Annotated in this window: 56 protein-coding genes, 2 tRNA genes and 2 rRNA genes (2 of these 60 running past the window's edge); 14 read left to right on the top strand and 46 right to left on the bottom strand. The window is 35.6% G+C overall.

All coding sequences use genetic code 11. The annotated features are described in order from the left end of the window. From DKL58_RS02030 to DKL58_RS02015, 4 genes are all read left to right on the top strand, one after another. Nucleotides 1–1,738: the 3' portion of a hypothetical protein gene (locus tag DKL58_RS02030; RefSeq protein ID WP_109585925.1), read on the top strand. 281 nt of this gene lie to the left of the window's left edge; 1,738 of the gene's 2,019 nt are visible here — the last part of the coding sequence; its start codon lies off the left edge, out of view; the stop codon is at nt 1,736–1,738. A 134-nt stretch (nt 1,739–1,872) separates the two neighbouring features. Continuing rightward, a complete protein-coding gene (locus DKL58_RS02025; protein ID WP_109585924.1) occupies nt 1,873–2,658 on the top strand; it encodes a MurR/RpiR family transcriptional regulator in 786 nt (261 codons plus the stop codon). Nucleotides 2,659–2,779: 121 nt separating this feature from the next. Next, a complete protein-coding gene (locus DKL58_RS02020; protein WP_045927629.1) occupies nt 2,780–4,219 on the top strand; it encodes a glycoside hydrolase family 1 protein in 1,440 nt (479 codons plus the stop codon). Beyond that, nucleotides 4,212–6,113, top strand: coding sequence for a glucose PTS transporter subunit IIA (locus tag DKL58_RS02015; RefSeq protein WP_109585923.1), 1,902 nt, complete (start codon nt 4,212–4,214; stop codon nt 6,111–6,113). Before DKL58_RS02020 ends, DKL58_RS02015 begins: the two co-directional genes overlap by 8 nt. Before the next feature lie 82 nt (nt 6,114–6,195). Here the strand turns inward: DKL58_RS02015 and DKL58_RS02010 are convergent, their stop codons facing one another. The 16 genes from DKL58_RS02010 to DKL58_RS01935 all read right to left on the bottom strand — a co-directional run bounded on the left by DKL58_RS02010 (nt 6,196) and on the right by DKL58_RS01935 (nt 18,529). Further along, on the bottom strand, nt 6,196–6,597 hold the full coding sequence (locus DKL58_RS02010; protein WP_109585922.1) for a PTS sugar transporter subunit IIA: 402 nt from the start codon (nt 6,595–6,597) through the stop codon (nt 6,196–6,198). A gap of 59 nt (nt 6,598–6,656) precedes the next feature. Continuing rightward, nucleotides 6,657–7,475, bottom strand: coding sequence for a PTS system mannose/fructose/sorbose family transporter subunit IID (locus tag DKL58_RS02005; RefSeq protein WP_109585921.1), 819 nt, complete (start codon nt 7,473–7,475; stop codon nt 6,657–6,659). Next, on the bottom strand, nt 7,462–8,385 hold the full coding sequence (locus DKL58_RS02000; RefSeq protein WP_109585920.1) for a PTS mannose/fructose/sorbose/N-acetylgalactosamine transporter subunit IIC: 924 nt from the start codon (nt 8,383–8,385) through the stop codon (nt 7,462–7,464). The genes DKL58_RS02005 and DKL58_RS02000 overlap by 14 nt, the downstream gene beginning before the upstream one ends. A 10-nt stretch (nt 8,386–8,395) precedes the next feature. Further along, nucleotides 8,396–8,884 (bottom strand): PTS sugar transporter subunit IIB, encoded by a 489-nt coding sequence (locus DKL58_RS01995; RefSeq protein ID WP_109585919.1) that lies wholly within the window; start codon nt 8,882–8,884, stop codon nt 8,396–8,398. A gap of 164 nt (nt 8,885–9,048) precedes the next feature. Next, entirely contained in the window at nt 9,049–10,215 is a 1,167-nt protein-coding gene (locus DKL58_RS01990; protein WP_109585918.1) for an SIS domain-containing protein, read from the bottom strand. 25 nt (nt 10,216–10,240) lie between these two features. Beyond that, complete coding sequence (locus tag DKL58_RS01985; RefSeq protein ID WP_109585917.1) at nt 10,241–10,957, bottom strand: GntR family transcriptional regulator; 717 nt, start codon at nt 10,955–10,957, stop codon at nt 10,241–10,243. A 154-nt stretch (nt 10,958–11,111) separates the two neighbouring features. Continuing rightward, nucleotides 11,112–11,357 (bottom strand): hypothetical protein, encoded by a 246-nt coding sequence (locus DKL58_RS01980; RefSeq protein WP_239386412.1) that lies wholly within the window; start codon nt 11,355–11,357, stop codon nt 11,112–11,114. Between the two features lie 25 nt (nt 11,358–11,382). Beyond that, on the bottom strand, nt 11,383–12,801 hold the full coding sequence (locus DKL58_RS01975; protein WP_045927620.1) for a PTS transporter subunit IIC: 1,419 nt from the start codon (nt 12,799–12,801) through the stop codon (nt 11,383–11,385). Nucleotides 12,802–12,822: 21 nt separating this feature from the next. Continuing rightward, nucleotides 12,823–13,137: a PTS sugar transporter subunit IIB gene (locus DKL58_RS01970; protein ID WP_045927619.1), complete on the bottom strand. Its 315-nt coding sequence runs from the start codon at nt 13,135–13,137 to the stop codon at nt 12,823–12,825. 11 nt (nt 13,138–13,148) lie between these two features. Next, nucleotides 13,149–13,637 carry a PTS sugar transporter subunit IIA gene (locus DKL58_RS01965; protein WP_045927618.1) on the bottom strand — a complete coding sequence of 163 codons (489 nt, stop codon included), beginning with the start codon at nt 13,635–13,637 and terminating at the stop codon, nt 13,149–13,151. Nucleotides 13,638–13,975: 338 nt separating this feature from the next. Then, on the bottom strand, nt 13,976–14,551 hold the full coding sequence (gene lacB, locus DKL58_RS01960) for a galactose-6-phosphate isomerase subunit LacB (protein ID WP_109585916.1): 576 nt from the start codon (nt 14,549–14,551) through the stop codon (nt 13,976–13,978). Nucleotides 14,552–14,563: 12 nt separating this feature from the next. After that, nucleotides 14,564–14,992 (bottom strand): galactose-6-phosphate isomerase subunit LacA, encoded by a 429-nt coding sequence (lacA, locus tag DKL58_RS01955; RefSeq protein ID WP_045927617.1) that lies wholly within the window; start codon nt 14,990–14,992, stop codon nt 14,564–14,566. Nucleotides 14,993–15,016: 24 nt separating this feature from the next. Then, nucleotides 15,017–15,772, bottom strand: coding sequence for a DeoR/GlpR family DNA-binding transcription regulator (locus tag DKL58_RS01950; RefSeq protein WP_109585915.1), 756 nt, complete (start codon nt 15,770–15,772; stop codon nt 15,017–15,019). A gap of 286 nt (nt 15,773–16,058) precedes the next feature. Continuing rightward, nucleotides 16,059–16,988 carry a phosphate/phosphite/phosphonate ABC transporter substrate-binding protein gene (locus DKL58_RS01945; RefSeq protein ID WP_109585914.1) on the bottom strand — a complete coding sequence of 310 codons (930 nt, stop codon included), beginning with the start codon at nt 16,986–16,988 and terminating at the stop codon, nt 16,059–16,061. Nucleotides 16,989–17,299: 311 nt separating this feature from the next. Further along, complete coding sequence (locus DKL58_RS01940) at nt 17,300–18,088, bottom strand: PTS mannose/fructose/sorbose/N-acetylgalactosamine transporter subunit IIC (protein WP_109585913.1); 789 nt, start codon at nt 18,086–18,088, stop codon at nt 17,300–17,302. Nucleotides 18,089–18,103: 15 nt separating this feature from the next. Continuing rightward, entirely contained in the window at nt 18,104–18,529 is a 426-nt protein-coding gene (locus tag DKL58_RS01935) for a PTS sugar transporter subunit IIA (protein WP_158595192.1), read from the bottom strand. A 171-nt stretch (nt 18,530–18,700) separates the two neighbouring features. On the opposite strand from DKL58_RS01935, the gene DKL58_RS01930 reads away from it, so the two are divergent. Beyond that, the gene (locus DKL58_RS01930) at nt 18,701–19,420 is read left to right on the top strand and encodes a GntR family transcriptional regulator (RefSeq protein ID WP_109585911.1); all 720 of its coding nucleotides are present in this window, start codon (nt 18,701–18,703) and stop codon (nt 19,418–19,420) included. Further along, on the top strand, nt 19,420–20,193 hold the full coding sequence (locus DKL58_RS01925; protein ID WP_109585910.1) for a GntR family transcriptional regulator: 774 nt from the start codon (nt 19,420–19,422) through the stop codon (nt 20,191–20,193). Before DKL58_RS01930 ends, DKL58_RS01925 begins: the two co-directional genes overlap by 1 nt. A 68-nt stretch (nt 20,194–20,261) precedes the next feature. Here DKL58_RS01925 and DKL58_RS01920 read toward each other — a convergent pair whose 3' ends face one another. From DKL58_RS01920 to DKL58_RS01890, 7 genes are all read right to left on the bottom strand, one after another. Next, a complete protein-coding gene (locus DKL58_RS01920) occupies nt 20,262–21,281 on the bottom strand; it encodes an SIS domain-containing protein (RefSeq protein ID WP_109585909.1) in 1,020 nt (339 codons plus the stop codon). Between the two features lie 18 nt (nt 21,282–21,299). Then, nucleotides 21,300–22,133: a PTS system mannose/fructose/sorbose family transporter subunit IID gene (locus DKL58_RS01915; RefSeq protein ID WP_109585908.1), complete on the bottom strand. Its 834-nt coding sequence runs from the start codon at nt 22,131–22,133 to the stop codon at nt 21,300–21,302. Then, a complete protein-coding gene (locus tag DKL58_RS01910) occupies nt 22,123–22,920 on the bottom strand; it encodes a PTS mannose/fructose/sorbose/N-acetylgalactosamine transporter subunit IIC (protein WP_109585907.1) in 798 nt (265 codons plus the stop codon). The genes DKL58_RS01915 and DKL58_RS01910 overlap by 11 nt, the downstream gene beginning before the upstream one ends. Before the next feature lie 3 nt (nt 22,921–22,923). Next, nucleotides 22,924–23,400, bottom strand: coding sequence for a PTS sugar transporter subunit IIB (locus tag DKL58_RS01905; RefSeq protein ID WP_109585906.1), 477 nt, complete (start codon nt 23,398–23,400; stop codon nt 22,924–22,926). A gap of 21 nt (nt 23,401–23,421) precedes the next feature. After that, the gene (locus DKL58_RS01900) at nt 23,422–24,540 is read right to left on the bottom strand and encodes an SIS domain-containing protein (RefSeq protein WP_162542317.1); all 1,119 of its coding nucleotides are present in this window, start codon (nt 24,538–24,540) and stop codon (nt 23,422–23,424) included. A 465-nt stretch (nt 24,541–25,005) separates the two neighbouring features. After that, nucleotides 25,006–26,406 (bottom strand): zinc ribbon domain-containing protein, encoded by a 1,401-nt coding sequence (locus tag DKL58_RS01895; RefSeq protein WP_109585904.1) that lies wholly within the window; start codon nt 26,404–26,406, stop codon nt 25,006–25,008. 14 nt (nt 26,407–26,420) lie between these two features. Beyond that, the gene (locus DKL58_RS01890; protein WP_109585903.1) at nt 26,421–27,272 is read right to left on the bottom strand and encodes a zinc ribbon domain-containing protein; all 852 of its coding nucleotides are present in this window, start codon (nt 27,270–27,272) and stop codon (nt 26,421–26,423) included. 309 nt (nt 27,273–27,581) lie between these two features. Here DKL58_RS01890 and DKL58_RS01885 point away from each other — a divergent pair, with 309 nt between their 5' ends. The 4 genes from DKL58_RS01885 to DKL58_RS01870 all read left to right on the top strand — a co-directional run bounded on the left by DKL58_RS01885 (nt 27,582) and on the right by DKL58_RS01870 (nt 32,658). Continuing rightward, a complete protein-coding gene (locus DKL58_RS01885; protein ID WP_109585902.1) occupies nt 27,582–28,505 on the top strand; it encodes a D-2-hydroxyacid dehydrogenase in 924 nt (307 codons plus the stop codon). 133 nt (nt 28,506–28,638) lie between these two features. Then, on the top strand, nt 28,639–29,880 hold the full coding sequence (locus DKL58_RS01880; protein ID WP_109585901.1) for an HTH domain-containing protein: 1,242 nt from the start codon (nt 28,639–28,641) through the stop codon (nt 29,878–29,880). Nucleotides 29,881–29,990: 110 nt separating this feature from the next. After that, nucleotides 29,991–31,370, top strand: a complete 1,380-nt coding sequence (locus DKL58_RS01875; RefSeq protein ID WP_109585900.1) for a glycoside hydrolase family 1 protein — start codon at nt 29,991–29,993, stop codon at nt 31,368–31,370. After that, nucleotides 31,354–32,658, top strand: coding sequence for a PTS sugar transporter subunit IIC (locus DKL58_RS01870; RefSeq protein WP_162542316.1), 1,305 nt, complete (start codon nt 31,354–31,356; stop codon nt 32,656–32,658). Before DKL58_RS01875 ends, DKL58_RS01870 begins: the two co-directional genes overlap by 17 nt. Before the next feature lie 212 nt (nt 32,659–32,870). On the opposite strand, the gene DKL58_RS01865 is transcribed toward DKL58_RS01870, so the two are convergent. The 5 genes from DKL58_RS01865 to DKL58_RS01845 form a co-directional block, all read right to left on the bottom strand. Further along, the gene (locus DKL58_RS01865) at nt 32,871–33,614 is read right to left on the bottom strand and encodes a hypothetical protein (protein WP_109585898.1); all 744 of its coding nucleotides are present in this window, start codon (nt 33,612–33,614) and stop codon (nt 32,871–32,873) included. Between the two features lie 37 nt (nt 33,615–33,651). Continuing rightward, nucleotides 33,652–34,362 carry a uracil-DNA glycosylase family protein gene (locus tag DKL58_RS01860; protein WP_109585897.1) on the bottom strand — a complete coding sequence of 237 codons (711 nt, stop codon included), beginning with the start codon at nt 34,360–34,362 and terminating at the stop codon, nt 33,652–33,654. Between the two features lie 275 nt (nt 34,363–34,637). Further along, entirely contained in the window at nt 34,638–37,415 is a 2,778-nt protein-coding gene (locus DKL58_RS01855; RefSeq protein ID WP_109585896.1) for a DNA methyltransferase, read from the bottom strand. 197 nt (nt 37,416–37,612) lie between these two features. Then, nucleotides 37,613–37,906 carry a HigA family addiction module antitoxin gene (locus tag DKL58_RS01850; protein WP_109585895.1) on the bottom strand — a complete coding sequence of 98 codons (294 nt, stop codon included), beginning with the start codon at nt 37,904–37,906 and terminating at the stop codon, nt 37,613–37,615. Nucleotides 37,907–38,017: 111 nt separating this feature from the next. Beyond that, nucleotides 38,018–39,067, bottom strand: a complete 1,050-nt coding sequence (locus DKL58_RS01845) for an IS30 family transposase (protein ID WP_109585894.1) — start codon at nt 39,065–39,067, stop codon at nt 38,018–38,020. On the opposite strand from DKL58_RS01845, the gene DKL58_RS01840 reads away from it, so the two are divergent. Further along, nucleotides 39,045–39,341 (top strand): hypothetical protein, encoded by a 297-nt coding sequence (locus DKL58_RS01840; RefSeq protein WP_239386410.1) that lies wholly within the window; start codon nt 39,045–39,047, stop codon nt 39,339–39,341. The two genes, DKL58_RS01845 and DKL58_RS01840, sit on opposite strands and share 23 nt — an antisense overlap. A 174-nt stretch (nt 39,342–39,515) precedes the next feature. Here DKL58_RS01840 and DKL58_RS01835 read toward each other — a convergent pair whose 3' ends face one another. The 6 genes from DKL58_RS01835 to DKL58_RS01810 form a co-directional block, all read right to left on the bottom strand. After that, on the bottom strand, nt 39,516–39,698 hold the full coding sequence (locus tag DKL58_RS01835; protein WP_109585893.1) for a transposase: 183 nt from the start codon (nt 39,696–39,698) through the stop codon (nt 39,516–39,518). A 178-nt stretch (nt 39,699–39,876) separates the two neighbouring features. After that, entirely contained in the window at nt 39,877–40,182 is a 306-nt protein-coding gene (locus tag DKL58_RS01830) for a transposase (protein WP_275425095.1), read from the bottom strand. Nucleotides 40,183–40,269: 87 nt separating this feature from the next. Continuing rightward, nucleotides 40,270–40,464: a hypothetical protein gene (locus tag DKL58_RS01825; RefSeq protein WP_109585891.1), complete on the bottom strand. Its 195-nt coding sequence runs from the start codon at nt 40,462–40,464 to the stop codon at nt 40,270–40,272. A 332-nt stretch (nt 40,465–40,796) separates the two neighbouring features. Continuing rightward, nucleotides 40,797–40,979 (bottom strand): IS110 family transposase, encoded by a 183-nt coding sequence (locus DKL58_RS09595; RefSeq protein ID WP_239386408.1) that lies wholly within the window; start codon nt 40,977–40,979, stop codon nt 40,797–40,799. 299 nt (nt 40,980–41,278) lie between these two features. Next, nucleotides 41,279–42,427, bottom strand: a complete 1,149-nt coding sequence (locus DKL58_RS01815) for a hypothetical protein (protein WP_109585890.1) — start codon at nt 42,425–42,427, stop codon at nt 41,279–41,281. Nucleotides 42,428–42,594: 167 nt separating this feature from the next. Next, a complete protein-coding gene (locus tag DKL58_RS01810; RefSeq protein WP_109585889.1) occupies nt 42,595–43,299 on the bottom strand; it encodes a zinc metalloprotease in 705 nt (234 codons plus the stop codon). 105 nt (nt 43,300–43,404) lie between these two features. Here DKL58_RS01810 and DKL58_RS09660 point away from each other — a divergent pair, with 105 nt between their 5' ends. After that, nucleotides 43,405–43,665 (top strand): YlcI/YnfO family protein, encoded by a 261-nt coding sequence (locus DKL58_RS09660; protein WP_338034160.1) that lies wholly within the window; start codon nt 43,405–43,407, stop codon nt 43,663–43,665. Between the two features lie 99 nt (nt 43,666–43,764). Here DKL58_RS09660 and DKL58_RS01800 read toward each other — a convergent pair whose 3' ends face one another. From DKL58_RS01800 to DKL58_RS01785, 4 genes are all read right to left on the bottom strand, one after another. Continuing rightward, nucleotides 43,765–44,952, bottom strand: coding sequence for an IS256 family transposase (locus tag DKL58_RS01800; RefSeq protein ID WP_109585887.1), 1,188 nt, complete (start codon nt 44,950–44,952; stop codon nt 43,765–43,767). Nucleotides 44,953–45,725: 773 nt separating this feature from the next. Continuing rightward, on the bottom strand, nt 45,726–46,952 hold the full coding sequence (locus tag DKL58_RS01795) for an AlbA family DNA-binding domain-containing protein (RefSeq protein WP_109585886.1): 1,227 nt from the start codon (nt 46,950–46,952) through the stop codon (nt 45,726–45,728). A gap of 307 nt (nt 46,953–47,259) precedes the next feature. Next, nucleotides 47,260–47,332, bottom strand: a tRNA-Thr gene (locus tag DKL58_RS01790). A gap of 68 nt (nt 47,333–47,400) precedes the next feature. Beyond that, nucleotides 47,401–48,159 carry an NADPH-dependent oxidoreductase gene (locus DKL58_RS01785; protein ID WP_109585885.1) on the bottom strand — a complete coding sequence of 253 codons (759 nt, stop codon included), beginning with the start codon at nt 48,157–48,159 and terminating at the stop codon, nt 47,401–47,403. A gap of 140 nt (nt 48,160–48,299) precedes the next feature. On the opposite strand from DKL58_RS01785, the gene galE reads away from it, so the two are divergent. Continuing rightward, the gene (galE, locus tag DKL58_RS01780) at nt 48,300–49,292 is read left to right on the top strand and encodes a UDP-glucose 4-epimerase GalE (protein WP_109585884.1); all 993 of its coding nucleotides are present in this window, start codon (nt 48,300–48,302) and stop codon (nt 49,290–49,292) included. A 37-nt stretch (nt 49,293–49,329) separates the two neighbouring features. Here galE and DKL58_RS01775 read toward each other — a convergent pair whose 3' ends face one another. Beyond that, nucleotides 49,330–49,878 (bottom strand): GNAT family N-acetyltransferase, encoded by a 549-nt coding sequence (locus DKL58_RS01775; RefSeq protein WP_109585883.1) that lies wholly within the window; start codon nt 49,876–49,878, stop codon nt 49,330–49,332. 186 nt (nt 49,879–50,064) lie between these two features. Between DKL58_RS01775 and DKL58_RS01770 the strand changes: the two genes are divergently transcribed. Beyond that, a complete protein-coding gene (locus DKL58_RS01770) occupies nt 50,065–51,435 on the top strand; it encodes an amino acid permease (protein ID WP_109585882.1) in 1,371 nt (456 codons plus the stop codon). 118 nt (nt 51,436–51,553) lie between these two features. Here the strand turns inward: DKL58_RS01770 and DKL58_RS01765 are convergent, their stop codons facing one another. From DKL58_RS01765 to DKL58_RS01735, 7 genes are all read right to left on the bottom strand, one after another. Next, nucleotides 51,554–51,916: a DUF956 family protein gene (locus tag DKL58_RS01765; protein WP_109585881.1), complete on the bottom strand. Its 363-nt coding sequence runs from the start codon at nt 51,914–51,916 to the stop codon at nt 51,554–51,556. Nucleotides 51,917–51,922: 6 nt separating this feature from the next. Beyond that, on the bottom strand, nt 51,923–52,837 hold the full coding sequence (locus DKL58_RS01760; RefSeq protein WP_046331632.1) for a PTS system mannose/fructose/sorbose family transporter subunit IID: 915 nt from the start codon (nt 52,835–52,837) through the stop codon (nt 51,923–51,925). 27 nt (nt 52,838–52,864) lie between these two features. Continuing rightward, nucleotides 52,865–53,674 carry a PTS mannose/fructose/sorbose transporter subunit IIC gene (locus DKL58_RS01755; protein WP_046331631.1) on the bottom strand — a complete coding sequence of 270 codons (810 nt, stop codon included), beginning with the start codon at nt 53,672–53,674 and terminating at the stop codon, nt 52,865–52,867. Nucleotides 53,675–53,691: 17 nt separating this feature from the next. Next, the gene (locus DKL58_RS01750; protein WP_109585880.1) at nt 53,692–54,702 is read right to left on the bottom strand and encodes a PTS sugar transporter subunit IIB; all 1,011 of its coding nucleotides are present in this window, start codon (nt 54,700–54,702) and stop codon (nt 53,692–53,694) included. Between the two features lie 174 nt (nt 54,703–54,876). Continuing rightward, a tRNA-Asn gene (locus DKL58_RS01745) sits at nt 54,877–54,949 on the bottom strand. Nucleotides 54,950–54,959: 10 nt separating this feature from the next. After that, nucleotides 54,960–55,076 (bottom strand): 5S ribosomal RNA (gene rrf, locus DKL58_RS01740). Nucleotides 55,077–55,154: 78 nt separating this feature from the next. Next, nucleotides 55,155–57,671, bottom strand: a 23S ribosomal RNA gene (locus tag DKL58_RS01735) (it continues 392 nt past the right edge of the window).

Below are 57,671 nucleotides of genomic sequence, written 5' to 3'. Positions count from 1 at the left end.
TCCTGAAATTGGCTTTAATACTTTTGTTGATCTTGATGGTAATAAGGCTCAAGATATGGCTTGTCCAGCGGATCCAACCTGGCGGAAATATTTAGCCAATACCTATGCACAATATGCCAGCATCCATCCTCGTAGATTATGGCTCGAAGATGATTTTCGTCATTACAACCATTCACCCCTCAAATTAATGTGCTTTTGTGATTACCACATGCAACTATATAACGAAAAATTAGGCAAAAAGGAAACACGCGCAGAATTTGTTAAAAAAATGTTGCAACCGGGAAAGCCAACTGAGGAAAGACAAGTTTACCTTGATCAGGCTCGTCAAGAGATGATTGAAACTGAGCATATAATTGAGCAGGCTGTCCACAAGGTTAGTCCAGAGACAGATCTGGCGCAAATGACTTCTTATCCTGATTGGCATGCTCTTGAAGGTCGCGATTGGGATAATTTATTTAAGGCACAGGCAGGAGAAGGTCATCCCAAGGTGGCGCGGCCTCATTTACCTGCTTATAATGAAGTTGCTCCATTACAATACGGCAGGTATTTCGAAGAATATACCCGCATTACCGCTGCTTTTTTAGGAGAAGATGCCGAACTATACCCAGAATTAGAAAGCTATATGTATTCGCCTTTAGTCAAATCAACTGCATTTACTGCATTTCAAATTATTACTTCTGCCCTAATCGGAAGTCAGGGAATTTTGCTTAATTTATTTGACATGATGGGTAACGGTATCAATGATAGTTGGCACTATGCAGAAATGCTCGCTCAAATTAAACCGTTTGTTAACCAACTATTAGAAAATCGTCTGCCGATAGACCATCTGCGGGGCATTAAAGTTTTAGTTGATCAAGACTCTAGTTACTATTTGCAAACTAAAACTGGTAAAAACATCGAGGAGCTGTTACCTCATGAAAAGAATTGGGCCAGTCTTTTAGGAGCCTTTGGTTTTGCTACAACGATTCTACCTATTAATAAAAAGACCTTATTGAAAAATGAAGTAGTAGCTATTTCTGGCCAACTTTTACGCAACTTAACAAATGCACAAGTAACAGAATTGATTAAAAATAATTTGGTGTTGCTTGATGGTGAATGCGTACAAGTTTTACTAGACCGAAAATTAGGCAATTTACTGCATATTGAAAAAGCTGTATGGCATCCATTTCGTTCAAATTATCAAGTTTTTGAACAGGCAGATAGACAGACAGTTGATGGTGTTAAAAGCCCGCGAATTACAATGTTGCAACAAACAGGAAACTATTTAAAAATTGAGTATCAACCGCAAAGCTCTGTGAAAGTGTGGTCCTTTGCCTATAACGCAGTTGATGAAAAATTGGGTAACGCCATGGCCGTTATTGACCAACATATCGTTGTCCTTCCGATGGATCAAGATCCACGCTATGGCTGGGAATCGCAATTTACTACATATAAACAAGGCTTGTTGCAACAAATGCTTGATAGTATCAAGCCAGTAGATTATTTAATAGGAATGCCGAATGTAAAGCTATTAGTTGAAAATGATGGTCAAAAAATTTGGCTAGCCAACTTTACTTTAGACGGCTATCAACAACTAAAGTGGCACCTAGGAGAACCATTAGCAAGTGATGAAGCTACAATTATTAGGAAAGTCAATAACTCTGTCAGGAAAACAAAAGTCCACATTAATGTTGAAAATGGTATTGCTATTATTAATGAAGCTCTAGCGCCATTAGAGACAATCCAAATACTGTTTTAAAATTAATACAATCTAAAAAATAACGCCTAGTCTTGTTTAGGACTAGACGTTATTTTAGCCATATCACTATTTGTAATATTTTTTATACTAAGTTTAAAATGGAAGAGAACGGATTTTAGCAAAAGGAAAATAGAATGATCAATGCAAATAACTTAGGAATATTAAATTCATTAACAGAACTAATTAATTCTCATTATGATAGTAATAATCATGCAATAGCATCATATTTAGTAAAAAACATTTCCCACCTGGACCAAATTACTGTTAACGAAATTATGGATAACGCATACGTTTCTCGTTCTGCGGTCAGAAGATTTTGTGAGAAATTAGGATATTCGAGTCTAGAAAATCTAAAAACCTCTTTTTCTAAAATTATCTTCCCCAGTGATATTAGACATAGAACAAAAGAGGATTATCAAACAAATAATGTTAAACTGACAAATTTAATTAAAAATATGCTCGATGATATAAACTCTGTTTTTGGTGTAACTGAACTCAATCAGATCGTTGATAAAATTCATAATCATAATGAGGTTATTTTGTTATGTGCTAACAATACAAGTAGTACACTAGTAAAATTTCAACAAGAAATGATATACGCAAATAAAATAATTGTTGTGCTTGACCATAAATACAGGACTAGTAAATACCTTAAATCTTTAAAACCAAATTCATTATTATTTACGGTTTCAACCTCTGGAAAATATGGTGAGGTGATAAACGATCTCATAAATGAACTTCCCGGAGATAAAATGATTATCACTGGTAATCGTAATAAAAAATTAGCAAGTTCATATAATGATGTGTTCTATATTAGTCAAAAAAGCTTTTCAGAAGATTATCTGGGCATTTATGGCAAATATGGTATTACATATTTGTTTGACCAGATTTTTCTACATTATGTTAATTCATATCATTAAACCTGACCCTTAGCACTAGAGCAAGTGGTTCAAAATTTGAACCACTTGCTCTTTTTTTTATTGCTAATATAGCAATGTAGATAGCGCTATCAAATTTATAAAAACTAATGGAGGAGAATAAATGAGAAAGTTTTCAGAGGTTTTTAAAGACAAAGACTTTTTGTGGGGCTCTGGAACCGCTGCTTATCAGTGCGAGGGAGCCTGGGATCAAGAGAAGAAAGGACTTGGTGAATGGGATTACTTTAATCATAAGAGTAATTTAAATATTAATCATGTTAATGGAGATGTGTCAGCCGATTTTTTTCATAAATATAAAGAATACATTGATTTACTCGCTGCTGACCATCAAAACACCTTTAGATTTTCAATTGCTTGGGATCGAATTATTCCAAATGGTGTAGGTGAAGTTAATCAGGAAGGTATAGAGTTCTATAACCGTGTAATCAATTACTGTATTGAAAAGGGGTTAGAACCAAATGTTTCTTTGTTTCATTACGATTTGCCTTATGAATTAGCTATTCAAGGAGGATGGCTTAACAGAAAATTAACTGATTACTTCGCCAGTTATGCCGAAGTTTGTTTTAAAAATTTTGGAGACCGAGTGAAGATTTGGTGCACAATTAATGAACCCAGATACTATAGTTACTGCGTCAATATTGTTGGTAATTATCCACCTAATAGGAAATTAGATTTCCAGTCGTATTTTCAATATCAATATAATCTAATGTTGGCAAGTGCTAAGGCAGTTAGGATTTTCCATGATTTAAAAATTGATGGCATTATTGGTATTGTACATGACAACGGTAACGTTGAAATCGATCCTACAACTAAGAATATCAAAAAAGTTCATTTATTTGGTGACTTTTTTTATAATAGGCAAATACTTTGTCCTGCATTATTGGGAAAAATGCCAGAAGAAACTGAAAAAGTCATTAATGACTTTAACTGTATGTTGTATAAAAAAGAAATCGATCAGAAAATTTTTGCTGAAGGTAAAGGAGACTATTTAGGATTAAATCTATATAATCGTCAATATTTAACCGATGGAACAGATAAAGAAACAAAAGTTTTCCACAACAATAAAGGTTGCAAAAGTAAGATTACTGAGGGAATACGAATAAAAAATGTCTTTGAAACCTCCTTTGACCCAAACGTAAAAAGAAATAAATGGGGGCGTGAAGAACTACCAAGAGTGATGTATACGGCTCTCAAAGAAATACAACAAAGTTATAATCCTAATCTTATTTTGATTACTGAAAATGGACATGGTGGCTATGAAACAGCAGACTCAAAGGGATTTGTTAAAGATGATAAAAGGATTGAATTGACATCCAAGTTTCTGCACTATCTTTTAAAAGCCAAAAGCGAAGGTGTTAAGGTACATGGATATTATCATTGGTCGGCTATGGACTTATATAGTTGGATTAATGGATACGACAAGCGGTATGGACTCATTCGAGTTGACTTTAAAAATAATTTAGCCTTAACACCTAAAAAAAGTTATTACTGGTACAGAGACTTTATTGACCAATATTTTAGCGGGGCATTAAAAAATGGTTAAAGAAAATTTCAAAAATATTGCTACTGATATTTTAAATTCAGTTGGCGGTAAAGATAATATTTCTGACATATATCATTGTGCAACTAGGTTAAGGATTGTAGTAAACAATCCTGATCTTGTTGATCAAGAAAAATTAAAGAAAGTTGACGGAATTAAGGGGGTTGTTATAAAAGGTCAAGAAATTCAAAGTTTCATAGGAACAAAGGTTAACGAGTATTACAGCAAATTAGTACCAGAACTGCACTTAAATGAAAAAGCAAATTTAAAACAGGGTAAATCTGAAAAATTAACTTTTAAAAATGCTTTATCTAAAGTACTTGACTTCATCAGCGGTATTGTTTTACCTATTATGCCCGTTATTGTAGCAGCAGGATTTTTATTAGCAATATTAAATATGTGTAAAACATTTTTCGGCATGAATCCCAAAAGCGGTACAGCTATAGTCCTGACTAGCATAGCTTCAGCAGGGTTCTACTATATACCTATTTTTGTAGGATTCCAAAGTGCAATAAAAATGAAAATTCCTGCAGCCATGGGAGCATTTTTAGGTGCAATCTTAACTTTTAGTGATATTAACAATGTATCCGGTTTGAGTTTTTTAGGTATTCATTTACCAAAAATGCAATATAATGGAACGTTGCTTACCTCTATTTTAGGTGTGATTTTATTAGCTTTAATATATAAGTTATTCGATAAAGTTATGCCAAAAGAAATTACTTACTTTTTTACTCCCTTACTTTCAATATTAATTGCAGCTCCTTTGACACTTGTTATTATTGGACCTATCAGCAATAATATTAGTTTTGCTATTGCAGGCTGTTTTAATTGGCTGAGTGCAAAAGCAAACTGGCTTGCTTTCACGCTATATAGTGCGTTAAATCCTATTTTAGTAATGTTTGGCATTGATAAAGGATTTGTACCTATAGCAATGAATAATGTTTCTGAATTGGGTTATGATACACTTATTTATCCGGCAGCATTACCAAGTAACGCTGCTATGGGAGCTGCGGCAATTGCTATCGCTGTTTTTAGTAAGAAAAAAATTACCAAGGGAGAAGGATTTTCTGCAGGCTTTACTGGTTTGATGGGAATAACTGAACCGTCTATATTCGGCTTTCTTTTACCTTATCGTCGTGCATTAATTGGAGCAATATCTGGCGGTGCTATTGGAGGACTAGTAGGAGGAATATTACATATAAAACAAGGTGCATTAATGGCTCCCGGTTTTATCTCTTTAATATCTTACTTTGTAGGTAAGAATCCCACTTTAAACTTTACCTGTGGCATAATCACTTGGTTAACCGGGATAATTTCAAGCTTTATAATTACAACGATCTTGCTTAAGTCAGACAAAAATAGAGATCAAAATATTTTATTTAAAAATAATACAAAAATCCCAACAAAAAAAGAAAACTCAATTTCTAAACCTATTAAGGCTATTGAAAACTTTTCAGCACCTGTTTCGGGTAAAGTAATTCCCTTAAATCAAGTAAATGATGATATGGTTGCTCAAAAAATCTTAGGGGACGGTTTTGCTATTATACCTTCTAATGGAAAAATTTATTCACCAGTAAACGGTACGATTAGTTCAATTTTTAAAACTAAACATGCTATCTGTTTAAAATCAGATAATGGACTGGATATTTTGCTTCATCTGGGTATTGACACTGTTGAGCTTAAGGGGAAGCCTTTTGACATTTTAGTAAAGGAAAAAGATAAAGTTGAGCGTGGTCAATTAATTGGAAAAATGGATATAAAACAAATTACTGATGCAGGTAAAGATCCGACAGTATTGGTACTAATTACTTCAAAGGATAAAGTTAAAGATCCAGTTGAACCAACCGTAAAAGAAACTAATTTTGGAGATACGGTAACGTCATTGTCAATATATTAATTCACCTTCATTCTGATCTTTAATATAAACAAAAAATAACGCCTAGTCTTTTTCAAAACTAGACGTTATTCATTTACATAAATTACTTTTTCATATTAGACAACATTTCATTAACGTCGACGATTCCTGCTTTACCAGCAGTCACAAAATCGGATTCTGCACCGCTCATCTGACTATTGAGCCATTCGATTACCAGTGGTAAATTCATGCCCGAGATTAAGTGAATCTTTTGGCCACCCATAATAAGACGACTAACTACATTAGCTGGGGTTCCGCCCATTAAATCAGCGAAAACAGTAATATCTTCGATATTCATTCCTGAAATCTTTTCTTCAAACTTCGACTTGAAATCATCTGGGCCCTCAGATGGAAGCAAACAAACTGTGTGCACATGTTCTTGCTCCCCCATAATCAATTCGACACTGGCTTTTACGCCCTCTGCCATTTTTCCATGACTAATTAAAATTAATTCTTTTTCTGCCATACTTTATCTTTCTATATAATACTCAATACTATTTAGCTTAAAGCTATTACCATATCCTATTATATCTTAGCAATAACTCCAAGACCACCTAAAACAATACAAAGTACTAAAACAATAAAGATTGCTTTGGTAGAAGTCATGCCCTTCTTACCAAGAAGCCAGTAGACAAAGCCTACAACAGCAGCTGGTAAAAGCTTAGGTAGAATCATATCCAAATTATTTTGAACATTCATAGTAACTTTGCCAATTTGTGGTGCCCAAGAGAACTTTATATTAACCATAGTGGCAACAAGTGCACCAACCATGAATACGCCCAAAACAGTAGCGGAATCAGTTAAAGCGTTTAAACGATCTCTCATATCAGTAACAAGGGAAACACCTTTATCATAAGCAAAATGAAGTTGTTTCCAACGAAAGACACAGATCAAAAGGCAGGCAGCAACCCAAATGATAACACCAATAGGGTTTCCTTGAGTTGCCATGGAAGCAGCCAAAGCACCAAAAATAGTTGGAATTAAAGAGGCAAAAATCGAGTCACCGATAGCGGCAAAAGAACCCATTAAACCAACTTTAATACCTGTAACAGTGTCTTTTCCTTCGATACCTTCATTTTCCTCAACAGCAAGGTCAAGGCCAGTGATAATAGTATTGAAGAAATTAGAAGTGTTGAAGAACTGCATATGAGTCTTCATCATTTCCTTTAATTCAGGGGTATCATCACCATAAATTTTTCTTAATTGTGGCAAAATAGTGTATAAATAACCACTATTCTGCATTCTTTCATAGTTCCAGCCCAACTGGAAACCAAATAAAGATCTACGGTTAATCTGATTAAAATCTTGTTCAGTTAATTTATATTTAGGTTTAGAGTTCGTCATCAGTAATCTCTCCTTCATCGTCATCAGAGCTTGAACTTTCGCTATTACTTTGACTTTCAGTACTTTGTGCTTGAGCAGTACCCTTATTTATTGGAATATTCTTGTAGTGTAAAATTGCAAAGGCCAATCCCAACATTGCAATAGCAAGCATTGGCAAACCGTTAAGAACAGTAGTGAAACCTTTGTTAACAGCTGACAGACCTGTCCCCAAAGCTTGAATATTAGTGAAGAGAACTGAGAACAAAGTTGTAATTGTAAAACCAAGAATTAAATATGCTGCATGTCTCTTAACCGGCAGATACCGGAGCAAAACAGCAAAACCAACTGCTGGTAATGTAGCACCGGCAACAGTCAAACCATTGCCTAGCCACAACAAGTCTCCATTTAAGGCATTTGCAATCTGTTGTACTAATCCCTGACCAAAGGCTAATGCGATAAAGACAGGAACAGCACGTGAAAGTGACCACGGAATTGCTCCGTACAAAACATTCCTTTCAACAGCTTTATAGTTAATCTTATCCTCATCAATCAAGTGATCAATTCTGTGTGAAAAGTAAGTATTGGCAAATCTTGCTAAAACATCCAATTCAATCATAATAGCGGCAACTGGAACAGCAATTGAAGAAATCGCTGTTTGAGGACTCATACCTTTAACTGTAGTTGAGAATGCTGTAGCTAAAACTGTACCAGTGGTTGCATCGATTCTAGAAGCACCACCAAAAGTACCGATACCTAAAACAGTCAACTGCATTGACGCACCAATGAACAGTCCGGTAGGCATATCACCCATAATAAGACCGGCGATCAACCCAGCGCCAACTGGTGTGTTTAACGACGAATAAATTTGCAATTCATCTAAAATTTCTAATCCTGCATATAAAGTAAGCAGTAATATTTGCCACCAAGCCATTTTTCTCCTCCTACTTCATCTTTTCATTTATCAATTTCATTAAATCGCGTGATTCAACGCTCGGATTTAATTGAGCAATTAAGTGAACGCCTTTTTCAGAAATTTGCCTGAAAACATTTGCTTCATGCTCATTGATATTAACTTGCTTAGTCAATTCAGTAGTGTCATCTTGTTTGGACATATTACCAACATTGATAGTGTCAAGCTTGATACCCATGTTAAGCAAATCGAGAAACTTATCAGGCTTTTTAGCTACCAGAAACAGTCTTTGCTTACCATAACGGTTTTTCTTTAAATGATCTGCAGCAACTTCAGTTGGTAAAACACTCAGCTTGGTAGACATTGGGGTGGCCATTCTAAGACCACTCTTTTGAATATCATCTTCAGCTGCTTTTTCGTCTAGAACAATAATCCGTTCTACTTGCAACTGAGGAGTCCACAAGTTTGCTACCTGTCCATGAACCAAGCGTTCATCAACTCTTGCTCCCACAATATTCATATTTATTCCTCCATATCTTTTAAGGAAATCTAAACATTACAAAAAACGCTTTCACATCTTTATGATAAGGTACCAACCAATTTTTGTCAACATGTATTTTTTATATTTAAAAAGTTTAATATTAAAATCATAGTGATATCGTTAGTACCCACAAGAAAAGCACATTAATTGAATTCGTGAATTGTAACACCCTTAACTACACGATTAACTGTACCTGTTGGCGATGGTGTGTCAGGCTTATTATTAACCTTAATAGAAGTTAATAAAGCTATAGTCTGACCAAACATTACATCAGGTAATGCCAAGTACGCATCAGGCAACAATTCTTGCTCAGCGAACATGAAAGATTTTCCTGAGAAATCCTGACCCTCCTTTTCCTGACCGACAGCCATCACGAGTGGCACAATTTGATCATCCCTAATCTCGTTTAAAATATCTAAGTCGTATTGCCTGGTATAAGTATTGTTGGAGACAAAATCAAAGACGATCGTCTTCTTGTCAAGGAATGATTTTGGACCGTGACGCAAGCCCATTGATGTATCAAATAAAGCCGCTACTTCTCCTGCAGTTAATTCCAAAATCTTAAGCCGTGTTTCTTCAGCCAAGCCGCCTAAGCTACCACTACCTATATAAGTAATGCGATTAAAGTCAATGTCAACTAAAGATTGAATTTCATCCTCTCTGTCAATGACGCTTTTACCCATTTGGGCAATTTGACTAACAATATTTTCTTTCTTTTCGTTAGTCAAAGTATCAAACACAAGTAGTGCCATCAGGCTCATGCAAGAAAACGAACCAGTCATTGCAAAACCCTGATCTAAAGACTTTTCGGGCATCAATAAGACAAGGCCAGTAGGATCACCTTCTAGATCCTGCGCCAAATGTCCTTCCGGAGCACAAGTAATTGCTATTTGATATAAATTCGTAACTAATTTTTTAGCTAATTCAACAGTAGCTACGGATTCAGGTGAATTGCCACTACGTGCAAATGAAACCAGAATTGTCGGAGTATCTTTTTCTAAATAATCTTCAGGAGTAGAGACAATTTTCGTGGTATCAATTGCTTCAAAATCATATTTTTTTCTATCTCCATTTTTTTGTAAATAGGGCATTATTGTATTTCCGACATATGCACTAGTTCCGGCGCCTGTAAAAATCACTCTGACTTTACCCCATTTTTGATTTATTTGGTTCAAAAAATCAGTGATTTTAGTTTTGTTATTCTGATAAATAGACCAGGTTTGCTGCCATAATTCAGGTTGCTGCTCAATTTCACGGGTAGTAATTTTTGCACCCAATTTTTCTAATTCTGCATCTGTTTTTGAAAACATTTATTTTTACCTTCCTTTATAATATCTAAAATAAATCATTATATTGACGTGAACGATAAACAAACTTATCGCCTCTAGCTAAAGAAATCGTAAACTCAATTGGTACATTTTTATCATTAATAGTCTTGCGAAAAATCTTTAAACTTGGTGAGCCGACCTTCTCCGCCAGATTTCTGCTTTCTTCTTGATTAAGACAAACAGCTTCAACATCCTCAAACGCCATTACACTAATTTGGTCATATTTTTCTTTCATGACATCATAAAGTGGTTTAGCATTTAAATCGTTTAAACTAAGTTCGGAAAATAATTTCTCCGGTAAATAAGTTCTACTAAAAATGCGTGGTTCGTTATCAGCAAGACGCAAACGAACTAGCTCGTAGGCTTTTTCTCTCGGCCCCAAATTCAATTGTGCAGCAATATTTTTATCTGGGGTGATTAAGTCTAAACTTAGATTTTTAGTTGAAGCTTTTTGCCCAGTTCGTTTTAATTCTTCTGAAAAAGAATACATCCCACCAATATTAGGTTGATCAAGAAAAGTACTTGAAACAAAAGTGCCTTTACCATGAAGACGGTATATTAATCCTCTTTCTTCAAGATTTTGTAACGCCAATCTAATTGTATTGCGACTTACACCGTATTTAACTAATAACTGTCTTTCACTTGGCAATTTAGCATTCGGCTCCATATTGTTTATTTGTTTTTCCAAGTCTAGAATTACTTGGCGATAAAGTGGTTTTGCCATTAATTCCCCCTCCTTAGCTAACTGGTAGATACCACTTAAGTGTATCAGAGAAAGCGGTTTATTGCAATTTGATTTTTACAAAATATTGCTAATTAAAACTATTTTTACATAAAAATACCATTGAGATTGAGTTTCCCAATGGTATTTAATAAATTTATTTACTTAGCTTATTGCCTTTCCAATCATAGTATTTTTGACTAAGGCGATTTTTAGGATTATCAAAAACAACGATTCGATATAAGGCATAAATTGTACCAACCATGGCAATTAGGCTTGTTATCCAATTTTTAAATAAAATCTGTAGCAAGTTAACCACAATTACAACAACCGCCCAAAAAAGGATGCGATTCCTTCTTGCTTTTTCCTTAGCCGTTACTTTTGTTTTCTTCAATTTAGTCACCCTTAAGCCAAAACATTATTAATGATTAATTAGCCTTTTTAGCAGCAGCGTATTCTGCATTTCTCTTCTTCATCTGTTTTGCATACCAGATAAATAAGAGCAGGTAAACTGCCAAAGCGATTAAGGCATAAACTATAAACATTCCTTGTTGTTTCCAAGCATTTCCCACTAGGTAAGCCAAGAATTTTTCAACTGGACCTTCCATAGTAGTGTCTGAAACCAATGTATGTGCAGGAATAGCCGCACCTACTGAGTGAGCCATGTTGGTAACAAATGGACCAACCATAGTACCTGCCCAAAGGAAGATAGGTAATTCAACGGTTCCAATGATAATCATCCGAATAATTTTACCACGAGTAACAACTAGCAAAGCCGGAGTAACACCCATAGCGATGATGCCACCTAAAGGCATTAGTCTGTTACCTGGCAAAACCATTGCTTCAAGCATCATAATTGGAGCCAAAACATTTGCGGCAGCCCAAATTTCAGAACGGCCAGCTAAGAATGGCCAGTCAAGTCCGATATTAAAGGTACGACCAGAAAACTTCTTGGTAGCAAAATCGGCAATACCTTGAGACAAAGGCTCAACGGAAGCGATGAACCATGAACCAATTACAGAGAACAGTTCAATACATGAACCACCAATAAATGATAGTGTAAACATGTCTTTCCATCCCTGCTCAGTAGCGAAATTATTGCCAGCTAGCAAAGAAACAAACACACCAAGGTAAACGCCAATAGCAAATCTACTGCCCCAAAATCCGATTTTTTCGTTCAATTTAGTAGAATCAAAGTCAAATTTATCAAGCCATGGCAAACATTTATCAAAGAACTTATTGAATACCATTATGATAGGATTCATCATATAGTTCATGTGCGTAGTAGTCATTGGGTTGCCTTCAGGGGCATCTAATAAGTCATTAAATGTTGGCTTCATTAAGTCAGAGTTAATAATTTTCATTGTGCCAATGAAAAGGACTAACAAAGTTGATAGCCAAAGAGGGGCACCGACATAAACACAGAACAAACCATCGAATGCCAGGTGCCAAACATCAAAGATATCTACATCAAGCGTGTTTGTCTTATTTAATACCAGTAGAACAACATTTAAAATAATTAAAACTAGCAGATAAAACAAGGTATATGGTGATCCCCAAGTTATAGTAGCAAGTGGGGCCCAACCCATATCCTGCATATCCATGTGGATGCCAGTATGCTTAACAAATTGCATCATTGGCTTTTGAAATGCTGTCGTCAGCATATTCATAACATTACCTATCGCTGTAATAGCAATAGCTAATTTTAAACCACCTTCTAAGGCCTTAGTGAACTTGACGCGAAACAGTACAGCGATTAACGTCAAAACAATTAACATTATTGTAGCTGCACCCATATCAATCAAAGGCTTAAAAAGTGAGTTAGCAAAACTAATTATCCCATTCATTTTTTATTTCCTCATGAAATCTTATTTAGCATTAATTTCTTTAACAACTTTTTCCACATTGTCATAAACTGGTTTAGCCATAGCAGGTATACGGTATAAAATTGCTCCTGCATCAATTAATGGAATTTTTGGTTTAAAGGAAAGATCAGTTTTGGCAATTGTCAAATAACCATCATAATGTGATAAAAGATCTTCATTGACATCCTTAATCATATAGGCATCAACTTTGACGTTATAACCACGCTTTCTCATTTCTTCTTCAACTGCATCCTTAATTTGGTGAGATGAGTTTACCCCAGCACCACATGCAGCTATAAATTTTACTTCTCTGCTCATAAAAAGCCCTCCTACTGTTGACTAAAATTCTCACTTAAAAACTGATAAATTTTATCAGTCTCGGTAAGATTGAATAATGTTTGTAATTTTGAAACGGATGTAAGTCTAAGAAAGTCCATAATTTGTGCTAAAATGTTTGCTTGTCCTTCTGGATTATTATTCAAAATCATAAACAGAAATTTTACAGGCAAACTCTGATCAGGTGCAATCATGTTTTTGAAAGATACTGGTGCCTTTAAAGCAACAGGCACTATCAAACAAGTATTAACAAACTCTCCTTCAGTATGCGGTACAGCAATGTTGGGTAATTCCTTTGCAATAGGTGAAGTATCTATCCCGGTCGGATATTGTTGTTCACGCTGGTTAATTCCATTGAAAAAGCCATCGTTGACCAAATCAAGAGCAAGTAACTTATCCGAAACTTCCTTAAAAATTGTGGTTGGTTCTGATGCATCACTTACAAATACTGCATTTGCAGAAAACAAGTTATTTTCTTTCACAAATTAGGCCCTCCTTAACAATAGACAAGCTTTCGCTTTTGTTTGATTATGTTAGTTTTTGTTCGCTTGTCTATAGCTATTATATTTAATGGCAAAGAAAAATGCAAACGCTTTTTTAAAAAATAAAGCAAAAAAGTCATCAAAATTACCATGTTCCTTGCCAATTAAAGTGATTAACTTGCTATAAACAGTTAATCAGACAGCATTCAGAAGTTGTTACTATTCTAATTTTTACTAATTAAACAAAACAAAAATAATTCCACAAAATAAAGCCATGACGTTCAAGTCATGGCCTTAATGTGCGATTAAATTACAATTCTATATTTTTATTTTATATATTAGTCGTGGTATACGCCTTCAGCCCACTTCTTATTTTCTTCATCAAAGAAGTGTACGTTATCCTTTTGATCAGGATTTGGTTTAGCAATACCATCGATTTTGGCAATTAAATTTTGTCTTTTCGGAGTAGACTCATATTTGGCATTTAAGAAGGAGTCGACAATGTCAAAAATAAAGTCACGTCCTAAAACGATACCACCAAAGCCTAAAACATTGGCATTCAGTTCACGCCGAGCATACTCAGCTTGAGCAACATCGCCAACCATTGCTGCACGAACACCCTCGTTTTTATCTGCAGCGGTAGAAATACCGATACCAGTACCACAAAGGACAATACCTAAATCGGCACGACCATCAGCAACATCTTCAGCAACACGTTTACCATAAATTGGATAGTGCGTTCTGGTATTATCATGAGTACCTTCATCAATGACCTGATATCCCTCTTCTTTTAAATGATCAGAAATAGCCATTTTGACAGAAGTAACAATATGGTCATTTCCTAAAGCAATAACTATATGCTTATCAACTTTGGGATCAACAAATTCTGGTTGTGGTCTATCATTATCTAGCATTAGTAAGCCTCCTTAAATCATTTCTTCAAGCATATTTAAACGCACTTGATGGCGGCCACCAGCATATTCAGTATCCAAATAATGTTGCACGATTGAATAAGCCAGTTTTTCACCGACAATACCGCTACCTAAAGCAATAGCTTTTGCACCATTGTGCATAGCAGTCATGTGTGCAGTTCTTTCTTCATTAACATTTGCGGTAACCATGCCTTTAACCTTGTTTGACGCCATGGCAGACCCTACGCCGTATTCGTCAAACATGATGGCCTTTTTAATGCCATTGTCTAAGACTTCATGAGTTACCTTTAAACTAGATTCAACAAAATCCTCAGCGGGTTCCGGAGTAACATCCAAAACATCATAGTGATGTGCCTTCAGGTAATCTTTTACTTTTTCTTTTAAGGTAAAACCTGCCTTGTCACTACCAATGACAACCTTCATAGCCAAATCTCCTCTCAAACAAAACTATTTATAAATAGTCGTAAATTGACTGTAATGCTTTTCCAACTCGGGCTCAATTCCCCGATTAGTAATTAAACCATCCACATTACGCAAATCATAAAATTGGTGAAAATCACTATGATCCAATTTAGTATAATCAGCCGCCACAAATTTTATTTGTGAATGATCTAATCCAATACCTTCGGTTTGACCCTCCTCTAAGTTAGCAGTTGTCAAGGAAGTATCTTTAATGCCATTAACACCGACAAAACCAACAGAAAATGACATAGTTTTTAATTCGTTATTGGCTAAAGCTCCTACAAAAGCACCGCTGATTCTTCTGTAAGAACCGCCAACCATAATTAAATCGTAATCATTCATATTATTTTTGGCAGCTTCAAATACAGGCAATGAATTAGTAACAATGCGCAAATGTTTAACTTTGAGATTAGCTACCAGTAATTCTAACGTCGTCCCCGGTCCAACATAAATCGAATCATTTTCATGAATTAAGTTACAAGCTCTTTTTGCTACTTCATATTTTTCTTTACTATGGATTTCACGTTTTTGCTCATAACTTTTTTCAGTGCGAGTTTGATCAGATAATAATTGTGCACCACCATGGACACGTAGAATCTTACTTGCCTTGTGGAGCTCATTCAGATCTCGTCTGATCGTCATATCAGAAACTTTTAAAGCTTGTGCTAATTCGTCAACTGTGACAAATTTCTGTGTTTTTACAACTTGTAAAATAGTTTTCAGTCTTTCACTCTTTAACATTAGTAACCTACTTCTTAAACTAGATTATGCAACTAACTTAGTTCATTTTAATTATAGCTGTTCTCTTTTGTTTGTCAATGTTTGAAAGTGTTCGTTAACAAAATTTGAACCTAAATGTTGCGTTTGGCCATATAGTTGATAAATACCATTCACGGCTTTTTACCAAAAACAAAATTTTATTTATTAGGAAAAGCCCTATTAACTAAACCTAGTCTATATTTTATCAAGAAAAAATGCATCTTTTAGGTTGAAAAAGATGCATTTTCTTCTATATTAATCAGCAAAACTACTTTTTAATTGACTCAGCAATTTTTTCATACTTACGAACAGTGTCATAGTCACTATCTTTGGCTTTGACATATCCTTCATGAGAATAAACCCGCTCTATAACTTTTTTACCTTCTTTAGATTTACCAATTGCAATAAATGCATTAGCTAACTTTTCCCGGAATGATTTAGACAAGCTCGGGATGACCGAAATAGTATCATTAGGAATTTCCGTTGTGTAATAAATTGGCACAACTTGGGACTTAATCTTAGGATTATCCTTAATAACATTATTACGGGCATCTTCAAAGACAAAAGCTGCATCAGTATCTTTATTTAAAACATTCAGAACTGCCTGATCATGTCCAGTTGTAGTAACCAGCTTGCAGCTACGAGGAACATCCAGTCCCTTTTGCTTTAATTCGGCAACTGGGAAAATATAACCAGAAGTTGAAGTTGGGCTTTGAATTGAAATTTTCTTACCTTTAAGATCCCTCCAGCTCTTGATACCAGAGTCTTTTCTAACTAGAATTTCGGAATGGAAAGTATGAACTAACTTTTTAGTCCAGTTACCATCTGGTCTAGTTAAACCAAAACGCTCTGACTGTAATAAAACATCAGCTGCATGCTGTTTATGCGCCTGCACATAATCATCACCTGGTAAAAAACCGACATCGATTTTTTTAGATTTCATCGCTTCTACCAATGCATTGCCACTTGTTGAAACTGAAACGTGAACTGGAATACCCAGACGTTTTGACAGCATTTTTTCTAATGGCTTGGCCTTAGTTTCAAGCGTATTGGCAGAAACACTAGGTACGAACTGCACATTGAGAGATTTTGGCGTTCCACTATCAGCTTGCTTTTTAGTTGAGTTAGAGCACCCAGCAAGAAAAGCAGTACCCAAAACTGCAATAGCGCCTACTAAAAACTTTTTAAATTTTGGCATGATTTCCTCCTAAACTGGAAATATTGCAATCAAAAAGACCCAGCATTCACGCGAGGTGATAATGCCAGGTCTGTTCATGATCATATTAAAAAACAGCAACAACTTATTGTTTAGATAAGAAAGCCGCACTTTCCCCATAACAAGTCGCTCATAATTTTGAGTTAATACATGCATATGGAGAAATCTGCCTCTCTTTCTTAGTCTAAGAAAATAATAGCACAATATTGAGAGTTATTACAGTAGTTTTATTCTCAAAAAATGTTCTTTTATTCATTTTAATTTAGAAAGCGCTTTTACAAATAAATGAGAAACTAAAATTCATCAAAACCATCCTCGTTATCTTTTTTCAGGTTTACATCAGTCTTTTTCTTTTTATCCTGATCAAAGAAAATATACATAATGGCGACCATAATAACTGCAAAGATAGCTACTCCAGTAGTAGAAATTTTACTATATGCCACTAGGAAGAAGCCCAAGAAAAAGAAAGCTACCACTTTTTTATTCATCATCATTTGCGCCAGCATTGCAAAACCTAGTAACGGAAGTAACCCAGCTGCTATATTCATTCCAGTTTGCACAAATGGTGGAATGATGTTTAATAATTTTGCTACAGTTGATGAACCAAAATAAAAAGCTAGTGGGTTGAAAATAATTCCCGGCCAATTTTGTGCCCAGCCTGATAATAACATGTCTCGCGTTATCGCGCGCGTGTTTCCTTTATCCGCATCTTTATCGCAGCGGTGAATTAGCAGCAACATCACGGGTTGTCCAACAGCAGTATTTAACGCTAACATTACCGTAGCAATCGGAATTCCTAAAGTTAAAGCAGCAGCCGCATTTGCGTGCGACTCAATTGCTAAAGAAATCCCTAAAACAGTTCCAGCTATTAAATCAGGAGGATTATATGCTCCAATTGAGACAGCACCAATCATTGCAAGTTCAAGTGTTGCTCCCATGACAATGCCGTCTTGCAAATCTCCTAGAACCAGCCCAACCAAGGGACCTAAAATTATAGGTCTTTGTAAATAGCTGGTTCCTAACAACCATTCTGAATATCCTAGAAAATTAATCAAAAATATTAGTATTGTTTTTACAATCATTTTATCCACGCTTTTTTAAAAACTATCAAAATCATCTAGTGCATTCGTAGACGTTTCATCATTTAAATTATCAAAATTAACAATTCCCTCTTTAGCAGCCTCAATACTTTTATTTATAGCATCAGAAACATTTTTTTCATTAGAAGTTAAAAACTGCAGTAAAAAAGGTAAATTAATACCAGCTACCAAGTGCAATCTATCACTAGCAGCAACAATTTTTTGTAAATCAGTATTTACACTACCACCAACAATATCTGTTCCAAAAACTATGTCATCTTTACTATTATTAATAATTGTCTGAACGGCTTGAGGAAAATCTTTACATTCTGGTGTGTAGGCACATATTGCGAACAAATCCTTTTGCTTTCCCATAATAAATTCTGTGGACATCTTTAATCCTTTTGCAAAATATCCGTGTGTTGCAATCACAAATTTTGTCATAATTCCCTCCAAAAAATTGGTCTTATTGTCATACCAGTTTTGTATTTTACTATACCTATAAAAACCCGTCATATAAGCACCTAATCCGAAAAATATTTCTTCAGAATTGCTATCACTTCAATGTTAAGCTAATATTAAGTTATCTAACATTGACAAGAAAGAGCTATTAAAATGTTCAATATTATAAATAAAAGCGAACTAATTGCCAAAGACATCGAGTTCCAAATTTCAAATAAAATTTACGCTCATTATTTGCCTTCCGAAAGGAAGTTAGCAGATAAATATTCAGTTTCCCGAAATACAATTAGAGAGGCGCTGGAAATTTTAAAAAACAAAGGAGCCATTTCTTTAATTGTTAATGATTATGTTATTAATAAACCAAAAGAAGATTTAGACTGGCTAGAGTTTTTTGGCAAGAAAACTCATCATATTACTCGTAATTATATTGTTAAGAATGAAGTTTTTGAAGCTAACAAAAAGTTTGCTCAAAAACTCGAAGTTCCACTTGCTACACAAATCCACTTACTAGTTTATAAGCGGACTGTGAATGAACAGCAAGATAATATAACTTTGTCAATTGATTATATATATGCTCCAGAAAAACTAGTTAAAAATTTACCTTTAAAACAATTACAAGAATATTCTTTTTGGAATTTACTTGCTAAAAAATATCGAGGCAAAAAACTAAAAGAGTACCAGAGTTTATCAATTGAATCAGTTAACTTTGAAGATGCTAATTTATTAGATATTCCCGTTAGAAGTAAAATTCTGCAGCGCTCATCCAAAATTTTTATTGACAACGAAGCTATTTACTTTGTATCAAAGAAAATTCCGTCCAATTCACTATTAATGTCAATAGATAACAATTTAAAGAAGGAAAAAGAACAATAATGAATAATCTTTATCATGCCCCTCTTTACATTCAAATAGAGGATTTACTCGAGAAAAAAATTCTTAGTAAAAAGTATTTACCTGGGTCTAAAATACCGAGTGAACGTGACTTAGCAAGACAATATGGTGTAAATCGCATGACTGTCAAAAAAGCTATAGATTCATTGAAAAAAAAAGGATTGCTTTATCGCAAACAAGGTAGCGGCACGTTTGTTACATCAGTAACTCCAGATAAAGAAAATGTATATTTTAATTTGTCTTTTACCGACAAAAATTCTAATTCAGGAATTTCTGAATTGTTAACCAAAAACGGCATTCACTTTTCTAATGAAGTTGTTGGAACCGATCTCATTACCGGCAACGCTTTTTTTAATGAAAAACTTAAATTAAATGACGAAAGTGGGGTCTTTGCCTTACATAGAATCCGAGAAATTAAAGAACAGCCTTTTGCTATAGAATATAACTACTTACCTGCTAAATTATTTCCGGATGCATCACAAGTCGATTTTAAGAATGTAAGTCTCTACGACTATATGGACTCTAAAAAACATAGACCTGTACATTTTTCCCAATTTATTCAAATTATTCCAGCTTTAACAAAAGAAGCCCGATTGTTAAAAATTAAAAAAGGAGACCTTCTTTATTACATCATTTATTATGGTTATGATGAGCAAGGTAATGCTGTTGAATATACGGAAAGTTATCTAATTTCAGAAGAATTAAATCTACAATTTACTCTTGGTGGTATTTTAGGTGAAAAAGAAACCTATTAAGTATAGCTACATAGACTTGCTAAAAAATCGTAAAAAGATTATGACTTTTTACGATTCTTTCTTTTGCTTTAATAATCAAATTGACGATAGTAGCGACGGAAATTAAGGTCATGACCAGTATATTGTTGATACCATGATGCTAAACGATCAGTTAAAAGCGATGTTATGATCATTGGCGAGCAAATTTGTCTAAAGTCATCATCAATTCCTTCGAATACAAAATCTTTAGTGTCAAAAACTTCAAAACTATTTGTATGCTTTGGCAAAAAGCGTTCTACTCGCTCGTCTAACGCGCGATACTCATCTTCTCCTTTAATTAGGTACACTGGTAAAGTATCATCAACTAATTCTAATGCACCATGGAAAAAGTCAGCTGAAGTAACAGGGCGTGTGCGAACCCATTGCATTTCTTCCAAAATACACATTGAAAACATGCATGTTTCACCCCACAGCATCCCTGACCCAACAGTCATAGTTAATGGGGCATTGTAATATTTACGTGCAATACTCTGAGCTCTTGGCTCAAATTCTTCTCTGAATCTTAATAGATTAGGATAAAGCTGCTTCATCTGATCTGCCCAACGGTCATAATCCTTATAGTAACCCCAATTTTGATAGATACGCAAAGTTAACATAAAGTACATCAAATAGGCATTTTCACATTCAGCTAGTGAACCATTAATTGATTCTTTTAACAATTTTCCTAATGCAGATTCTGGATTTTTGGTGAAACCATATACATCAATTCCTTTTTGATTGCAGTACTTCACTGCTGCTACAATTTCCTTAGTATCACCCGAATCCGAGGAAGTAAGAACCAAAGATTTATTTGTAAGATAATTAATATCCTTTTTAACTAATAATTCACCAGCGTTTTCCAAGTAAACTGGAAAATCAGACAAATGCCGCAGGTATTCTGCTACTGGATACCATTCCATCCACGTTCCACCGATACCAATCATTACAATATTCTGATAATCGTTCTGAGATAATTTATCAGCTAATTTCTCGATATTTTCTCTTTGAGAATATACGTCTTTACCATTTTGCAAATATTTTTCTACATCAAAATTTTTCATTATTGTCATTTTATTCTCCTTTTAAATCTAAGCTCCCAGAATCTTGAAGTATGCTGCCGCTATACTTACCACCAAAATAATAAACATAATTAGCAACGGATTAAGCTTCTTCTTGAGCATCCAATAAGTTACACCAAATAAAGCAAGAGTAGCAATTCCAGGAAAAATGCCATCTAGTAGAGACTGCACTGTTGATGCACTCTTACCAACACCAATCTTGGTAATGAAATTAACACTGACCATTTCTTGAGTCATTGCACCTACAACCATCATTCCGATCATTGAGGCATATTTGGTGATTTTATCCATCATTCCAGAATTTTCGACATTATTAATTACATTCGAACCCAGACTATAGCCTAAAAATGTACCATAATATCTAATAATGTAATGTGGAACATTGAATACTAAGAAAAATAGTATAGGGCCTAAAATACTGCCTTTAAGAGCTAATGTTGTTCCGATACCTGTTGCCAAAACTCTGAGAGTGCCCCAGAAAAATGAATCACCTATACCTGACAGTGGACCCATTAATGCTAATTTAACGGCTGAAATAGAAGTCTCATCGAAATCTTCATTGTTAGCATTGGCTTCTTCCATTGCTACTGAAATTCCGAGTGGAAGAGTCACAATATATGGCGTCATATTGTATAACTCCAAGTTTCGTTTTAAAGCATGAATAAATTTATCTTTTTGGGGATATAGTTTTTTCAAAATAGGCATTATTGCCCACGTAAAACCAACGTTCCCCATTCGCTCATAATTCCAAGAGTGTTCATAAGGAATACTGCGCCAAAATAATTTAACCAAATCAGATTTTTTTATCTTCTTATCATATTTAGGTTTAATGTTAAAACTCATCGAAACCATCACCTTCCTGTTCTACACTTGGTTTAGCATCTTTACCCTTTTGACTCTTATCATCTCTATCAAAGAAAACATACATGATGGCAGCCATTATTACTGCAAAAATAGCTACACCAGTAGTTGATATCTTGCTATAAGCTACTAAGAAAAAGCCGAAGAAAAAGAAAGCTACAACTTTTTTGTTCATCATCATTTGTGCCAGCATTGCAAAACCTAACAGAGGTAACAGCCCTGCGGCAACATTCATTCCATCTTGGACAAATTGAGGTATTATATTAAGCACTTTTGCTACGGTTGAAGATCCAAAATAAAATGCTAATGGTATGAAAACCAGACCTGGCCAATCTTGAATATATCCAGCAATCAGCATATTTCGCGTAAGTGATCTAGTATTACCCTTTTCTGCAGCACTATCACAACGGTGAATGAAAGCCAGCATTAATGGTTGACCAGTTGCAAGTCCTAAAGCCTGCATAATAGCAGCAATTGGAATACCCAATGTTAATGCTGCACCGGGAGCCGCATGAGTTTCAATAGCTAAAGAAATACCAATTATTGAACCAGAAACCAAATCAGGTGGATCATAAGCACCAATTGAAACCGCACCAATCATCGCAAGTTCAAGTGTAGCTCCCATAATTATTCCGCTCCGCAAATCACCTAAAACCAGCCCCACTAAAGGACCTAGAATGATTGGTCTTTGCAAATAACTAGTTCCAAACAACCATTCTGAATATCCTAATAATCCAACAAGAAAAATCAGAAAAGTTTTTAGTATCAATTTTTACACCTCCTTCAAAAACTTTTTAGCATCGATCTTGTTTTCAGTCGGTACCATCTGGATAAAAAGCTCCACTCCTTGATCTACAAGTTTTTGCATTATTTCTACATCATCATGATCAATAAAAATACTCTTAGTCACTTGTTTTTTGCTATCCTGATATGGCATATTGCCTAAATTAATTGCTTTTTCACCAATAGCTTCAACCAGTTTGGCCGCAATTGGCAGAGTTTCACATATGACAAACAACTTATATTTGTCTGTAATTCCACTTTTTATTTGTTCAATGGCTTCATCACAAGTTTTAATAACCACTTTAGTTCCAGCTGGCTTTGCTAATCTCAACGCCTTCATGCGTAGCGGATCTTTTTTAACAGTATCACTTACTAGCAGTAATGCGTCTGCGCCTAAAGCTTGCGTCCATGAAAAAGCAACCTGGCCATGTAGCAGCCTATAGTCAACACGAATCATCTTAATCATTTTTAAGCCTCCTAAGCTAATTTAACTTTTATGATCTGAATCCCACTTTTGCTTGATATTTTTGATTTCTTCGTCATAATCATCTGTTTTAATTGCAATTTTTTGATCAAACTTGTCAAAATAAGGATGTGTAGCCCAAGCCTGAAGCTCGTCAGTCATTTTTGCTGCCACCAATTGCACTACTGGCAATGAATAATAGGGTTCGAAAAACCAGCTATTCACAGCTTGAGTTTTCAAGATTCTCTGATCTTTTTCCAAATTATTTGAACTAGTAATAAAAAATACATTTGGCGTTATTTCTTTTAATGCTTCAAATACTTCTGAGAATCTTGTTTTCCCAGAAACAGGCATATCATCAATTAAAAAGACGGTATGATTTGGCGTTAATTGCATATCCGGCCCATGAAGAAATTCTTCTAGTTCGTAGTACATTGCAGGTCTTTTTAGCGTTTCTTGAAACTTCAATGCACCTTCCCTTGCAACTCCATAATTAGGTCCATTGCCACAGAAAAAAGTAGGGTTTCTCATTGAAAGGGCAAAATAATTATTTTGAATAAATTTTTCTGTTTCCGCCATCAACTCCTTTTGGTATGAAATAGTTTGCTGTAGTTGCTCGTAAAAGTCTTCTTTTTGTTGTGAATCTAGGCTGCTAATCTTACAGCCCAATAACAGGAAGAACTCGACAAGTGTTTGTACACCGACAGTTACATAATCCACGTACTCATTACCAGGTCCATAATCAAAAACTTCTTGTGAGTATTTGCTCATTTGACTATCAAGATTGCCAGTTAAAGAAATTTCAAATACATCATTTTTTTGTAAATACTGCAAGCAATTAATAATATTGGTCGAAGAACCACTCTGTGACACAACAACAATAAATGTATTTTCTTGAGGCGCAATACCAAATTGCATAACGTATTCCGGTGTATGAAGATAGACCGGCTTTTTTGTCATCTCTTGCAAAGAATCTTGAATCATTGCCAGAGCATTGTAAGAAGAACCTGATGCAATTAAAGTAATACTCAAATATTTCTTTTTTAAAAATAGATTTGCTACTCCGCTAATTAATTCATCCCTTTTTTTAAAATTTTCATCTAATTTTTCAGATGAATATTTCACATAATCTTGCATTCGCATTTTCAGCATCTCCTAAGTGGTTTCTAATATATACCATTTATCGATTTAACTATACCACTATGATCTTCTTTTGCAAGCGGTTTCTAAAAATAATATTTCAGAATTGGATCTTTTTTTATTATTAACGATATTTCAGGCATAATAAAAAGACCGCTAAAAGTCGTAAGAAAACGCTGGTTTATCAGTCTTGAAATTGAAAATATTAAACTAAATACTACACTTGCTTTAAAAATACCGTCAAATAATTAAATAATTTCTGTATTCCCTATATTTAAGATCATTGCAATTCTGCACAGATTGAATATACTTCTTTAACTTATCGCAGATAACAATAAGTCTATATGAATCACAAAAGACCACACTCCCTCTGAGAACTTGCGTAGTTTGCGTTTTAAGTCATAAAAACACCTCCAAATTTTTTTCAAATTTGGAGGTGCTATCAAAAAATTCACTTTTAAAACAATATTAATTGTCGTATTTTTTATCACTAATTATTTTGCCGTTGCCAATTGATTTAATCTTTTGACTGCTGTCATCGCTGTCGCCAGTTTGTTTGAAAAGTCCGCCAGTGTATAGCATCACTTGCTTATGTTCAAAATCATCGTGTTCAAAAGTGTAAGTAATCTTGTAAGTTACGCTACTACAGTTATTTGGCGCCGGAGTAATCGAAACTACAGAACATTCCATATTATATTCATTAATATCGTCATCCTTATCAAAACCAGAATTTTGAGAATGAAGTTCCTGATAACCTTTATTTTCTGCTCCACCGACAAAGTCATCCTCATCAGGAGATGTAAAGTCGTTTTCTAAAAGCTCTTCAGCATCATCTTTACTAATTAAGCCAGGCCATTCGGGTTTAATGATATTACTGCTGCTATCATCGTCATCTTCAAAGCCCATATCGTCATAATCAACAGACTCTGATTTGATAGATTTACCATCAACTTTAGTAACCACATAGATCTTCATATCATCAGTTACAGGGTAATCTTTAAACACTTTCGTGCCCTTTTTATCAAGATTGCCCACTTTTTTATCATTAATGTAAATCGTGGCAGAAGGGATACTTTTAATCATGAAATTAACAGTTTTAATATTCATGTTAATTTCTTTATTAGAAAAAATAGTGGTACTTTTATCGGCAGACAACTGATGGCCAGACGCAACTGATTTTACTTCAATGTGGTATTTACCCGGAAATAAAGGAGCAATTTTTTTATAATAGTCCTCACCACTGCCGTCAACGCCACCAAATTTTTTATTGTTGACATAAATATTAGAATTGGCGTGATTAGTTCTAATCTGTGGTGTATAAGTCTTTAATTGCAAACAATATTTGGGGAATAAAAGTAAATAACGACCACTTTGGACCAAGCTGACGTTTTCATATTCATTACCGTATTTAAAAGCATCAGCCATTTTATCTGCTTCAACGTAGTGTTCCGCATAATATTCCTGAGTTGGCTTTAGAGCTGCTGTTGTTACACGAGCATTAGGATTTTCAGAAACTACGAATTGGGCTAAATCAGAATGAGGATTTTTCAAACTGGCTGCAATCTGATTAATTTGATTATTTCTTTGATAATGATTAGAACCCCAAGCATAGAATGCCGCAAATGCAACAATCAAAACTCCCAAGCAGATTAGCAAGACCTTATTTCTTTTTTTCATGGGATGATGGACTGAGCTCGCCGTGGCTTGTGGCTGATTAACAACTGGCTGCGCGGCAGTATTGTTCTGCTGACTGCGATATTCTTTTCTACTATGCAACGTCTGAGGCAATTTTTGACCACAGTTAGGGCAAAATTCCGCACTCGGTTTTACCTCTTTACCACAATTAGGACAAAATTTTTTATCATTCATTTCCTTCACTCTATCTACATTGAACCATTTTGCATTGACATAATTTGATTGATGATTGAATGGACCATGGAACTATAAATAATTGAATCTAAAATCATCAGACACACAAAAATAATGGCAAAAGCAATTAAAAAGCCAAAAATTTTATCATGCACTGCTCCCTGATCGCCAAATAATATAATATGCTGGCTTGCAAAGAATAAAGCTAACATTATGATAAACACGGCAATCATGAATTTAATGCTATTTAGTCCTAAAAGCATTAGTAAAAAGAATGCGGCAGAAATAATCAGATTGAAGTTGCAGGCATGGGCACCACGATTAATAAACTCAAAAAAGCTCAGCTGTCTGTCATAGACATACCGATAACCAGCATAAAAGCCGCCAATGACTATTGCTTCAAATATCACCAGTACCACAAATATTTCGAGCATAATGTTAAAGGGAACATGAAAATTCTCCCAGCCATTAATGTTGGCTCCCATGCGGTTGGCCCAGTTAATCAACGTACTTACAATAGTATTGGCACAATAATATAGACCCAACACCACAAAGGCATCTTCAATCAAAATGGTCAACCAACCATACCAGCTTGCCACATTAGGACTACTAGTACCTGGATTGCGCCAGGAATCAACACACCATTGCCAGTAATTTTGAAATTGATCTCCGTAATTAACTGGCTCACTGGCAGCTGGAGGCTGAGGTTCAGTCTGTTTCGGCTCTACTTGAGCAGTGTTTTCAACTGGATTAGTAGGCGCCTCTTCTACTTTTTGTACACTAACATTGCGCAAATCATAACCGCAAGACGTACAAAAATTGACGTCTTTTCCCATTATGGCGCCACATTGTGGACATTTTTTCATTGATAATTCCTTCTTAATTCCACTATTTTAGATATTTATTTACTACTTTAATTTTATACCACTATTTATGGATTATTGCATAGCATAAAATCTATGAAGAAATAACATACTACCACTATTTAATTTGCTCATTGCTAGTAATTGTAAGATATTACTAAAATGCATAATACAGAGTAATTTTAAAATTATTTATGAACACTGTCAAATGCTCTTTTAATCACCATCTTACTACAATCTTATAATATATAGTTACGCCGGCAATATGTAGTAAACTATAAGGTATAGATATATTATATGTGAGGTTGAATTATGAAAATCGTTAATTTGGATAGTTATGCCTTAAATCCAGGAGACCTAGATTGGTCACCTCTTAAAAAACTAGGTGAATGCACCTTTTACGATCGTACCCCAGTGGACGACGATGAGGAAATTTTAAAGCGGATTGGGGATGCTGAAATTGTTTTAACTAACAAAACGCCACTTTACAAACATGTGCTTGAGGCCGCTCCCAACATTAAATATATTGGCGTGACTGCTACTGGTTACAATATTGTCGATACAATAGCAGCTCGTGAAGCTGGCATCCCTGTTACTAACATCCCTACTTATGGTACTGATGCCGTAGCGCAATTTACTTTTGCATTGCTACTTGAAATTACCAGTCGAGTTGGCTTACATAACAAATTAGTCCATGAAGGTCGCTGGAGCAGCAACCCTGATTTTACTTTTTGGGCTAAACCGCTAATGGAATTGAAAGGTAAAACATTAGGACTTATTGGCTTCGGTCATATAGCTAAAAAAGTGGCAGAAATCGGTCATGCTTTTTCTATGAATGTGATTTTTTGGAACCATCGGCCAAAATCAGATTTACCTGATTACGTCAAGCAGGTTGAACTTGATCAACTTTATCAACAAGCAGATATTATTAGTCTACACGTACCACAAACACCGGCAACCACTGAAATGATAAACCAAGAAGCAATTAGTCAAATGAAAGATGACGTCATTTTAATTAATACTGCTCGCGGCGGTTTAATTAATGAAAAAGACGTCGCCGATGCTTTAAATGAAGGAAAGATTGCTACAGCGGGGATTGACGTTGCCCAAAAAGAGCCTATTCCTGCTGACAGTCCACTTCTTTCTGCTAAGAATTGTTACATTACACCTCATATTGCCTGGGCGCCACGCGAAACCCGCAATCGCTTACTGGGCATTGTCGTTGAAAATCTGTAGGCATTTCTAAAAGGTGAAAAATTAAATGTCGTAAATTAAATAAGCACAAAAAGACCGTTGCTTTCTATAAGGAATGGCCTTCTTAATTATGAATGAAAATTCCTAATAATAATGTAAAAGAAAAATAAGAATTATGATTAATTTAAAAAGAGAAATATTAATAGCATTACTCAATCAAGACTCTGGATTAAGAAGTCGTGAATTAGCAGAATTGTTAAATGTTACCCCACGCACAATCAGAAACAATATTAAAGAAATAAACCAGAGTTTTCAGCTAAACGTTATTCAATACAAAAAACCTTTTTTTTATCTATCAAATACTCATGAAGTTATTAAATACATTACATTTAGAAACCAGGAAGTACATTACCCGAATTATATTAATGACAGACCCTTTTTAGTTTATTTTACGATTTATAAAAGAAAACTGATTAAAGTCCAGACTTTGTCTTCTATTCTGCACATTGGGCGTAATGAGATTGAAGAGTCAATTAAATACCTAAAGAAAATTGGCCCTACTTACAAAATTGAAATTGAGGCTAGTAAAAATGGTATCTATTTAAAGGGTAAACAAATTTGGAAAGATTTTTTACTAGCTTTATTATCAATAAAACGAATAAATAGGTTAATAAACAATCAGTATTTAAGAATAATGTTTGACCAAAACTTTGATAAGAAAAAATTTTTAAACTATTTGATTCAATTAAGCAAAAATATTCAAGAAACTTATAAAGTTAAAGCTTCTGATAATTTGCTCTATATATTAACCGTGATGCATTTCTTAAACCTTAATCATCAAAAAATTCAGCCTAAAGATTATTCACAATTTTGCAAAGAATTCATTCTTTTTAAAAACAATTTAATCCTTCAAGTTGTTAAAAATATAGAATATCAAAATTTAATAAAAATATATCCAAGCAACAAACAATTTATTATTCAAGGTACTGGTAACATTATAAATCATTTAGTTTTAGCGAATTCTAAACCTAAATATTTCAAACCAACTATTAAATTTACAAATTTGCATGGTTTTACTTTAAAACATACAGATTTAGATAATAGCTTTATTAATTCTTTAAATAATAAGAAAAAATTTAATATCGGAAAAAGGGTGGTAATCTATGACTCAAACATATTGTCATTGTCCAAATATCAGGATGAAATTTTACCACTAATTTCAGTATTTCCTGAACTTGAAATAAAAGTAACAAACAATTTATTTGAACTAAGTAGCTTACTACATATAAAAAATAAACAAATTATTTTCATTGCTAAAAAAGAAAGAATAACTTTAGATGATCAAAACTTTAATATTCATTTTTTAAAATTAAAAAACGGAATCATTAAAGACTTGACTCGAGTTCTAACCCAATAACAATACTAAAAAATTCCTCATAATGAGGAATTTTTTAGTATTGTCTAAAACTTAGTTTGCCTAAATAATAAACGAAGAAGCTGAAAGCGATTGCAGAAAGGAGAAAAGTAATGAACAAAAATTTTTTATGGGGTGCTTCCAGCTCTTCTTTCCAATCAGAAGGAATGTGGAAGAAGGCAGGACAAGGACCTTCAGTGATTGAAATAGAACAACACGGTAATCTTCAGTCTTTTCAAATTGGAGTTGATTTTTATCATCATTATAAAAATGACATTAAGCTTATGAAAGAAGCAGGCTTAAAAGCATTTCGTTTCTCAATTTCATGGTCAAGAGTTTTCCCAACAGGAACAGGAAAACCGAATGCAGTTGGGGTTAATTTCTATAGAAATTTAATTAATGAGCTAGCAAAAGCAAAAATCGAGCCAATTGTTACTATATATCATTTTGACTATCCTTTAGCACTAGTTAAAAAATATGGTGGATGGATATCAAGAAAAAGTATTGCTGATTATTTATACTACTGTAATTTTCTATTTAAAGAATTCGGAAACACTGTTAAATACTGGGTAACAATAAATGAACAAGATCATATAGTAAAAATACCTCAAAGATTGGGTTTTAAACATGGTGGATTCAAGGAACACATGCAAGATTGCTATCAGGCAAATCATTATATGAGCATTGCTTCTTCTTTAGCTATAAAACTTTGCCATACCATTTTACCTAAAGCAAAAATTGGACCTGCAGTTTCTTATCAGCCTTATTATCCTGCAACCGAAAAAACTCAGGATATTGAAGCTGCAAAAACAGCTAATCTATTAACCCAAAAATACATTTTAGATTTACAGTGTAAAGCAACATACTCAAAAAAATTTCAAAATTATTTGAAAGAAAAAAGTATTCATCTTAAATTAAAACCCGATGATTTTAAGTGTTTAAAAGAAGGAAAACCTGATTTTATTGGTATTAATTATTATTCTAGCAACATAGTAAAGTTTCTACCTTCAGAATCAAATAAAGGTGAAATTGAAGGTAAACCCATTCCCAAAAAAGAATATGGCTTATACGCCATTCAAAATGATCCGACCTTACCGACAACAAAATGGGGATGGACTATTGATCCAAAAGGGCTAAGAATTGCGCTTGAGCAAATTTATCAACAATATCATTTACCTATATTAATTACAGAAAATGGATATGGAGATGAAGATAAATTTTTGGGTGGAAATATCACTGATTCATCAAGAATAAAATATTTGAAAGATCATATTAATGAATTAATAAAAGCTATAAACGAAAATATTCCTGTAATGGGTTATTGTATCTGGAGTTTTACAGATGTAATCAGTGGACACAATGGAAGTGATAAGCGTTATGGGTTAATATACGTAGACAAAAATATGAATAGGATACCTAAACAAAGCTTCAATTTTTATAAGAATATTATCCGCAGACTGAATGGAGATGTTACACATGAGCACCAAAATTAATAGATTTCAAGATTTTCTGAAAAATAGAGTTGGAAAATCCGCTTCAAAAATGGCACAAAATAAGGTACTTCAATCAATTCAGCAAGGAATGATTGCGACATTACCTTTTTTAATCTTAGGATCATTTGCAAGTATCATTATAAATTTCCCTTATACACCTTTTTCACAATTTTTAAAGAACTCTGGCCTTTATCCCTTTTTGAATGTTCCTTATCAATTGACAATGGGTATTTTAGCAATTTACGTTACCTTTTTTACTGCTAAAGCATACGGCGAAAAAGAGAATATTCACTCTATTTTACCAGCAATTACGTCTGTATTATCATTGGTAATGCTCTCACCACTAAAAGTTCTTGCAATTAAGGGTCCACAAGGAAAAGTCACTTCCACACCTTTCATTCCATTTGATAATATTGGAGTTAAAGGACTATTTTTGGGATTAATTATTTCAATCTTAGTAAGTGACTTTTATTGCAGATTAATAAAAAGTAAATGGACTATCAAAATGCCAGAAGGAGTACCCGAAACAATCTCAGCATCTTTTAAATCATTAATACCAGTAATCGTTATTTCAATCATAATCGTAATAATTAAGTATCTTATGTCTTTAACACCATACGGTGATTTAAACTCAGCAATTTATTCTTTATTACAGGTTCCATTACAAAAAATTGGTACCTCACCTTGGGCTATTTTATTAGTTGTTATCTTGAATAGTTTATTCTTCTACTTTGGTATTCATTCTCTGGCAATCAATTCAATTGTTATGCCTATATTATATGCATTGGATTTTCAAAATTTAGCTGCCTTTCACGCTGGTAATGCCATTCCGAATATGATTACTTGGAGATTCTTCTATATGACAAGCAAAATTGGTGGAACTGGTTGCACTTTAGGACTGATTATTTTTATGGCTTTTTTTGCTAAATCAAAGCAATTTAAAGTGTTAGGAAGATTATCCATAGTTCCAGCTTTATTCAATACAGATGAACCAGTTATCTTTGGATTACCAATTGTTTTAAATCCAATAATGTTCATACCTTTTATTTTAGCTCCAGTAATTAGCTTCATAGGCTCATATATTTGTGAATTACTTCATATTGTAAACCCAGTTATCGGTTTAGCTTTACCAGAGCAAACTCCTATTGTGATTAGTGGATTACTTCAATCAGGTCCTGCTTTTGCAATTTTGCAAGTAATTATGATCATAATTACCGCTCTAATTTATTTACCGTTTGCAAAGATTGCTGATAATCAAGCATTAGCAAGGGAAAAATCTGAAAACTAAATTGCCTTCAACTTATTAATACAATCAATACTTTTTATCTGCTCGATTCTGAACAATACTAGAATCGAGTTTTTTAACAAAAATTTTCAATTTTCTTTACCATGTTGTTAAACTAATTTATAGGTTTTCAATATAAAGTAAAAATTAATTAATTATGTCGTAGCTTATAAAATCTTGCCTAACTTTCTCAGTATTTTTATTTCATCTGTAGCTTAATTCAAATCTTTAAAATCATTCCGGCTCCATAACCACAATGGATTTTGCAGGTCGGTTGGCACAAATTTTGTTCCCTGCAGTTCTTTTGCCCAAGCACTAATCACATAAGCTTGCACTTTAGCACTTTCCATTTGTTCTTTGGTTATTAAGCCTAATTTGTAACTTGCTCTGATTACATGCCTATCTGCAGCAATATAAATATTATTAGTATTTTTTAAAGGAATAGCAGTGTATTTACTGAGAACATACAACCAATAGTTACAAAGCTTATTACCAGACAAATACGGAAACTTTTTCTTGGCATCTTTCTGCATGAAATACCTTATTTTATCAACATCATTATCTAAATTGTTAATGAATTTGATAATATTACCATCAGAAAGCTCTGTAAACGTCTGACATAATTTAAGCCAAATATCTGTTTGCTTGTTCTTTTGCAAAGCAAGCCGATACTTGGTCAAAGCTTTTTGTACTGATTCATACTCAGCATTAATCACTTTTGCCGGTAGAAAAACGAAACTAGTTTCGGGATCTTCATATGTCTTCAGGGCACTTTCCCACAAAGTGTAGGAATTTCTCTGATAGTTTAAGGCCATTGGCAACGTGAAATAGAGCGCATTTTCATTGGAACTTGGATCTAGGTGCGGGTTGCTATCTTCAGGTAAAGTAGTATCACCTAAATCGCCATTTTGGTACATTTGATAAATTTTTCTTGCTTTTTTAAGAATTACATCTGACATAAATTGCTGACCTCACTTTTTTTCAAACTAACGCTTATTATTTATACATCAAAGCATCCAGGTATTTATGCAAATATTTCTCTTTTTCTTGAGGATGATATTGTGTAATAAAGCGCGGATGTTCAAGTGGAACTATTTTTTGAAAAAAGCGCCACTTTTTATTAATTTTGCTTAGTTCTTGATAATTTTGACCACTCCCAATGCAGTAGCAAACAGAAGTATCAATTCCGAAGTTAATTTGCGTTTTAAGCGCGGAAATTATAAAAGAAGTTAACATTTCTTCAACTCGCTTATTTTCATAATAATTGCAATTTATCTGGTTACCTTTGGGATTGGTCTTGCAAATGCCGAAGGGGCAAACAAAATTGAGGTAAAAATCATAATAAAACTTGATCCTTCCACCGTATTCATCTATGACTTCATTTAAAAAATCAGAAGCAGCATTATTAACATGAAAATTTGCTATTGAGATTCCTGTTTCTTTTTGGAGATTTGAAGCATCTTCAAAAGGAACTCCTGTTATTGCAGAACCTCTTCTTGCAGGTGAGCTGCCTAATATTAGGCGCCGCTTGTTAATGTCATTGAAATATTTGTGATAGAAAATTTGGATCATTTGTAAAACTTGTTTTTTATTTCTGCCACTATAAGGATTAATTATTTTATATGGTTCAGGTAAATTAATTTTTACATTACCTAATTCCTGATCAAATTGAAAAACTTTATCTGAAAAAGTTTGTTTTTGTTGCATAAATGCCAGCTATCCTATCAAGTTACAAAATTATATAAGCAAATTATAGTACATATGTTCGTATAATTACAGATATTTTTGAAAAAGTATGTCGTTTACCATAGCATTGATCTTTTTAAATACAGGGCTAAAGAAAAATAAAGGATTAACCCACTATTTTGGACCAATCCTTTATTTTAAACTCAGTATTGACTTACAAACTGTTGAATCTTTGATAATTCAAACAATCACTTTTTTTGTGAATCAATGTTTTGTAAAGATAAAATGATTAAGTATTAATTATCTTTACTTTTAATCAGTTTGCTATATAAATCAAATAAGAAAGCGACAGCATCACTTTCTGTTGTAGTTTTAACTGGTAACCCATACGCTTCCATTACTGCACGATCATTGTTTTGATGAGCCTTTAGAAGTTCAGGTGGCATAGTTAATGGATCATATAAATCGGCAAGTGAATCTTTAGGATATAAAGCACGAGCGTCTAAAATAGCTTGTGCTGTTTTTTCTATCTTACTTTTTTGTTTATCACTTGGATTTGGCCAAGGAAAATTATTATAAACGATATTTTTAGAATATTGGTAATCACTTTTCATTCTTCCAGCTACAGTCCTCATCCAGCCCATATGCATATTTGATTCAAGGATTCCAAATTGATATAATCCCGAATCAGGTAAAATTAATGCACTTCCTGTAATAATTATTGTAGGATCTATATATGAAATAGGAATATATTTTCTATTTTGAGAAGATACTTTTGGAAAAACTAACATTTTTGTATCAGGTTGTCTAATTTCACCAAATAAACTTGGATTTTCAGCTAATTTTTTAGTTTGAAACCTCAAACTAGATTGTCTATAAGACTTAACATGTTTTATTCTATTCATAATTATTTTAGATTTTCTATATTCATAAGGGTTAACCCCCTTAAGCCATATACACCATCTTTTTTTATTTTGAATAATTTCCCTACCACCAAAACATAATCTAATGAATTTACTATTATTACTATTTTCTTTTAAAAGCTGAGCAACATCATCTTTTTCTAAAATAAGATATCCATTATCAATAGGCATGCTTCCATATCTCATTTCAGGAACTTTGGACACAGGCTTTGTTCTTGAAACAACAAATAATTTCGGATTTGCATCAATTAAATAGGGGTTTATTTGTTTAGCTGTTCTCCATAATTTATTAGAAAAATAAATTTTTTTATCTTTCTTAGAAAACTCATTATTACTAAATCCTATTATAACAACATGAACATGTGCACCATTTTTTGTGTCATTATTCCATCTAAATGAAGTATAGACAAAGTTAATAGTTACACATAACTTTGACCATAAAATCGGAACTTGTTCCCCTTGAGTAATACTATTTGTTGAAACGAATGCGCACTGGACATCATATTTTTTAACATAATTTGATGCTTTTTTATACCATCCACTTACATAGTCTAAATTGCCAGTTTTTTTATCATTAAAAACTCTTTTTAACTCTTGTTTCTGTTCTATGCTTTGTTCTTTCTTACCTATAAACGGAGGATTTCCCATAATATAATGACAAGCATAATTGGGTAGCACTTTATTCCAATCCATTGTTAGCGCATTTCCCTCATGAATATGCGAATAAGTCTTTAAAGGTAAGAAATCCCAGTTAGCATAAACAATTTCTTTTGTTTCTTCTAACATTTGACTTTCAGCAATCCAAAGGGCAGTTTTTGCCACAGATACAGCAAAGTCATTTATTTCTATTCCATAAAAGTTTTGAATAGTAACTTCTACTATTTGTTGGCCTACATCCAGTTGAACATTATCACCATATATTAACTTAATTGCTTCATTTTCTAACTTTCTAAGTTGTAAATATGTTTCTGTCAAAAAATTACCTGATCCACAGGCAGGGTCAAAAAAGGTTAAGTTAGCAATTTTATCTTGGAAAGCTTTTGCTTTTTTCTTTAGTGTTGCTGGCTGCTTAGTTTTCTTAATTTCATTGAATTCATCTTTTAAATCGTCAAGAAATAAAGGATCTATCACTTTATGTATATTCTCAACAGAAGTATAATGCATTCCACCTTGACGTCTAGTTTCTGGGTTTAAAGTAGATTCAAAAACTGCTCCAAAAATAGTTGGACTTATTTCAGACCAATCAAATTCATTACTGGCTTTATTAAGTAATAAGTCTCTTAATTCATCAGTAAAAGAAGGTATTTCTATTTTCTCATCCGAAAACATCCCGCCATTAACGTAAGGAAATTCTGCAAGTACAGGTTCATCATCAGCTAAATAAGGATCTCTATTTTCTACTTTTGTGTCCAAAACTTTAAAAAGATTGATTAATGCTGATCGAAAGTGATGAGCGTCAAAATCCTTTAGGTAATCGTGAAACATATTTCTACGACCAAAAATTCCGGCATCTTCTGCATAAAGACAAAAAACAATTCTCACACAAAGCTGATTAATACTTTTTTGAGAAAATTCACTGTCAGGATCCTTGTATTGCTTTAATAATTCATCATAAATTTGGCCAACTAATTCCCCGGCTTCTATTGAAACTTGTTTTTCTTTTTCCAAATTTTGATTACTTTTATCAACTAAGAAATCCAAGCGATAATATTCATTCTCAAGATTTTTTAGCTCAATTTTATCAGGTTCAGAATTAGGATGTTCCATGTCGTAAACTCGAAATTCCTTAAAATTGCAAGTTACAATCCATCGAGGTCGTTTTGAATATGGCAATCCAGCAGAATATCTCTGTGCTTGTTGAAAGGGAGTGAGAGATGTTTTATCAGATTGTCTGATTGGCTTATCTAAGTCTTTATTACTACCCTTTTGCTCAATCATCACATGAGTCTGATCAATATATGCATCAATAAAACTATCGTGTTCAAGATGCACCTTTTCCTCAAAATGAATAAAATTTTCTGGTTTTTCTACATCTAACACATTATGTAACAATGCTAACCAGAATGACTGGCTATCTTGCTTTTCACGCCCACGATTTTTCCAATCATTAATAAATTTTTTTGCATTTTTCTTTTGTGTTGCAACATCCATTATTTTATCCTTGTAACTAATCTAGTAATTAATTCTATTATACAAGATAGCGTTTCTATTAGAATATAAAAATTCGGACCAAATTCAGTTTTTATATTTAATTGCAGGAAACTTTTGCTTGGCAAGAAATAAAAGCATATACTTAAAATTATTTTAAAAGACTATTTCAAATTTCAAACATATCAGCGATAAAACAGCTAAGCAGATTGATACTTTTTAATCTGATCGTACTCTTTACCCTTTTTTGTCTTAGTATTACGAAAATCTATATCTTCCTGTAAGTTAAGAAAATATTTGTCACTCACGCCAAATACTCTTCCTAATCTAATTGAAGTATCAACTGTTATTCCAATTCTATCATGTAATATATTTTGAATTCTTGAAGTAGGCACACCTATTAATTTTGCTAGCTTATATGCGGAAATTTGTAGTGGCTTCATAAATTCTTCTTTTAATATTTCTCCAATTGTGGGAGTTGGAATTTTACTCATTTTATTAACCTCTCAATTAGTGATAATCAACAATTTATATATTTATAAAAATATTTTGTTTTTTTTAGCAAAAAACTTTTTAACGAAAATTGCAATTTTAAGTTGAACACCCTACTTGATCTGATAGATGCAATCTAACCTTCTCTCATATAATTCATCGGGTGTATGGTAGGCTAAGATCTTGCGGGGCAGGTTATTGCACCAGTCCTCAATGCCGTAGATTTGCACTAGGTCATAGTCCTTGATGTACTTGCCTTTAGGAATGAAACGCCGGATTAGCCGGTTGTGCCGCTCAACCCCGCCTTTCTCACAAGAAGTATAAGGGTGCGCGTAGTAGACCAGCGTCTGCGCAGCTTGTTCTAACTGGGCTAGATCCGCAAACTCAGAACCATTATCCGTGGTAATGGTCTTAAAAACTTCGTGCCAGTGCTCCTGGTATTGGCTGGGCAAGGTTTTAAAGGCCGCCATCACGCTGGCAGCCGTATTATCCTTAATCGGGATAATCATGAATTTGCGGGTCATGCGTTCATACAGGGTCAAGAGAGCCTGGTCATCTTTGGTTTTATGTCCTAAAACTAAGTCGCACTCCCAGTGGCCAAACTCGCGACGCTGGTTAATAGCAGCAGGCCGTTCACTAATACTGCGGCCCAGCTGGCGTTTATGCCGGCGTACCCGTTTGGCTTTCGTCTTGCGGCTTAAGCATTCGGGCAAGTCAGTTGCCTTAATCTGTAATAAACCAAGTTCCACATAATGGTAAAGCGTCTTGGTGCAGACTGTTTCATTCCGGGTAAAGGCGCCGCTGGCTAAGGCCCGACCGGCGCAGGCATCAAGCGACCAGCCCTGCTTGAAGAAGTGCTGTTCAACGTACTTAATGAAGCGAGTTTTGGCTAGAAAAGCTTGCTTACGGCCGCAGTTTAAGCGCCTTATCTGGTAGCGTCTTTGCGCTTTCTGGGCATCGTAGCGGTGCCGTTTGCCGTGATACAAAGAAATATGGCCGCGTTCAAGCTCGTACTTGACCGTGGTGGGCGAACAGTTGAGGGCACGGGCGATTTGACGCAAGGACTGGCCTTGGCTGCGTAAAACTTGGATAATTACGCGGTCTTGCAAAGCAAGATGTTGGCCCTTTTGGTGAGTAGATATGGTAGAATTAAGCGAGTTCATTGGTAACTTCTTTCTAGAATTGATTGGGTTAATTACATTCTATCAGAGAAGTCCAATGGACTTTTTTTATTTTTTAATCAGGGCAAGTGTTCAACTTCATTTTACAATTTGCTACAATTATTTAGTTGACTATTACTACAAATTAAAAGAGCCACCCTATTCCAAAAAGGATTTGGTAGCTCAAATAGCCTGCGTTAACCATTTAAATCGTACAATCATGCATTTGGTTCACACAAATCAAAGCTATGATTATCAACAAGCTGTACGTCAATAAAGGTTAACTGCTAAACAAATATTTAACTCTCAAAAAGGCGCCTTTTTGAAGTACCTTTAGTATACCCATTTTTAAATCTTTTTGATACTTGACATTCTATAAGAAATCCTGTTGATAGAGCTTAAATGAATAGAATCAAGCAGCTAATAAAATGCTTGGTTCTTTTTCTTTTACCTAGTTTTCTGCCAGTCTAATCCTGGTTAGCAGAATGTGGAAATTGGCATAGCCAAAATCTGTGCGCTCAATATGTTTAATTTTGGGATTGAAACCTTCTAAGCATCTGTTAGAATACTTAGACGTTATCCCGTTTATTACTGCTTTAAAATTATGCTTAAAAGTTAATAGTGTTTGATGCATTTACCAGCCATCATTTTCTTTAGCATGAATGATTTTTTAATTGCCTGTAGATCTTTGTCGGCCAAAGCATCATAAAATAGGTATTAGTGAGCTCCTCGCTGCAGGCTATGCCTTTATTAACTACCTGCCCCGCAAGATCTTAGCCTACCATACACCCGATGAATTATATGAAAGAAGATTAGATTGCATCTATCAGATCAAGTAGAGTGTTCAACTTAAAATTGCAATTTTCGACTAAATAATTGTTAATCTTATTTTGATTTCTAAGCATGCCTTTAATCATCTCAACTTCAACCGTTCGTGCAGAACTATTATCGCGACGATTTATCTTGTCATGCTTAACCAAAGTGCCAGATTGACATCTGTTTAAGTCAATTCCTAGGTAAGCATTGAGCTGCTTATAATTTTCGAAGCGTTCAATATTGCCCGCTAATCCCATTAACAGGACCGTGTTTAGCTGTCCCACTCCTGGTATACTGCTGATAAGCTTAAATTCTGCAAAACTAGCTGCCTTTTTAATTAGCTGATCTTTGATTAGATCAACACGCTGGTTATAACCTTCAATTTCATCTCATAGCATGCCAATGATTGATATTTCAATTGAATTAGCGGCAATGGCAAGATATGAATTAAGCGCGGCTGTCCAAACTTTAATGTAAATTAATTTCTTAGTAAAATGTTTACCGATTACTCGATAAAGCCGTTCAGTCATTCCTTTAACCGTCAGACCAGCTAAATAATCTGGATGTGCATACTTACGAATCATCTGCAAGGCTACAACAGAGCAAATAACGGGGAAAATATCGTTTAACTCAGGGAAAGACAGCTCTAGCGCTGAATGCAACTGATTTTCAATTCTAACCCGCTCTCGGCTTAATTTGTGATATTGCACAGCTAAAAAACATAAAAAGTGATAGTGGATATCGGTTTAATGTCGACTTCTAGTATGAATGACGGCTACCTGCGTGATTCCTAATAAAGCTAGTTTGAATGAATCACAAGCATCTGTCTTGTTCCGCTGCAAAGATTACATTCTCATTTTTGCTTCCAGCGGATTAAGCTCACAAAATTTAATTTTATTTTGGCTTAAATAATAAGCTAACTGAGCAAATAAACCCCAGCGGTTTCGAAAATAACTAAAACTGGATCAGCCAGATAAGCAGATAAATGCTTAAAACCGCTGCGATTATGACTAAAATTAAAATCTTGCTTTTCAAAATCAGTAGTAATTAAAGTAACATGACTTTTACCACAACTAACATCAATACCAATAACACTCACTGTAACACCTCCTAAAATTATTGAAGCAGAATAGTGCCTTTGTTAATTTTCTTAATGCGATATTTAAGATCCTCATCCTAACCTAACTAGCAAATGACATTATTCTTACGGACCCGCTTGCAAATCGAATTCAAAGATTCAATCCTGTTGGCGACCTCAACTTCAACTTTAAGTATAAAGAAAAAGCAGATAAAAGTATCATCATACTTCTATCTGCTTTCTACTTTAGGATGTTTGACAAAGAGCCAAGTAAACTAGAATTGTGATAACAGACTTCTTTTCTAACTAATAAACAAGTTTTATTGATTTTTTAGTTTGTTTAATTCAGCTTGTGACTGATCTAACTTCTTATTGAGTACGGCTGCTTGATCACTTGCTGCTGTTGCTTGCCTGCTTGCAGCACCAGCTACGCTGTTCGCTGCCCGTGCTTCTTTCTTTGCAGTTTCAGCTTCTTTTTGGACATCTTGAGCAGCAGCCGCTGCCGTTGTGGCTGCAACCGTTGCTTTTTTAGTAAGCGCTGTGTTGACATCAATTTTATTAATCAATTTTTCGCCAAGATCAGTTAAATTACTATTCATTTGACTTATGTCATTACTTACTGATGAAGCCATCTCTATATCCTCTGAATGGAACTTCTCCTGACGTATTTCTTGAATGGCCAAGTTCGCAACGGTTTCAAAATCGTGCGCACGATGCTGATTAATATAGCCTAGCATTCTGTTAATTATGGCAGTACTACCATATGCTTGACTAGCACTGCACAACGTACCGTAACAAGCTACACTAGCTGCATCTAATTGGCTAAGTTGACTTTTCCAATCTTCAAGATATGCGACAGCTTCCTTAGTCTTGTCGGCAGATTCAGAAATATCTGTGTAGACTAGTTGATTGTATTCTTTAATTAACTGATTCTTTCTAATATTATCCTTTTTATCCTGTTCTTCTTGGGCGGTGAAAGAATTGGGCAGTCCCTTCATGCGCTTGTAAATATTAACGGCAAAAATAGCACCTTTATACAGGGCCCAAACCAAAGCAAAACTGCCGACAATTTCTATAACTGAACCAACAAAGGTAAATAGCCCTGAAATGATTGGTATTCTAAAATCAGCAATCCAAAGAGGTAAGCTACCTACCAAAATCAAAGCAATACCGATACCAGCATATTTAATTATTGGCGCTAAATCACTTGGTCTATGCTTACTTAAAACAGCTATTTCTTTTTGATAGTTGCTTATTCTATTGTCACCACTTAGTCCTTGGGCAATTTCAGGATATTTATTGAGTAACTCTTTTTCATTATCAAGACATAATCCATAAGCATTCGAGCTTATATTATCTAGCAACTGTATATATTCATTACTTTTATTTTCTTGAAATTCCGCAACGCTTAAAGAGCGTGTCAAAAATTCTGTCAACTTTACTTTATCCAACGTATCAATGTCAATCATGCTTTCCCTCACCATATAATTAGCTTATCATTATTTTCCTACTTACAAATTTTTCTAAATATGTTACAACCACCATGTTTTATTAATTGAAGCACAGGCAATTTATGATTATCCAGACCGTAAATTATGTTTTCTTTTACACATTAGAACTAGATACATTAATACAATTACGGTTGATAAATTAACCTTAGCCGCGAAATATAGTCATCATCTAAAGGGGCTAAATGGTCGCTATTATCAGTTATAAACTCCACATTTGTACTGTCATCCATGACGAAGTGTTCATCAGAACTATCATCATCAGGCTTATGACCTAAACCTAACGCATGACCTATTTCGTGACTTAGGCTACGACTATATAAGAGTTCAGCATGATCTTCGCCAAGAGCTTTGATCGTGTCAACACACATAATAATTCTACTGCCATTAATGATAGCAAGACCGCGTTCACGGCCCATACCTCTAAAACTTTCAGTATTTGCTAAAATATCATCTGAATCGCCGGTATCGTTAAATATATATATTTGGGCTCTAGACTTTTTAGTCGGAATCAACTTTACTATGCCTAAATCATTAATTTGATTAACAACATCAGTTAATAGCTTTTTTTGTTCCTTGGTAGAACGGCTGACCCAATAAGTAATGCTGTTACCTTCATATTTTGTACCCAATAGGTGATATTTTTTAATCAGTGCTCTGGTAAACTTAAACCCAGTTTGCGAGGCCTCTTTAACTTTTTTAGGTCGCTTTGAGCGATGCTTTTTAATAGTAACAGTTTTAGCACCAACGATATTTGGTGTTAATACAGTAGGTACAGTGCCTAAACTCATAATAAGCACTAAACTAATCAGGATTCGTTTTAATTTTGACATAATGTTATTCCTTTTTTATTTATTTAAAATGATACCATTTTACAGATAAGAAATTTAATTGAAATTAGTTCTTTTAATTTCTTTCATATAATTAACTTACAGTAGATGATTAGTTTGGCAATTATAATTAAGCCGAATCACAGAGAAACCGAGAACAAAACTATTAGGTTTCCTCCTAATCTCATAAAAGAAATTAAGCAAGCAATTAAAGGAAATGGCGTAACTTTTTCTGCTTTTGTAATTCAGGCATATAGATATGCTCTAAATAATATGAAACAAACAAAGAAAAATAATGATTACAGTCATATTTTACATCTTGCATTTTATTTTGCAATATATTTTATAGTGCAAAAAACACTAAGATAATGCTAAAATAATTTTTTGTTCTCTATACTTTTTAAAATCGTTGATCAAGGGGAGTGTCAATAATTATGTGTAAATGGAATTCTCTTCCGCTGTCTTCACTTAATCAAAGTAAGACTCGATTGTATCAAGAATGCCGCTAAAGCCACGGGCTATTCTTCTTGCAGCTGCTGCTTGGTTATAACTGAGCACCTGTTGCCCTACAAAATTATCCAATGATTCTGCTGTGGGAAATTGCTCCTTGGCTTTGGTTTTGCGTTTCAAGCGTTTATTAAAGCTTTCAATTTGATTAGTCGAATAAAGGGCAATCCTAATCTGCGGGGGAAATTTCATAAACGCCAATAGCTCAGTTTCAATCTTAGTTAATTGCTGGATGACCCGTGGGTATTGTTTGCCCCACTTAGCATAAAAGTGCTGCAGGATTGCACGTGCTTCTGGCAGGTTTGGAGCATGATGCAGCTGCTTAAAGTCATTTAAAACAGCGGCTTGATCGTGCTTTCTAACTTTATTTCTCAGATTGCGCATGACAGGCACATGGCAACGCTGAAATGAAGCCATTGGGTATACTCGTTTGACTTCAGGTGCCAAACCGATGACCCCATCGGCAATAAAGAGCTGCACCTGCTTTAAGCCCCGATCATAGAGATTACGCAGCAGCTCGTCCCAGGTAGTCATGCTTTCATTAGGCGCAATCCGGTAATCAAGCACCTCTTTGTGACCATCGGGCTTGATGCCAAGCGCAATTGAGACTGCTTCTGGTTGAACCTGATTGCGGCGCAAGTTGAGATAAGTCGCGTCTAAGAAAATACAGAAGTACTTATCCTGCAGCTTACGCTTGTGGAATTGCTCAACTGCGGCTAAGGTTGATTTGGTAATATTAGAGACCGTGGCTGGGACATAGTATTGGCCATACATAGTTTTAACTAGCTGAGATATTTCGGTAGTGGTTACTCCATGAGCATACAGCTGGATGACGGTTTCTTCGAGACGATCAGACCGGCGAGCATAAGCAGGCAAGGTCTGCTGCTTAAAGTTGCCTTGCCGATCACGGGGGATTTCCAAGTTCAAACTGCCGTATGCAGTCGCAAACTTCCGGGTATAAACGCCATTGCGGGAATCACCAGAGTTAAAGCCACAGCGCTCATAAGAATCGTAGCCTAGAAAACCAGCCAATTCCGCTTTAAGCAAGTTATTTAAGGCCTGTTCCAACTGCGCTCTAAAAACTTCTTTAACACCAGCAGCGCCAGATTGAGCTAGTGCAGACATTAATTGTTTGGTAGAATTATCCATGAGGGAATCTCTCTTTCGTTGATTTTATGTTTTACAAGACAATCATACGAGGAAGAGATTCCTTTTTTTCAATAGTCATTTACACAAGATTATTTAAACACCCACATCATTTAATATATATATTGAAAGTTGCAATCAAAATTCACATTTATCCCTTTTATTATTTGCTTATATATTTTTTAACTTGCAAAATAAATAATTATAAAATATTTGTAATTAATATATGCTTAATAATTTAAAAACAAAAAAGAAAGTCAAAATTTTTCAGACTTACTTTTTGCATATTCTTGATAGTTACATTTTTTACAACACAAGCGTCCTACCACATTACAAGTAAGCACAACTATTCTGTCTTTTTTAGTATCCAATGAAATAGGCATATTTCCCCCAGCTTTACTTATTAATGATATACCTTTAGGATAAAAACAATTTCATTCTTTTTAGTGACTAGATGTCAACGAATACCTCCTTCTTTATAATAAGAATTATAAGAACAACCAACTAATTTCCACTTTCCAAGTAAATTAGTATAATTGCCTTTCTTAATTTTAGAAAAGTTCGTATCTGTTTTGGATTTTATTATTGTGATTCTCGCATTAAAATATTCGATTAATCAAATAAATTAGGTAAAAGTACTTCTAAAATAAATAAACTTACCACAAGACATATCTTATAATTTTAATATTCAGATAGATTCTCCTATATACTTACTTTTAATTTTATGATCAAAGTAACTTTACTATTTCAGAACCTTAAAATTAGCCTCTAAAATTTTAACCAAACCAATTTATAGTATTGCCTTCATTTGTATTGTAAATTATAAAATCATTTATGTATCTTCCAAGATTTAATTCTCGGCACGCTGCAACTATTTCATTATTAGATACCTCATCTTTTTCATGAAATGCCAGAGTAACTTTTTTTTGAATTGATTCCAGTTGACTATCTGTCGGCTGTACTCCTTCCCTGATTGCTGATATATTCTTTTTCAACTTTTTATCAATTCTATTTTTTTGTTCACTATTTTTAAAAACTACTATACCTTCTAAAAGTTTTTCCTTTTGAAAATAGTCTGCCGAAGGAGAAAAATCATTTTTTTGATTTAATAAGAAATTTTCTACGTAGAAGTCAATTGAATCAGCTAGAATAAAGCGATAAATTAATGGCTTATCAAAATTTTGTTCTAATGAAAATGTTTGTGGGTAAATAGTAAGAAAGCGATATTCATCCAAAAACAATACTGTGAATCTTTTTATCAAACGATCTTTATACTGTAAATTTAGTATTTTCCAATTTACGCGTATTCTCATTTGTGATAACGAATAAGACTCTATTTTAAAACGCATATCTTCATCAATATCGTCCTTTAAATACATACAATAATTGGGATCAACTTTATATAGGAACCTTGTTTCTCCATTTTCAGAATATTGCCAATTATCTATATCTGAAAGCTTTATTTTATATTTCTCTTCAATTGTCAAATCATCGCCAAATCTTTTTTTCCATAGTTTTTCTACTAAATCGTCTCTAGCAGTTTTATCTATAGCCGTATTCGTATCATTTAGTCTGCAAAAAATTTGTCCAGGATAAATATGACTTTTGGTATGAATTTTGCTGTTCTTAGAAGGATATACCTCTTTCAAATATATTGGCACATTCTTATAATCCTTTATAACAATTACATCTACAGTATGTCCTTCAATAGTTAGTGATTCTACGATTACTCTAGGAATAGCATTATTAGCCAAGGGCAAATTATTCAAAAAGTCTGTTAACTTCTGTGTGTTTCTTCTATTTTCATCATTTTCTATACCAACCACCCTTTTATTATCATCTACACCAATTATTAAATAGCAATCTTCATGGTGAGCAGTATTAACAAAACTAAATATGTCTTTTATCAGTTCATCTTTTTTATTAGGACTATACCACTCTTTTTTAAAATCATGATACTCATCTTCATTCTCATGAATAAGTTTACTTATAATATCAAGCATATTCTTCTCCTCTGTATCACGTTTTGCCTTTATTTTATTCTCTTTTATTTTCCGCGTAAACTATTAATCAGCTTAATAACACAAATTAAAAAAGCAGACTATTACAGCCTGCACAATATACTATTTCGAATACTCTCATTCACTTAGACACACTACAAACACACTCACTTTTCATTGTGTTTACTAGTGTGTCTATTTACTTAAAATCATACTTATTTAATGTTCTTTCAAAATAAGCAAAAGCCTTTCAAATACTGTCCTAATAGGATTTCTTTGAAACGTTTTGAAATATTAAGCGATAAACTTATGCTGATTGCCAGAATCGAACTGGCGACCTTTTCTTTACGAGGGAAACGCTCTACCAACTGAGCTAAATCAGCAACATTTTACAACGTTTAAATTATACCAAAACAAAAAAAGTCGTGCAATTGAATGTACGACTTTTATTTTATTTCCAATCTAGGCAAAGTTCTTGTTTGTGCAACAATTCTGGCAACTCGTCACGATCAATTCTCTTATTGTTTAACTTGTCACCAGTTATTTGCTTGGTAAAAGAATCAATACGTCTATTAGCATCCCGCAAATCATAGTAAGTTGTAACGACTTGGTCATATTCTTTCAAGTCTGCCACTTTAAAATCACGCGGGTACTCATTTTCAAAAGTCGTAAATGCTAGTGGCAAACGCGGCTTCAATTGCGGCTCTTGATCAGGAATACCCACTTGCATCCCTAACGCTGGAAACGTCAGTTTAGGCAAATCAAGCACTTCCAACATTTTTAACGGGTGATCATTAATGGTGCCTAGAGGCACATAGCCTAGATCCATGCTTTCAACAGCATTAGCCACATTTTGCCAAGCAAGTAATGTGTCATCCATCCCCTGAAAGAAAATGTCAGTGGTATGAACACGGCCGTCATCTTTACCTAACTGGCGGCGAATTTGTTGGTTGCGGTATAAATCAACTATAAAGATAAACAAATCTCCTTCAGCACCAACATATTTTTGTCCGCACAATTCTCTGATTTTTGCCCTTTTACCTTCATCAGTAATATGAAGCATTGTAGCATTTTGCATAAACATGCTCGTTGCTGTATGTTGAAAAACGGTGTACAAAGTATTTAATTGTTCTGCACTTAGTGTTTGATCTTTAAATTTTCTGATAGAGCGATGATTAATTTGCTGGTTAATTGTGGAATTATGAATCATTTTGATACTTCTTTCTTGCTATCTTACTAAAAGTAACTTTATTGCAAAATGATTTTACTGTCAATAATTGTCTTTTAAATTAACAGACTGTGCTAAAATTTAGACAGAAGATCATTACCATATAATAATTGGAGGAATTTATGCGCGTTTTAGTTATCGGCGGTGCCGGGTATATTGGCTCAGTAGCTGTAAAGAAATTAATTGAACAAAATAATGATGTTGTTGTCCTTGACGCTTTGTACACTGGACACAGAAAGGCAGTCAACCCTAAAGCCAAGTTTTACCAAGGTGATATTGAAAACAAGTTTTTAGTCAGTCAAATATTGCGTCAAGAAAAAATTGAGGCAGTTATGCACTTTGCCGCTTATTCTTTAGTGCCTGAATCCGTGCAAAAGCCACTGAAATACTATGATAATAACGTTTCAGGTATGATCGCACTCCTGGAGGCCATGAAAGATGCCGATGTAAAATACCTCGTCTTTTCTTCCAGCGCTGCCACATACGGCATCCCTAAGAAATTGCCAATTACTGAAGATTCACCACTTAATCCGATCAGTCCTTATGGCGAAACCAAAGTAATGATGGAAAAAATTATGCACTGGGCAGATAAAGCTGATGATATCAAATCAATTGCACTGCGCTATTTCAACGTTGCTGGTGCTGCAAGTGATGGGTCAATCGGAGAAGATCATTCTCCGGAAACGCATTTAATTCCTAATATTTTAAAAAGTGCTATCAGTGGCGATGGTAAATTTACCATTTTTGGTAATGACTACGACACTAAAGATGGCACTAATGTCAGAGATTACGTTCAAATCGAAGATCTCATCGACGCGCATGTACTGGCACTAAAATACTTAGTTAAAACCAACAAATCCGATGTTTTCAACCTCGGAACTGCTCACGGTTATTCCAACTTAGAGATCTTACAGGCGGCTCGTAAAGTTACCAATATTGAAATTCCATATACTATGGGACCACGACGTGCAGGAGACCCTGACAGTTTAGTTGCCGATTCAGCTAAAGCCAGAACTATTTTAGGCTGGGAGCCACAACACGAGAGCGCTGAAGAGATGATGGCAAGTGCTTGGAAATGGCATCAAACTCATCCTCAAGGATACGAAGACAAATAACAAAATTGCTGGTAAATTTTACCAGCAATTTTTTTGATTAGTTTTTAGGGTTAAATGTGATGTATAATTCCATATCACAAAACTTGCCGTGATACTTGACTTCATCTTTAAGCCTGGCCACATGTTCAAAGTGCAGTCTTTCAGCAATGGCTCTACTAGGTTTATTATTATGATCTGCCAGTAATTTAATACTGTGTAATCCAAACTGGTTGAATGATACGTCTACTAACTTTTTAACGGCATGGGTCATAATTCCGTTACCCTGATATTTTTGTCCCAGCCAATAGCCAATTTCGCCGCTTTCATTTTTCAGCTTAATATTGTGCAGGTCAACCATTCCCGCTGGTTTGCCATTGACAAGAACAACTAGTACCAGTTTCTTATAATTAGCGGTGTCAACTCGCATTGCCTTAATAAAATCAACTTCATCTTTGACACTCGCTATCTTACCTGCCCAAGGTAAAAAATGTGCCAGCTGATCACGGTCATGGACAATAATTTCGTATAAAGCATCCGCATGACTGACTTCCGGTAATACCAAACTAATCTCCAAGTTATTAACAGTAAATTGGCCAATGGTAAACATTAAATCTTCCTCCTTAATTTATTTTTAATAAAATATATGATACTACAATTTGTCTTTAAATAAAGCCCTTTTTAACATAACAAAATTTACAATTTAGCGAAATTTTAGTTTGGTTAAAAACATACACTTATGTATAATGCTATAATTTAATAATGTAACTAATTTTTAAGTATTTGGAGTGATTTAATGAGCGAAGAAGAGGAAAATAACGGTTCTGGTTACGAACGAACCTTGACTAACGCGCATATTCAATTGATTGCCCTGGGTGGGACAATTGGTACTGGTTTATTTCTAGGCGTAGGTAATAGTATTAGACGAGCCGGTCCCAGTGTCATTTTAATTTATGTCGTTGTCGGTATTTTCTTATTTCTACTAATGCGGGCTTTAGGTGAGCTCATAGTTTCAGACTTATCCAAGCATACCTATATTGATTTTATTGAAAAGTACTTGGGTAAAAACACTGGATTTATTTCAGGTTATCTCTACTGGATCAGCTGGGTAACTCTGGGTATGGCAGAAATGACAGCCTTGGGAATATATTTTCAATACTGGTTTCCCCATTTGCCTACATGGGTACCTGGCTTAGTAACCATCGCAATTTTACTATTTATCAATTTGCTTTCTGCACGGCTATTTGGCAATCTGGAATTTAGTTTTGCCATAATTAAAATTGTGACCGTTATTGCATTCGTGATTTTAGTGGCCTATTTGTTAATAACTGGTGGAAAAACCTCTTTTGGACCCGTTACTCTTGCTAACTTATCCACACATGGCGGCTTTTTTGCTAAAGGCGGCACCGGGTTCTTTTCCGGTTTTCAGATGGTTATCTTTAGCTTTGTTGGAGTTGAACTAGTCGGATTAACTGCTGCAGAGGCGCAAAACCCCAAAGTAACAATTAGAAAGGCTATTAATGAGGTCCCACTACGAATAATTTTATTTTATGTGCTTGCTATCATCGCTATTTTAGTAGTGATTCCATGGAATAAAGTAGCAACTAACTCTAGTCCTTTTGTACAGACATTAGCTGCCACTGGCATCCGCAATGCCGGCTCAATTATCAATTTTGTGGTTATTTCTGCTGCTGTTTCCTCGACTAACAGTATTTTATACAGTGCAGGCAGATTACTATTTTCCGTAACTTTTAACGGTAAGGGAAAATTTAACCAGACATTTGGTCACCTGAGAAGACAGCTGCCACAGAATGCCTTGACTTTATCCGCTTGCCTAATGGCTTTGGCCCCCTTAGTTATTATAATTATTGGGAATGAGGCGTTTAATTTTATTTCATCTACATCTACCAGTATGTTTTTAATTATCTGGTGTCTGATGCTTTTAACCCACATTTCCTACCGCAAAAAAACGCCAGCACAAGAATTAACAGATTTTAAAATGCCTGGTTTCCCTTTTTTGGACTACATAACACTGATCTTTTTTATTTTAATGATCATATTGTTGTTAATCTTACCTGAAAACAGGATTTCTATGATTTCAGCACTGTTAATCTTTATAGTTTTGTCAACCCTGTCTAAAATTTGGCACAAGGAAAAAATGGCATAGCAATGCAAGCTTTGAAACAGAAATTGTTGGTGAATTGGGTGTTGTCGGAGAAATAAGTATTAAAACCAAGAATTAAGTAAAAAAATTCCTAGACAATTAATTTTGTCTAGGAACTTTTTTATTTATGCATTATTCTTCTTTTGATTTTTTGCCACAATCCCAGTGCCTGCCGCATTCTATTGGCAGGGACATACTTACGAATAGCGCGCAAAGTCTTTTTATTATTTCGTGTTGTAAAAATAAATTTTCCATTTGCACGGGTGCGAATTTCAAAACGAGGTATATAGCGTCCGTGAAAATAGACATCCGCCACCACATAGGTAACTTCTGACCACGGAATTTGGACGTAATCAGAGATATTACGGTCATTATAAAATTCAAATGCCTTATCTCCGACCATTACTTTACCGTATGTCGACAATGCGCGAAACCAAGTCGCATTTGCCGTTAAATCAACTTTGGTGTTTCTTGATTCAACCATTTTAGCTTAAAGCACATGCAGAACGTGCAAAACGACACCAACAATGAAGATGGCAATAATAATTACGATTGGTGAAACTTTCTTCTTTAGCAACCACATACACAGGAAAGTCAAAAGTAGTCCAGCTAAACCAGGGATTAAACTATCCAAGTTGTTTTGCAAAGTAGTAACTTTAAACTTGGTTAAAGACAAGCCATTTGCCTGATCAATTAAAGCTTGTTGAATACCTTTAGCACCGGCTGGAAGTGAGCCCCAATCAATATAGCCACCCTTTTGGACAGGCGTCTTTGAAACAATCGGAGTGAACTTAATGTTAACCCAGCGTTCAATCAGGGAGCCTAAAACAAACATACCCATCATCGAAGCTCCACGGGTTACCTTTTGCAATAGACCACCAGACATATCATTAGTAATCGCAGAACCAGCCTTGTAACCAAATTCCTGTGTGTACCACATAAAGGCCAATCTAATTACGTTCCAAATAACGAAGAACAAAATTGGTCCTAAAATGTTGCCTTGAATAGCCATTGAGGCACCTAGAGCACCAACAATAGGCCGTACAGTGTACCAGAATACAGGGTCACCGACACCGGCTAAAGGTCCCATCATTCCAACCTTAACACCTTGAATAGCTTCATCTTCAACTTTAGCTCCGTTAGCCTTATCCTCTTCCAAAGCTAAAGTAACACCGAGAATTGGCGATACTAAGTAAGGGTGAACGTTGAAGAAGACCAGGTGTCTCTGCAAAGCAGCTGCCATATCTTCTTTTTTAGGATAAAGTTTTCTCAAAGCAGGAATAAGTGAATATGCGTACCCACCGTTCTGCATTCTTTCGTAGTTCCATGAAGCTTGCAAAAATTGTGAGTGCCACATAACTTTGAAGCGGTCGGCTTTAGTTAATTTTATTTTTTTATCAGCCATTATAAAATCCTCCTCTTAAATATCACTCTAATAGTCATCTATGATATCGCCGAGTGGATCGCCGGTACCCTCATTATCAGAACTTGAACTGCCGTTATTGCCACCTTTTGACTCTAAAGCTAAGTACATGAGCGCCATCGCTAAACCGATTGCACCCAAAGCAATCAAAGTTAGATCTTTAATAGCTGCCAAAGCAAAACCGATGGCAAAGAACGGCCAAACTTCACGACTAGCCATCATGTTGATTACCATTGCGTAACCAACGGCAACAACCATGGCACCACCTATTGACATACCATCACTAAGCCATGCTGGCATTAAGCCCAGCCAGTATCTAACTTGTGAAGCAGGAATAGCTAACAGCAGTGCAGCCGGAATAGCGATTCTCAATCCCTGCAGACAAACATCAAGCCATTGCCACATATTAATTTTACGCCAATCACCTTTTTTAGCATCGGCATCCATAATGTGGACAATACCTGTAGAAATTGTCCGAACGATCATAGTCAAAAATAGTCCGGCAACGGCCAGAGGCATGGCAATACCAGTAGCCATACCAATGCCCTTTGTTCCTTGACCACTTTGAACCAAGATGATAGCGGAAGCTACTGAAGCCAAAGCAGCATCAGGAGCAACAGCAGCACCAATATTTGCCCAGCCCAAGGCGATCATTTGTAAATAGCCACCTAAGATAACACCCAAAACCAGATTACCGGTTACCAGGCCGATTAGTGTACAAGCAACCAATGGTTGGTGGAATTCCCATTGGTCCAAGATGCCTTCCATACCTGCAAGAAAGGCAACTATGACAACTAAAATCATTTGAATAGCGTTCATTTTTTACTCCTATTCTCTTACTTGTTTTGTTCATCAAGCAAACTTTGAGCTTTATTTAAAATAGCTTCCATATTGCCCTCTTTATCAGTTGGAACTTTACGCACATCATACTTGATTCCCATTTTTTCAAGTTCGTGGAAAGTATCAACATCTTCTTGATTCATGGACAATACATTGTTAGCATTGACATCGCCTACTTTATAGGACATTGAGCCAACATTGACTGTCTTAATGTCGACGCCTGCTTTGATGACTTTTAAAACATCTTCCGGATTTTCAAAAAGCAGTAAGGCATGTGTGTTACCAAAGCGCGGATCTTTAGCGATCTCTACCATCTTTTTCAACGGAACAGTATGCGCTTTGACACCAGCAGGAGCAGCTTCACGAATCATGCTTTTACGCATTTCGTCTTTTGCTACACTGTCAGAAACAACAATAACTCGGTCAGGGTGCATGGTTGGTATCCAGCCAGTTGCCACTTGTCCGTGTAGCAATCGGGAATCAATCCGAGCTAAAACAAACTTAATATGACCATCACCAACAACAGTACCTTCAGGAATAGATTTCTTACTCTCTTTATTTTCAGAATTTGATTCCTTTTTTGTTTCTGTAGAATCTTTTGGCATTAATTCTGCAGGTTTAGTTTTAATTCCATCCTTAGCTGGCTCAACAATCGCCGTTGCAATTTGATGAACGGTAATGTCAGGGTTTGTCATCCTCTGAGTTAGTGCTTCAACAACCATTGGTAAATTCATACCAGTGACAACCGCCCAATTTGGATGTTTTTCAAGCAAAGCATTTGCTTGATTAAATGGCGTACCTCCCCACAAATCAGCTATTAACAGTACTTCATCTTGATTTTCAAATGAAGCAATTGCTGTTTCCATTTTGCTTCTTATATCATCAGGCCCTTCATCGGGCTTCAAAATGACATGAGCAAAATTGTCTTGTTCGCCAAACAGCATTTGCGCAGACTGCGCAATTCCATCGGCAAATCCACCATGGCTGGCTAAAACAATTCCTACCATGAGATTTCCTCCTTTAGATAAATGTATCCGCTAATATTGTACCGTGAAACAGGCTCTGTGTCACATTTTCTAACCATTACCTAACATTTTTCTAATATATAAGGACTAACACTTTATGCTTAATAAATAGACAAAAAAAGAGAACCCGCAGGTCCTCTTTTCTCTCTTTGCTCGCTCCGGCTGTCAGACTCGAACTGACGACATCTTGATTAACAGTCAAGCGCTCTACCAACTGAGCTAAGCCGGATTGCTAAAAAGCACGGCAGCGTCCTACCCTCGCAGGCAGTCTCCCACCAACTACTCTCGGCGTGAAGAAGCTTAACTGCTGTGTTCGGCATGGTTACAGGTGTTTCCTTCTTGCTCTTGCCACCGTACTTTTTCTCTCTCTTTGAGCTTCTACGCTCAAAACTAAATATAATCCTCTTTTCAAAAACCTTGATTGCCTTCAAGCTCTGGTCAAGTCCTCGACTGATTAGTACTGGTCCGCTCCAAGCCTCGCGGCTCTTCCACTCCCAGCCTATCTACCTCTTAGTCTTTGAGGTGTCTTACTACTTGCGTATGGGAAATCTCATCTTGAGGGGGGCTTCGCACTTAGATGCTTTCAGCGCTTATCCCGGCCATACTTAGCTACCCAGCGATGCCTTTGGCAAGACAACTGGTACACCAGCGGTATGTCCATCCCGGTCCTCTCGTACTAAGGACAGCTCCTCGCAAATTTCCTACGCCCACGACGGATAGGGACCGAACTGTCTCACGACGTTCTGAACCCAGCTCGCGTGCCGCTTTAATGGGCGAACAGCCCAACCCTTGGGACCGACTTCAGCCCCAGGATGCGACGAGCCGACATCGAGGTGCCAAACCTCCCCGTCGATGTGAACTCTTGGGGGAGATAAGCCTGTTATCCCCAGGGTAGCTTTTATCCGTTGAGTGATGGCCCTTCCATGCGGTACCACCAGATCACTAAGCCCGACTTTCGTCCCTGCTCGAGTTGTCGCTCTCGCAGTCAAGCTCCCTTATACCTTTGCACTCTGTGAATGATTTCCAACCATTCTGAGGGAACCTTTGGGCGCCTCCGTTACGCTTTAGGAGGCGACCGCCCCAGTCAAACTGCCCGTCTGACACTGTCCCATGCCTCGCTTAGAGGCCCTGGTTAGAGCAGCCATCAAACAAGGGTAGTATCCCAACATTGCCTCCGATAACACTGGCGTGCTATCTTCTCCGGCTCCTACCTATCCTGTACATGTTTAACAGCTGCCCAATATCAAATTGCAGTAAAGCTCCATGGGGTCTTTCCGTCCTGTCGCGGGTAACCCGCATCTTCACGGGTATTATAATTTCACCGAGTCTCTCGTTGAGACAGTGCCCAAATCATTACACCTTTCGTGCAGGTCGGAACTTACCCGACAAGGAATTTCGCTACCTTAGGACCGTTATAGTTACGGCCGCCGTTTACTGGGGCTTCAGTTCGCTGCTTCGCTTGCGCTAACAGCTCTCCTTAACCTTCCAGCACCGGGCAGGTGTCAGCCCCTATACGTCGTCTTACGACTTGGCAGAGACCTGTGTTTTTGATAAACAGTTGTTTGGGCCTATTCACTGCGGCTGGCTGTTGCACCAGCACCCCTTCTCCCGAAGTTACGGGGCGATTTTGCCGAGTTCCTTAACGAGAGTTCTCTCGCTCACCTGAGTGTTCTCCACTCGACTACCTGTGTCGGTTTGCGGTACGGGTACGCAGCTTCTCGCTAGAAGCTTTTCTTGGCAGTGTGACGCTTGAACCTTCGCTACTTTGATTTCGCTCCTCATCACGCCTTGTGCTTTTCGGCAACAAGCATTTGACTCATTACCACACTTAACGCTTGAACATGGCTTCCAGCGCCATGCGTTCTTTGCCTCCTGCGTCCCTCCTTCGCTGTTAACGAAGCTGCGCAGTACAGGAATTTCTACCTGTTGTCCATCGACTACGCCTTTCGGCCTTGCCTTAGGTCCCGACTTACCCTGGGCGGACGAGCCTGCCCCAGGAAACCTTAGTCTTTCGGCGGACAGGATTCTCACCTGTCTTGCGCTACTCATACCGGCATTCTCACTTCTAAACGCTCCACTTATCTTCTCAGTTAAGCTTCGCCGCATTTAGAACGCTCTCCTACCACGTGCATTCCTGCACATCCACAGTTTCGGTACTATGCTTAGCCCCGGTAAATTTTCGGCGCAGCGTCACTCGACTAGTGAGCTATTACGCACTCTTTTAATGATGGCTGCTTCTGAGCCAACATCCTAGTTGTCTACGCAACTCCACATCCTTTTCCACTTAGCATAGATTTGGGGACCTTAACTGGTGATCTGGGCTGTTTCCCTTTCGACTACGGATCTTATCACTCGCAGTCTGACTCCAGTGCCTCGATCTCTGGAATTCGCAGTTTATCTGAATTCAGTAACCCCTGACGGGCCCTTCGTCCAAACAGTGCTCTACCTCCATGATCGTCCTGGCACCAGGCTAGCCCTAAAGCTATTTCGGAGAGAACCAGCTATCTCCAAGTTCGTTTGGAATTTCACCGCTACCCACAACTCATCCCCGCAATTTTTAACTTACGTGGGTTCGGTCCTCCAGTGCGCTTTACCGCACCTTCAACCTGGTCATGGGTAGGTCACTTGGTTTCGGGTCTACGTCAGCTAACTGCTCCGCCCTCTTCAGACTCGCTTTCGCTCCGGCTCCGTCTTTTCTGACTTAACCTCGCTAGCTAACGTAACTCGCCGGTTCATTCTACAAAAGGCACGCCATCACCCTTTAATGGGCTTTGACTATTTGTAGGCACACGGTTTCAGGTTCTCTTTCACTCCCCTCCCGGGGTTCTTTTCACCTTTCCCTCACGGTACTGGTTCACTATCGGTCACAATGTAGTATTTAGCCTTGCGAGATGGTCCTCGCTGCTTCAATCGGGATTCCTCGTGTCCCGACCTACTCAGGATCCTGCTCG

The organism is Lactobacillus kullabergensis (assembly GCF_003151025.1).
GTDB classification, from domain to species: Bacteria; Bacillota; Bacilli; order Lactobacillales; family Lactobacillaceae; genus Lactobacillus; species Lactobacillus kullabergensis.
The sequence above is the reverse complement of the archived record's forward strand: the minus strand, read 5'-3'. Positions and strand labels throughout refer to the sequence as shown.

Bases quoted from the DNA above. Each gene is read 5' to 3' on its own strand.
- DKL58_RS01930 (WP_109585911.1), top strand. From the start codon at position 18,701: ATGTTCAATATTATAAATAAAAGCGAACTAATTGCCAAAGACATCGAG.
- DKL58_RS02000 (WP_109585920.1), bottom strand. From the start codon at position 8,385: ATGGCTTGGTGGCAAATATTACTGCTTACTTTATATGCAGGATTAGAA.
- DKL58_RS01750 (WP_109585880.1), bottom strand. From the start codon at position 54,702: ATGGTAGGAATTGTTTTAGCCAGCCATGGTGGATTTGCCGATGGAATT.
- DKL58_RS01880 (WP_109585901.1), top strand. From the start codon at position 28,639: ATGATTAATTTAAAAAGAGAAATATTAATAGCATTACTCAATCAAGAC.
- DKL58_RS01985 (WP_109585917.1), bottom strand. From the start codon at position 10,957: ATGGCAAAACCACTTTATCGCCAAGTAATTCTAGACTTGGAAAAACAA.
- DKL58_RS01785 (WP_109585885.1), bottom strand. From the start codon at position 48,159: ATGATTCATAATTCCACAATTAACCAGCAAATTAATCATCGCTCTATC.
- DKL58_RS01935 (WP_158595192.1), bottom strand. From the start codon at position 18,529: ATGACAAAATTTGTGATTGCAACACACGGATATTTTGCAAAAGGATTA.
- DKL58_RS01905 (WP_109585906.1), bottom strand. From the start codon at position 23,400: ATGATTAAGATGATTCGTGTTGACTATAGGCTGCTACATGGCCAGGTT.
- DKL58_RS01810 (WP_109585889.1), bottom strand. From the start codon at position 43,299: ATGTCAAAATTAAAACGAATCCTGATTAGTTTAGTGCTTATTATGAGT.
- DKL58_RS01890 (WP_109585903.1), bottom strand. From the start codon at position 27,272: ATGAAAAAATGTCCACAATGTGGCGCCATAATGGGAAAAGACGTCAAT.
- DKL58_RS01770 (WP_109585882.1), top strand. From the start codon at position 50,065: ATGAGCGAAGAAGAGGAAAATAACGGTTCTGGTTACGAACGAACCTTG.
- DKL58_RS01850 (WP_109585895.1), bottom strand. From the start codon at position 37,906: ATGAGTAAAATTCCAACTCCCACAATTGGAGAAATATTAAAAGAAGAA.
- DKL58_RS01920 (WP_109585909.1), bottom strand. From the start codon at position 21,281: ATGACAATAATGAAAAATTTTGATGTAGAAAAATATTTGCAAAATGGT.
- DKL58_RS01940 (WP_109585913.1), bottom strand. From the start codon at position 18,088: ATGATTGTAAAAACAATACTAATATTTTTGATTAATTTTCTAGGATAT.
- DKL58_RS01895 (WP_109585904.1), bottom strand. From the start codon at position 26,406: ATGAATGATAAAAAATTTTGTCCTAATTGTGGTAAAGAGGTAAAACCG.
- DKL58_RS01875 (WP_109585900.1), top strand. From the start codon at position 29,991: ATGAACAAAAATTTTTTATGGGGTGCTTCCAGCTCTTCTTTCCAATCA.
- DKL58_RS02025 (WP_109585924.1), top strand. From the start codon at position 1,873: ATGATCAATGCAAATAACTTAGGAATATTAAATTCATTAACAGAACTA.
- DKL58_RS01870 (WP_162542316.1), top strand. From the start codon at position 31,354: ATGAGCACCAAAATTAATAGATTTCAAGATTTTCTGAAAAATAGAGTT.
- lacA (WP_045927617.1), bottom strand. From the start codon at position 14,992: ATGAAGGTTGTCATTGGTAGTGACAAGGCAGGTTTTACCTTAAAAGAA.
- DKL58_RS01835 (WP_109585893.1), bottom strand. From the start codon at position 39,698: ATGCATCAAACACTATTAACTTTTAAGCATAATTTTAAAGCAGTAATA.
- DKL58_RS01975 (WP_045927620.1), bottom strand. From the start codon at position 12,801: ATGAATGGGATAATTAGTTTTGCTAACTCACTTTTTAAGCCTTTGATT.
- DKL58_RS02015 (WP_109585923.1), top strand. From the start codon at position 4,212: ATGGTTAAAGAAAATTTCAAAAATATTGCTACTGATATTTTAAATTCA.
- DKL58_RS01970 (WP_045927619.1), bottom strand. From the start codon at position 13,137: ATGAGCAGAGAAGTAAAATTTATAGCTGCATGTGGTGCTGGGGTAAAC.
- DKL58_RS01760 (WP_046331632.1), bottom strand. From the start codon at position 52,837: ATGGCTGATAAAAAAATAAAATTAACTAAAGCCGACCGCTTCAAAGTT.
- DKL58_RS01860 (WP_109585897.1), bottom strand. From the start codon at position 34,362: ATGCAACAAAAACAAACTTTTTCAGATAAAGTTTTTCAATTTGATCAG.
- DKL58_RS01825 (WP_109585891.1), bottom strand. From the start codon at position 40,464: ATGATTCGTAAGTATGCACATCCAGATTATTTAGCTGGTCTGACGGTT.
- DKL58_RS01855 (WP_109585896.1), bottom strand. From the start codon at position 37,415: ATGGATGTTGCAACACAAAAGAAAAATGCAAAAAAATTTATTAATGAT.
- DKL58_RS01815 (WP_109585890.1), bottom strand. From the start codon at position 42,427: ATGATTGACATTGATACGTTGGATAAAGTAAAGTTGACAGAATTTTTG.
- DKL58_RS02010 (WP_109585922.1), bottom strand. From the start codon at position 6,597: ATGGCAGAAAAAGAATTAATTTTAATTAGTCATGGAAAAATGGCAGAG.
- DKL58_RS01925 (WP_109585910.1), top strand. From the start codon at position 19,420: ATGAATAATCTTTATCATGCCCCTCTTTACATTCAAATAGAGGATTTA.
- DKL58_RS01775 (WP_109585883.1), bottom strand. From the start codon at position 49,878: ATGTTTACCATTGGCCAATTTACTGTTAATAACTTGGAGATTAGTTTG.
- DKL58_RS01945 (WP_109585914.1), bottom strand. From the start codon at position 16,988: ATGCCAAAATTTAAAAAGTTTTTAGTAGGCGCTATTGCAGTTTTGGGT.
- lacB (WP_109585916.1), bottom strand. From the start codon at position 14,551: ATGCTAGATAATGATAGACCACAACCAGAATTTGTTGATCCCAAAGTT.
- DKL58_RS01765 (WP_109585881.1), bottom strand. From the start codon at position 51,916: ATGGTTGAATCAAGAAACACCAAAGTTGATTTAACGGCAAATGCGACT.
- DKL58_RS01900 (WP_162542317.1), bottom strand. From the start codon at position 24,540: ATGCGAATGCAAGATTATGTGAAATATTCATCTGAAAAATTAGATGAA.
- DKL58_RS01865 (WP_109585898.1), bottom strand. From the start codon at position 33,614: ATGTCAGATGTAATTCTTAAAAAAGCAAGAAAAATTTATCAAATGTAC.
- DKL58_RS01915 (WP_109585908.1), bottom strand. From the start codon at position 22,133: ATGAGTTTTAACATTAAACCTAAATATGATAAGAAGATAAAAAAATCT.
- DKL58_RS01885 (WP_109585902.1), top strand. From the start codon at position 27,582: ATGAAAATCGTTAATTTGGATAGTTATGCCTTAAATCCAGGAGACCTA.
- DKL58_RS01795 (WP_109585886.1), bottom strand. From the start codon at position 46,952: ATGCTTGATATTATAAGTAAACTTATTCATGAGAATGAAGATGAGTAT.
- DKL58_RS02020 (WP_045927629.1), top strand. From the start codon at position 2,780: ATGAGAAAGTTTTCAGAGGTTTTTAAAGACAAAGACTTTTTGTGGGGC.
- galE (WP_109585884.1), top strand. From the start codon at position 48,300: ATGCGCGTTTTAGTTATCGGCGGTGCCGGGTATATTGGCTCAGTAGCT.
- DKL58_RS01800 (WP_109585887.1), bottom strand. From the start codon at position 44,952: ATGGATAATTCTACCAAACAATTAATGTCTGCACTAGCTCAATCTGGC.
- DKL58_RS01950 (WP_109585915.1), bottom strand. From the start codon at position 15,772: ATGTTAAAGAGTGAAAGACTGAAAACTATTTTACAAGTTGTAAAAACA.
- DKL58_RS01840 (WP_239386410.1), top strand. From the start codon at position 39,045: ATGGTAGAATTAAGCGAGTTCATTGGTAACTTCTTTCTAGAATTGATT.
- DKL58_RS01845 (WP_109585894.1), bottom strand. From the start codon at position 39,067: ATGAACTCGCTTAATTCTACCATATCTACTCACCAAAAGGGCCAACAT.
- DKL58_RS09660 (WP_338034160.1), top strand. From the start codon at position 43,405: ATGATTAGTTTGGCAATTATAATTAAGCCGAATCACAGAGAAACCGAG.
- DKL58_RS01755 (WP_046331631.1), bottom strand. From the start codon at position 53,674: ATGAACGCTATTCAAATGATTTTAGTTGTCATAGTTGCCTTTCTTGCA.
- DKL58_RS01990 (WP_109585918.1), bottom strand. From the start codon at position 10,215: ATGTTTTCAAAAACAGATGCAGAATTAGAAAAATTGGGTGCAAAAATT.
- DKL58_RS02005 (WP_109585921.1), bottom strand. From the start codon at position 7,475: ATGACGAACTCTAAACCTAAATATAAATTAACTGAACAAGATTTTAAT.
- DKL58_RS01995 (WP_109585919.1), bottom strand. From the start codon at position 8,884: ATGAATATTGTGGGAGCAAGAGTTGATGAACGCTTGGTTCATGGACAG.